Genomic DNA, 57,671 nt, shown 5'->3' on the forward strand with positions numbered 1-57,671 from the left:
CCGCGAAGCCCCATTTGGCTTCATCCACCGGGGTCGGGCGTTCGTGGCGAATCTCGTCGGTGTGCCAGGCCTGACCGATCAACTCCTCGAGCCGCCCCCGGGCACGGCCGGCGATTTCCTCGCGCTCGGTAGCGCCTTCCATGGTGCTCAGGCACTCGTCTATGGAATCGTATTTGCGGATCAGGGTGCGTCGGATGACCTCGGTGGGATGCGCGGTGAGCACCAGTTCCACACGCATGGCGGCCAGTGTCTCGACCAGCTTGCGCGGCGCATGGCCGGCGCTACGAATGCGTTCGAACAGTTCGCCGAGATCGGGCTGGGTGCCGGGCTTGTAGTCCTCGACGCGACGAAAGCGCGCGCGATAGTGCTGCTCGGCGATATTGGAGAAGTTGAGAAACTGGTTGAAGGCACGCGTGACCGGCAGCAAGTCCTGCTCGGGCAGCGCGCGCAGGTATTCGATCAATTCACGGCGGCCTTCGCTGTCTTCCTGACGCCCTTGCTTGGCCAGGCGGCGAATGGTCTCGATCTTGTCGACGAAGCCATCGCCCAGGTCATCGGCGATGGTGCGGCCCAGGCTATCGCCGAGGATGCGGACGTTGTCGCGCAGCGATTCATGCAAGTCGTGACTCATGATGCCCTCCGTGGTGGATGTGCCGGTCATCGCGGTGGCCGACATGGCAAGTTGTTGTCTTGACTATTGTTGTCTTGACTACATTACCCGGGCACGCCGACACCCACAACGGATGCTCCCCCTCAGGATGCCGAGGTTTCACGGCGCTTGGCGGCCTGCCAGTGACGCTCCATCTCGTCGAGGGACGAGGCCTCGAGGGAATCGCCCCGCTCCGCCAGCGCACGCTCCACATGACGAAAGCGGCGCTCGAACTTGCCATTGGCTTCGCGCAGCGCGCGCTCGGGGTCGATATCGAAGCGCCTGGCCAGGTTAGTCACGGCGAACAGCAGGTCGCCGATCTCCTCGCGCACGTGGTCTGCATCCTGCTGCTCGGCGGCCTCCTCGACTTCCGCCAGCTCTTCGCGGATCTTGTCGTAGACGCCGCGCTCATCGGGCCAGTCGAAGCCGACCCGGGCGGCACGCTTGGAGAGCTTGGCACCACGCGACAGGGCCGGCAGCGTGCGTGGCACGTCATCCAGCACCGACACCGCCTCGCGGGTCTCGCGCTCCTGCGCCTTGAGAGCTTCCCAACGCGTCTTGACGCCCGCCGTTTCGACCTCGTCGGCGGAAACGCCCGCGGGACGCCGCGAGTCAAGCGTGCCCTCGGGAAATACATGCGGATGACGCGCCACCATCTTGGCAGTCAACACATCGACGACGTCGTGAAAATCGAAGCGCCCTTCCTCCCGCGCGAACTGGCTGTAATAGACGACCTGAAACAGCAAGTCACCCAACTCGCCGGGCAGTTCGTCGAAGGCGCGGCGCTCGATGGCATCGGCCACCTCGTAGGACTCTTCCAGGGTGTGCGGGACGATGCTGTCCCAGTCCTGTTTGACGTCCCAGGGGCAACCTTGATCGGTGTCCCGCAACACCGCCATCAACGTCAAAAGATCGTCGAGCCCGTAACGCGTGGATGCCTCGCTCATGCCGTCTTGCCTCCTCCACTGCGCAGCCGCTTGACGTCGATGACGTTGGGCAGTTGCTGAATCCGCGAAAAGATGCGCTCCAGGGCCTCGAGGCCATCGACTTCCAGGGTGATCTTCATGCGCGCCAGGTTGTCATGCTTGTCGGTGAGCGTATTGACCGACAGCACGTTGATGCGATCGCCGGTGAGTATGTGCGTGACATCACGCAGCAATCCCGAGCGGTCCCAGGCTTCGATCTCGATATCCACCGGGTACTGAGCGCTGGCGTTGCCCCACTCGACATCGACGATGCGGCGCGGCTCCTCGGCACGCAGTTGCAGGATATTGGGGCAATCCTGACGGTGGATGGTCACGCCGCGCCCCTGGGTGATATAACCGACGATCTGATCGCCGGGTACCGGGTGGCAGCAATTGGCCATCGAGGTCTTGAGGTTGCCGACACCCAGCACGGTGATGTCGTCCACCGCCTCCCGCGACGAGCGCCGCGGCTTGGCCAGCAGGCGATCGAGCTGTTCCTGATCGTCGGTGTCACCGAAGAGTTGCTGCGCCTGGTGCAGCACTTGCCCGATGCGTAGATCGCCGCCGCCGATGGCGGCATACATATCGTCGACCGTCTGGTAATTGACGGCCTGCGCCAGGGCGTCGAAGTCCACGCCCTCGATGTCCAGGCGCCGAAACGCCTTCTCGAACAACGTGCGCCCTTCTTCGATATTCTGGCTGCGCGCCTGGTACTTGAACCATGCCTGGATCTTGGCCCGCGCCCGCGAGGTCCTGACGAAGCCCAGGTTAGGGTTGAGCCAGTCACGGCTCGGCCCGCCCTTGGTCGCGGTGAGGATCTCGACCTGCTGCCCGGTTTCGAGCTGATAGGTCAACGGCACGATGCGGCCGTCGACCTTGGCGCCCCGGCAAAGATGGCCGATCTCGGTGTGCACGCGATAGGCGAAGTCGATGGGTGTGGCGATCTTGGGCATGTCGATGACATGGCCATCCGGTGTAAAGACGTAGATACGGTCCGGCGCCACATCGCTGGTGAGTCCCTCGCTCAAGTCGCCCAACTCACCGACTTCTTCCTGCCATTCGAGCACCTGGCGCAACCAGGCGATCTTCTCCTCGTAGCTGCGGCTTTTCGAGTCGACATCGTGGCCCTTGTAACGCCAGTGGGCACAGACGCCGAGTTCGGCCTCCTCGTGCATGGCGAAGGTGCGGATCTGGATTTCCAGCACCTTGTTTTCGGGGCCGATCACCGCCGTGTGCAGCGATTGGTAGCCATTGCGCTTGGGATTAGCGATGTAATCGTCGAATTCATGCGGCACGTGATGCCAGCTCGAATGTACGATCCCCAGTGCGGTGTAGCAGTCAGCGACTTCCGGCACCAGAATGCGCACCGCACGCACGTCGTAGACCTGCGAGAAATCGATGTGCTTGCGCTGCATCTTGCGCCAGATCGAATAGATATGCTTGGCGCGGCCGTCGATATCGTATTGCTTGATGCCTTGCTGATCGAGCAATCCCTTGAGGGTTTCCACCACGTCATGGATGTAGCGGTCACGGTCGAGGCGCTTCTCGGCCAATTGTTTGGCGATGGCCTTGTAGTCGCTCTCCTGCAGATAGCGGAACGATAAGTCCTCGAGTTCCCACTTGAGCTGCCCGATACCCAGGCGGTGGGCCAACGGCGCGTAGATGTCGAAGACCTCACGCGCGACGCGCAGACGCTTGTCGCGCGGCGCGTCGCGCACCATGCGCAGCGCACAGGTACGCTCGGCGATCTTGATCAGGGCGACGCGCACATCGTCGACCATCGCCACCAGCATCTTGCGCAGGTTTTCCTGCTGATTGTGCTGCGACAACCCCTGGCGCGGCGCTTGCAGTTGGCTGATCGCCGCCATGTGCAGCACGCCGTCGATCAGCGACGCGACTTCCGAGCCGAAGCGCTTCTCGATGGCTTCCTGCGTGATCAATCCCTCGCGCACCACGCGGTAGAGTACCGCTGCCTCGAGAATCGACTGATCGAGCTTGAGTTCACCGAGAATATCGGCCATTTCCAGGCCGGTGCGAAAGCTCGATCCCGGCTCGGCCCAGTTGTGGTGCGGTTTCTCGGCGTTATAGGCCAGATATCGAGCAAGTTCGCAGGCCTCACGCATCTCCTCGACATCGCGCAATACGACATCGTCCTGGAGGCGCTTCAACCACAATGCGATATCGACCTCACCGGTCGGCGTCAGCGGCTGGTCTTCACGGACCTTGACCATGATCTTCCCTTTCTGCGGACATGGACCGACCACGCGATATCTCGCGGGTCAGCAACAGCATGGACTCCAAGTGCGCGGTGTGCGGAAACATATCCACCACCGCGGCACGTTCAATGCGATAGCCACCTTGCACAAGATGTGCCGTATCCCGCGCCAGCGCGGCAGGATCGCACGAGACATACAGCACCTTTTCTACCGGATGCTCGGCAAGCGACCGGCACAGCGCTTCGGCACCGCCACGCGGTGGGTCGAGCATTACCCAATCGATACCATCGACATCGGGCATCCGCGTAGCCAGATCGGCCTGATGTGCCTCGACATGGTGCAAACCGGCGCGGCGCGCGTTGTCGGCCAGGCGCTCGACCATCGCCGAGCTGCCTTCGATGCCGCTGATCGCGGCCACATGCGGCGATAACGCCAGGGTGAAATTGCCCACGCCGGCGAACAGGTCGAGCACGCGTTCGTGCCCCTGTGGTGCAAGCCAACGTAGCGCCGTGCGCACCAGTCGAGCATTGACCTCGGCATTGATCTGCAGGAAATCGCCCGGCGCGCATCCCAGTTGCAAGGTGGTGTCATCCAGCGCCAGCGTGACGTGCAGCGTCTCGCCGAACGGCGCGTGCAACCAGCGCTGCGTAGGCGAGTCGCGCCCCACCTGCCAGACCAGGGTGATATCGCGTTCGGCGGCGAAACGTTGCCAGCGCGTTTCGTCACCGGGCACATCGCGCAATTGACGTATCACCACGCAGGCGCCTTCGGCGGTGGCGAGCAGTTCGATGTGGCCGACGCGTCGCGGCGCCTCTAGCGTGGCCAGGCATTCGCGTAGCGGGGCGATCAAGTCCGCCAGCATGGGCTCGAGCACCACACACGTGTCGATATCGATCAAATGCTCACTGCCCCGGGCACGAAAGCCGAGGTGCGGCGAGCCCTGGGCATCGCATTTGACCCCCAGACGCGCGCGACGCCGATAGCCCAAGCCCTCGCCGGCCAAGCGCTGCACCTCGGGGAGGCCGAGCCCCTGACGCGCGAACAGTTCCTCGAGCGTACGCTGCTTGTGGGTGCGCTGATCCTCGAGCGCCAGGTGCTGCAAATCACAACCGCCGCAACGCCCATAGTACGCACAAGGCGGTGTCACCCGCTGTGGAGAGGGTTCGAGACACTCGACGACATGTGCCTCGTCGAAGCGCTTGCGCTGACGATGCACGGCGATGCGCACGCGCTCGCCGGGGAGCGCCTGATCGACGAACACCGTCTTGCCCTGCGGGTCGCGAGCCACGCCACGACCATCATGCGCCAGCCGCTCGATGGTCAACGTATCTGCCGCCTCGTCACCGCGCGGCGCGTTCGCCCCGCTTTCCCGACGCACACGATTTGTGGCGGCACGCGGTGGGCGCCGCTTGCCCAGCATCGCCATCTCAGCGCTCCGGGGCGAACAGGCCGGTGGACAGGTAACGGTCACCTCGGTCGCAAACGATGAACACGATCACCGCGTTTTCCACTTGCTCGGCGATACGCAGCGCACCGGCGAGCGCGCCACCGGAAGAGACGCCTGCCAGGATGCCTTCCTCGCGGGCAAGAAGACGCATATGTTCCTCGGCTTCCTGCTGACCGATATCCAGGGTGACATCGACTCGAGAGGCATCGAAAATGCTCGGCAGATACTCCTGCGGCCAGCGGCGAATACCGGCGATGCTGGCACCGTCGGCGGGCTGCAGGCCGACGATCTGAATGTCGTCGCGGCGTTCCTTGAGATACTGCGAAACGCCCATGATGGTGCCGGTGGTGCCCATCGAGCTGACGAAATGGGTGATTTGCCCGTCGGTCTGCTCCCAGAGCTCCGGCCCGGTGGTGCGATAGTGCGACAAGGGGTTGTCGGTATTGGCGAACTGGTTGAGCGGCTTACCCTCGCCCCGCGCGATCATCTCATCGGCCAGGTCGCGGGCGCCTTCCATGCCCGCCTCCTTGCTGACCTCGATCAACTGCGCGCCATAGGCGGCCATCGCCTGCTTGCGCTCGCTGGAAGCGCTCTCGGGCATGATCAAGGTCATGCAATATCCCTTGATCGCCGCCGCCATGGCCAACGCGATGCCGGTATTGCCCGAGGTCGCCTCGATCAGGGTATCGCCGGGGACGATCTCGCCACGCGCCTCGGCTTCTCCGAGCATCGATAGTGCCGGACGGTCCTTGACCGAGCCCGCCGGGTTGTTGCCCTCCAGCTTGGCCAGTAGCGTGTTGTTACGACCTGCGTTCAGCCGGGTCAAACGGACCAACGGCGTGTGGCCGACCACATCCGCAAGAGTGGGAAATTGCATGGATTCATCCTTTGCTGACTGCGACCCCCATCGATACGCCTGGCGTGAGCGATGCGCGTCGCTTTGGAACGCATTCGTCGGTTATTCGCTGCGTCCAATTATATCCGGGACGGCCCGTCGGCGACAGGCGAACCCCCTGAGTGTGGCATACTGGCGATGGGGAACACGAAGGGAGCGGTCGGAATGTCATTAAGGCTGCGCTTGCTGCTTTTATTGCTGGGTTTGCCACTGGGTGTGGGACTCGCCTATGGGGCGTATGACGTCTATGCCGGGCGCCAGGAGGCGCGTCAGGCACTCGTCACCCGCATCGCCGATGTCACCGCCACCTTGGCACCGGCCTTCACGCTGGCGCTCGATGAAGGACGTGACGAGCATCTTCGCCAGTTGGCCCAACGCCTGCTGGATATCGATGAAATCGACGCCGTCAGCGTTCGCGATGGCGACGGCGAGGCCGTGCTCAGCCTCGGCGAAACGCAGCAGCCTCCCGCCCAACCGATGCCGACCCAGGGCACATTGCAGGAGCACGCACAACGCTGGCGCTGGCTGCACCCCTTGGGTACGGTCAATACGGACCAGGAGGCGGCGGACGATACCACGGCCTACTGGCTCGATGTCGATCTGGGCACCACGGCGCTGACGCTGGCCTTTTATCGCCAATTGGCCGGCCACGGCATGGCCGGATTGGTGCTGGGCCTGCTGCTGTTCTTGCTCGCTTACCCTCTGAGCCGCCGTCTGACCAGGCCGTTGCAACATCAGATCGACCTGCTCGAACGCCTCAACGACGGCGATTACAGCGCCCGCCTGGCGCCTCGCGGCGCGCGCGAACTGGCCACGCTAGGGCACCAGCTCAACGCTCTGGGCGATCACATGATGCGCCTGCGTGAGGACACCCAGGCGCAGATCGATCAGACGACCTTCGATCTGCGCGAGTCGATGGAAACCATCGAGGTCAAGAACATCGAACTCGACATGGCGCACCGCCGCGCGCTGGAAGCCAATCGCATCAAGTCCCAGTTTCTGGCCAATATCAGCCATGAAATCCGCACGCCCCTCAACGGCATCATCGGTTTCTGCCAACTGCTCGGGCGCAGCGCCCTGGACAGTCGCCAGCGCGAATGGCTCGAACAGGTACAAACCGCCTCGGACAACTTGCTTTCGCTGATCAGCGATGTGCTGGACTTTTCCAAGATCGAGGCCGGCAAGCTCGAACTGGAAACCGTGCCGGTGGACATGGTGGCGCTGGTCGACGAGGTGCTCGGCTTGCAGGCGCCCAACGCCCAGCGCAAGAGCCTGCATCTTTTGGGGCTGGTCTACGACGATGTGCCCGACCAACTGCTCGGCGATCCACTGCGCATCAAGCAGGTGCTCACCAATCTGGTCAATAACGCCGTCAAATTCACCGAGCGCGGCGAGGTCGTGGTTCGCGTCATGCTCGATGATCTCAGCACCACCAGCACCAAGCTGCGCATCAGCGTCCGCGATACCGGCATCGGCCTCGATCTGGCGAGTCGTGAGCGACTTTTCCAGGCTTTCAGCCAGGGCGATGCCAGCCGCTCACGCCAATACGGCGGCACCGGGCTGGGACTGATGATCAGTAAGCGTCTGGTGGAGCAGATGGGCGGTGAGATCGACGTCGAAAGCGAAAGCGGTGAAGGCACGACCTTCACGTTCTCGCTGACGCTCATCGCCACGCAACAACGCGAGCGGCTTCCCGAATTGAACCTGGGCGGTTATCGCGTCGGTTTGTTCGAAGCCCACTCCACCAGCCGTCGAACCTTCACGCACCTCCTCGAGCGCTGGGATGCCCGCGTCGTGTCGCTGCCCTCACGGGATGCCTGCACGACCCCGCCGCCGGAGATCGATCTATTGCTGCTGGGGCTGACTCAGGACGACCTGCGTCCCCGCGAGATTGCGGCCTGGCGCGAGGTGCTGGATCAGTGCGCTTGCCCTGGGCTGCTGTTGGTCAATGCCGACCCTTTCGAGCTCCCCGATCTGGCGCTTCCCCATGGCGGCGAAATCACCACCAAACCCATTTCGCGACGCGGGCTGGGTAACGCCATCAATGCCTTGTTGACGGGGGAACGCGAGTCGTCGCACACGATGCCGGAAGCATCATCGCTCGCGCCTTCCGGCAAGGTGCTGGTCGTCGATGACACGCCCTCCAACCGCTTGCTGGTCAAAGAACTACTACAAGACCGCGGTTTGACGCCGCTACTCGCGGGAAGCGGCGAGGAAGCGCTGGCAATGGCGCATGGCGAGTCCATTTCCCTGGTATTGATGGATATCCAGATGCCCGGCATGAATGGCGTGGAGGCCATGAAAGCGCTCCGCGCGCTTGGCGACGACTGGCAGTGGCGGCCCATCGTGGCGCTGACCGCCCACGCTCTCGAAGAGGAACGCCAGCAGTTGCTGCGCGACGGCATGAGCGACTGCTTGATAAAACCGATCCGCGAAGCGGCGCTGGATACCCTGCTCAAGCACCACCTGGGCGATACCGTCGATTCCACGTCCGACCCTCGCCCCACGGCGCTTCCCGCGCCACCGCCCGACGAGGCACCGACGCAAGAAGCTCAGAACGATACCGCTGGGGATGAATTACCCGTGGTCGATATGCAGCTTGGCATGCGCATGGCCGGAGGGCGCGAAGCACTGGCACACGATATGCTCAGCCTGCTGTTCGAGCACCTGGATGAATCCGAGCAGGCGATTCACGCCGCTTGGGTCGCCCAGGATGCCGAGGCTTTCCATGAGCAGGTCCATCGTCTCAATGGCGCCTGTCGCTACTGCGGCGTGCCGCAACTGGCCTTGTTGGCGGAAACGCTGGAAACTCGCTTCAAGGCCCAGGGACTCGAGGCCTGCCAGGGACTCTATGCGGCACTTCAGACCGCGATCGCGCGGCTACGTGAGTGGCAGGCCCAGCACTGGCAGACCGTGGACTGACGCGTGCAGGCTCAATCGCCGCAGCACTCGCCGTTATCGTCATGCCCGTGGTCGTGCTCGTGGGCATCGAGCTGCGCCATGACCCCGGCTTCCTGACCGGCGATGGCGAGGCGCTTCATGTCCGCCACGGCCTCTTTGAGGCCGACGAACAGCGCCCGCGCGATAATGGCATGTCCGATATTCAGTTCATGAATGCCGGGAATCGCGGCAATCGCCTCGACGTTGTGGTAATGCAGACCATGACCGGCATTGACCGTCAGCCCCAGCTCGAACGCCATTTCGGCCGCCGCCACCAGGCGCTGGTACTCGATACGCTGTGCTTCGCCACTGGCCTCGGCGTACGCCCCAGTATGCAGTTCGACGGTCGGCGCGCCCAGCTCGAACGCGGTCTGGATCTGGGCGGGCTCGGGGTCGATGAACAACGACACCTCACAGCCCGCCGCCGCCAGGCGCCGGCAAGCCTCGTCGACGCGCTCGCGTGCGCCGGCGACATCGAGTCCGCCTTCGGTGGTCAACTCCTCGCGCTGCTCGGGCACCAGGCAGACGTTGGCGGGATGCAACGCCTCGGCGAAGGCGATCATTTCCTCGGTCACGGCCATTTCCAGGTTCATGCGCGTAGCCAGCGTCTCGGCGAGGACACGCACGTCACGCTCCTGAATATGGCGGCGATCTTCGCGCAGATGCAGGGTAATGCCGTCGGCGCCGGCCTCTTCGGCCAGCATCGCCGCCTGCACGGGATCGGGATAGCGTGTCCCGCGCGCCTGACGCAGCGTGGCGATATGATCGATGTTGACGCCCAACAGGATACGTGGCGGATGCATGGCGGTGTCCTTTCAATAAGAGGATGAAGTCAGTAAGAGTATGGAATAATCGTCAGGAGGTGCGTCGACGCTCGGCCAGTCGCCGCATCAACTCTCGTGAGCGCAGCGGGCGCTCACCCAATAAAGGCGCCAATGCCGCACGCGTGACGTGCTTGGCAACGCCTGCCAGGCCCGGCGCCTCCCAGTCGCCCCGCGCCAGCCATTTGAGGCTGCGCCCGTCGATGCCGCCCTCGCCGGGGGCGACGGCGCGAAAACAGAGGCGTTCGGGGTGATATCGATAATGCGTGAAGGCGTCCAACGGGGCATCATGCTCATCGACGAAGCGCGGCGCCATGTCGAGGCTTTCCAGCAGGGTGATTTCCAGGCGCCTCAACACCCCTGCTCGCCTGGCCGGCTCTGGCAAGGCCTCGAGCGTCAGCGCGTACAGCGAGAACACCTCGTTCGCCGGATATTCCAGCGGCAATGCCCGCGCCAAGAGCTCGTTGGCATAGACGCCACACAGCAACCCTTCTCCGGCCAGCAAAGCCGTACTGCCCTGGCTTTCGAGCAGTCGCAGACGCTTGAGCTCGCCGTTGCCGCTCCAGGTGACGTGCAGGGGGGAAAACGGTTGCAGAATGCTGCGCGCCTTGCTTCCACCGCGTTGCACGCCTTGGGCAACGGCACGCACGCGCCCCTGAGTGAGCGTCAGCAACTCGACGATGGCACTGGTCTCACGATAAGGGCGCTTGTGCAGTAAAAAGGCCGGTTCAGGCGTCATCGCAGCATCCATGCGCCATGGCAGGCGCCATCAGTCGAGGTCGTAACCCAGGCTCTTCAGGGCGCGATCGTCGTCGGACCAGCCCCGCTTGACCTTCACCCAAAGATTGAGCATGACCTTGGCATCGAAGGCACGCTCCATCTCCAGACGGGCTTCACGGCCGATGTTCTTGATACGTTCGCCCTGGTCGCCGATCAGAATCTTCTTCTGTCCCGCACGCTCGACCAGAATCAAGGCACTGATGTGCAGCGTCTTGCCATCGTCCTTGAATTCCTCGATCTCGACAGTCATCTGATACGGCAGTTCGTCACCCAACTGACGCATGACCTTCTCGCGCACCAGCTCGGCGGCCAGGAAACGCTGACTCTTGTCGGTGATCTGCTCTTCCGAGAAGTAATGCACGCTTTCCGGCAAGCGCTGGGCGACTTCGGCTTCAAGCTCAGGCACATTGGTGCCGTTCTTGGCCGAGAGCGGCACGATGGCCGCGAACTCGCGCTTCTTGCTCACGCCATCCAGCCACGGCAGCAGGCTGCTCTTGTCCTCGAGCCAGTCGACCTTGTTGACGGCCAGAATCACCGGCGCCGGCACGTTGCTGAGCTTCTCGAGTACTACATCGTCTTCCTCGGTCCACTTGGTACGGTCGACGATGAAGATCACGCAGTCGATATCGCGCAAAGCGTGCGTGGCCGCCTGATTCATGAAGCGGTTGATCGCCTTGTTGCGATCGCGCGTCTGAATGTGCATGCCCGGTGTATCGACATAGATGAACTGGGTGTCTGCCTCGGTCTTGATGCCCATCACCTGATGGCGCGTCGTTTGCGGACGCCGTGAGGTGATGGATATCTTCTGCCCGAGAATCCGATTCATCAGCGTCGACTTGCCGACATTGGGGCGGCCAACGATGGCCACGAAACCACAGTGTTGCGTCATGCGTACCTGCTCTGGGAAGGTTCGAGTATTTCCAGCGCCTTTTCGGCGGCTTGCTGTTCGGCGTGGCGGCGGCTGGAGCCGACGCCCAGCGTATGATCCTCGAGCATCGCGACATGACACTCGATGGTAAAGACCTGCGCGTGTGCTTCGCCTTCGACCGAGACGACGTCATAGCGCGGCAACGCCGACTGCCGCGACTGCAGAAACTCCTGCAAGCGTGTCTTGGGGTCTTTCTGATTGTCCTGTAAGTCGATCCCTTCCAGACGCGTCGCGTACCACGACAGCACCCGCGCCTTGGCGACTTCCATGCCCGCATCGAGATAGATGGCGCCGATCAGCGCTTCCACGCCATCGGCGAGGATCGAATCGCGCCGATAACCGCCGCTTTTCATCTCGCCGGAGCCGAGTCGCAGACATTCGCCCAACTCGAACTCGCGCGCCAGTTCGGCCAGGGTCTGCCCTTTCACCAAGCGCGCGCGCAAACGCGACAACTGGCCTTCTCGGGCCTGAGGAAAGCGCTGGAACAGCGCTTCGCCGATCACGAAGTTGACGATGGAGTCACCCAAAAATTCCAGGCGCTCATTATTCTGGCCCCCATAGCTACGATGGGTCACCGCCAATTCAAGCCGCGCGGCATCACGAAACTGGTAACCGATTCGTTTACTGAGGGCGTGCAAAGGGCTACTCACGACACTGCCTTTTTCATCTGTTCTGGGTGAAGCGGCGGAGAGCATCGCTTTCCGCCAGCATGAGTCATTCGAGAGTATGGTTCATTCAATGACCCTGACACTAGAGAAACTCGGCAAGCCGCCATCCCAGTGCATCCACACCGCGAACGCCTTGCCCACGATATTCTCTTCCGGTACGAAGCCCCAGTAGCGGCTATCGTTGGAATGATCGCGGTTGTCGCCCATCATGAAATACTCACCATCCGGCACCACGACCTCGCGCATTTGCGGACCGGGGTCGTCGGGATTGTTGTAAATGGCGTGCGCCACGCCATCTAGCTGCTCCTCGAGTTGTTCCTCGCCAGGCGCTGCCTCGATGTCATCGCCGGTTACCGATTTACTGACCGGCTTACCATTGACATAAAGCTGCTTGTCTTCATAGCGAATGCGATCCCCCGGCAAGCCGATGACACGCTTGATGAAGTCGACCGAGGGGTCGTCCGGGAAGCGGAATACCATGACATCGCCGCGCTCGGGTTCACCGAAATCGACGACCTTGGTGTTGATGACGGGTAGCCGCAGCCCGTAAGTGAATTTGTTGACCAGAATGAAGTCCCCGACCTTGAGCGTCGGGCGCATCGAGCCGGAGGGAATCTGAAACGGCTCGACCACGAAACTCCGTAGTACCAGCACGATCAGCAACACGGGAAAGAAGGAACGCGCATAATCCACCGCCCAGGGTTCCTTGACCAACTTGCCCCGTGTGTCGGCATCCAGCCCACCATCGACTTGCGATTCGGCTTTTTCCAGACGAGCGCGACGGGCTCGCCGCCACCAGACGATATCGACCAGCCAGACAATGCCGGTGACGGCGACTGCCAACACCAGCAACAACGAAAAATCCATGGCTATGATTCCTAATCATTCATCTTGAGGACGGCGAGGAAGGCATCCTGGGGAATTTCCACTTTACCTACCTGCTTCATGCGCTTTTTGCCTGCCTTTTGCTTTTCGAGCAACTTCCGTTTGCGGGTCACGTCGCCGCCGTAACACTTGGCAGTGACGTTCTTGCGCAACGCCTTGACGGTAGAGCGCGACACGACCTGACCGCCCAGCGTCGCTTGGATCGCGACATCGAACATTTGGCGCGGGATCAGCTCTTTCATCTTTTCCACCAACGCACGGCCACGCGGATGCGCATGGTCGCGGTGCACGATGGTGGCGAGCGCATCGACGCGGTCACCGTTGATGAGTACGTCGAGACGCACGAGATTGGCGGCTTCGAAACGCTCGAAGTTGTATTCGAGCGACGCATACCCCTTGGAGATGGACTTCAAGCGATCGAAGAAGTCCATCACCACTTCGCTCATCGGCAATTCGTAGGTGAGCTGGAGCTGACTGCCCAGGAACAGCATGTCGAGCTGTGTCCCGCGACGCTGCTCACACTCAGTGATGACGTTGCCAACGTATTCCTGCGGCACCAGAATGCTGGCGCGCACGATGGGCTCACGCATCTCGTCGATGTCGGCCATGTCCGGCAATTTGGACGGATTGGAGATATAACGTACCTCGCCATCCTTCATGACCAGCTCGTAGATGACCGTCGGCGCCGTGGTCAGCAGCTCCAGGTCGTACTCACGTTCGAGACGTTCCTGGATGATCTCCATGTGCAAGGTGCCGAGGAAACCGACACGAAAACCGAAGCCTAGTGCATCGGAATTCTCTGGCTCGTAATCCAGCGAGGCATCGTTGAGCGCGAGTTTCTCCAACGCATCGCGAAACTCTTCGTAATCGTCGGAGCTGACCGGGAACATACCCGCATAGACCTGGGGCTTGACCTTCTGGAACCCGGGCAGGCGCGCGACATCATCACCGCCCTTGGCGTGCACGATGGTGTCACCCACCGGGGCGCCATGAATATCCTTGATACCCGCCACGACGAAGCCGACTTCACCGGCACGCAGCACACCGGTCTGCTTGCGCTTGGGCGTAAAGACGCCCACTTCGCTGACCTCCCAGGCCCGCTCGGTGGACTTCATGCGAATCTTGTCGCCCTTCTTGAGCGTGCCGTCGAAGAGACGCACCAGAGAAATAACACCCACGTAGTTGTCGAACCACGAGTCGACGATCAGCGCTTGCAACGGCGCCTCGGGATCACCCTTGGGCGGCGGCACGTCACGCACCAAGCGCTCGAGCAAGGCGTCCATCCCCAGGCCACTCTTCGCGGAAACCTGACAGGCATCGGTGGCATCGATACCGATGATTTCTTCTACCTCATGGGCCACGCGATCGGGGTCGGCCTGGGGCAGGTCGATCTTGTTGAGGACCGGCAGGACCTCGAGCCCCTGCTCCACCGCCGTGTAGCAATTGGCTACCGACTGCGCCTCGACCCCTTGCGCCGCATCGACCACCAACAGCGCGCCCTCGCAGGCATAAAGCGAGCGCGACACTTCGTAGGAAAAGTCGACGTGGCCCGGCGTATCGATGAAGTTGAGCTGATAGACCTGACCATCGTCGGCCTTGTAGTCCAGCGTCACGGACTGAGCCTTGATGGTGATGCCTCGCTCACGCTCGAGATCCATCGAGTCGAGCACCTGCTCCTTCGTCTCACGCTCGGTCAAGCCACCGCAAATCTGGATGATGCGGTCGGAAAGCGTCGACTTGCCGTGGTCGATATGGGCAATGATGGAGAAATTGCGAATGAGTGGAAGCGTTGCGTTATTTTCGTCGCGGCTCATCGAGTCCTACCTGAGTCAGAAACACGATCCGGCCAAGCAATACCGTTAGCAGTGGTCAAGCCCGAAAGGCTGCTAGGCGAGCGTACGCGGACCGATGGACAATTCAATTGAAAGGCATTGTACCGGCAAGCACCTTCCATGGACAGCGAGGACGTGCGATCGACGCGACGAGGCCCCGACAGAGCGGGGCCTCGATTCCTGGCATCGGCAGCCAATCCGGCTTCAGTCGCCGTCGGACTGCAGCCGCAGCGCCACGAACAGCGAACGCCCTTCGCGAACGATACGCACCGGGATGGCGCGATCGGTAGGCGCATTCTTCACCGCCTCGATCAGGGCATCGGTGTCCTCGATGGAGGTGCTATCGAAGCTGACGATGACGTCGCCACGCGCGATTCCGGCAGCGGCTGCGGCGCCGCGCGGATCGAGCTGGCGCACCACGACGCCGTTGTCGACGTCGAGTTGACTGCGCATCCGATCGTCGAGATCACTGACCGCAACGCCCAGGCGCGCTTGGCTGTCGTTTTTGGAGTGCTGCTGGTCGGAAGCCATTTTGCCCTCTTCCGGCCAGTTACCCACGGTGACCTCGATTTCCTGGGGATCGCCGTCACGCAGAATGTTCAGCGTCACTTCATCGCCAGGCGACACACGGCCCACCAATCGCGGCAAAGTACTGGAGTCCTCAACTTCGTCGTCGTCGACCGCCAGCACCACATCGCCGGCCTTGAGTCCGGCCTCGCTGGCAGGGCTGCCATCGGTGACGTCGGCAATCAACGCACCGCGCGTATCGTCGAGCCCGAAGGATTCCGCCAGATCGTTCGACACGGGCTGAATCACCACCCCGAGCCAGCCACGGCTGACGTGTCCGGCGTCTTTCAACTGATCGGCGATATCCATCGCCACATTGATCGGGATGGCGAAGGAGATTCCCATGAAACCACCGCTGCGGGTATAGATCTGCGAGTTGATGCCCACGACCTCACCGTCGAGATTGAACAAGGGCCCGCCGGAGTTGCCGGGGTTGATCGCCACATCGGTCTGAATGAAGGGCACATAGGCATCGCTCGGCAAGGTACGGTCGATCGCACTGACAATGCCGGAGGTTACCGAGTGATCGAAGCCGAAGGGCGAGCCGATGGCGGCGACCCATTGGCCGACCTGCAGCTTGTCGGAGTCACCCATGTCGAGCGTCGGCAAATCGTCGGCGTCGACCTTGAGCACGGCGACATCGGTCTTCTTGTCGGCACCCACCAGTGTCGCCTCGAGCTCGCGGCGATCGTTGAGCCGCACCACGATCTCATCGGCGCCATCCACCACATGGGCGTTGGTCATGATGTAGCCGTCATGGCTGATCACGAACCCCGAGCCCAACGAATGGCGTTTCTCGCTTCCGCGATCGGGGCCTCTCGGCACCATGGGCGGCATCTGATCGCCGAAGAAGCGCCGAAAAATCTCGGGAACGTCCTGTTCTCCGAATGGCGAGCCCTGCATGGCCCGTGTATCGACCTTACTGGTAGTGGAAATGTTGACGACGCCCGGCGCGGCGTCTTCGACCAATTGGGTGAAATTCGGCAATTCGCGTGCCTGAGCGAACTGCGCGGCGCATAGCGCAATAAACGCAAATAACAGCGGGGTGACATAACGAGAGAAACGTTGCATGAAAAACTCCTGATACAAAGCGTGAACTCGTTAACCAAAACGAGGAGTCACATTGACAATATGCCGGTGCGCATTACCGGCTTAGCATAGATCGACAACCAAGAAACCTGGCGTCGACAGTTACATTGATACACTAACGGGACAAGAGTTCACTGGACAGCATAATTAGTTCAGCACCACTCGTTCAATATGTAGCCCTGACTGCTGCACAGCATCGACGAATCGCCAAACGAAAAAAGGCGCGCCCCTGATGACAGGTGACGCGCCTTGGCACGGCGTCGAGGGAATCGTCACAAGTGGACGACAGACTTCATGGAATTAACGCTGACCCGACGCCTCGGCGCCCGCACCATCGAGTGAGCGAGAAGACGACATCCAAGCCTCGCTCGCACCGTCAGACTGCTGCTGGTTCAGGTATGTCTGCAGAAGGCGCGCCTGTTCATGGTCGCTGCGTGAGGCCTGACGTGGAGAGTCGGAAAAGAGCGACGCGTCCATGCTGGCTTCCATGGCACCGCCGGGGCCCGAAGGCGCGAGGCTGGGAAATACTGTATTCGCCCCTGATGAGGTCAAGAACCCGGTACCCTCACCGCCGAAGCTCGCGAGTCTGGCACCAACACCGCCCCCCGAGGGCGCGCTCTGCAGCGATGCTGGCTGCACGTTGGCGCCGCCCTCGGCGGAAGGCGTCTCACCGGAAGCGGCATTACCGCTGGCGAACTCGGTCCCCTCACCGCTGACACCGCTCGGCGAGTTGGCGTTATACACCTGGACACCGGTGATGACCATCAGCGACACCGCAGCGGCGATCGCAGCGCTACCGGCAAAGGAGAACGGCACCGCACGGCGCGTGCCAGATGTCGCCGACTCCTGCACCTCAGGCTCGTCGGCAAGGCGTGCCATGATGCCGGCGGACAGATCCGCACTGACATCCACACCGCGATCACGCTGCATCATGCTGCGCGCCAAGTGATAACGTCGCCATGTGTCGGCGTCTTCAGGGGCGTCTTGCAACGACCTCATGACACGGCGTATCTCGAGCTCGTCGCCCTCATTATCCATCAGCGCGGACAAGGACTCTCGTACGTTCTGATTCATACTTACCCCCTCACATTCGAGAAGACGAATGCCTATCGTCTACTGGGCGCTACGCAGCGGTTCACGTGTGGCAATACCTTTTCTTGATATCTTGCACGATTATCCTGCCCACCTGACACGGTAGCGCCCACTCATTCCACTGGTACTCGTTGAGACGTCAAAGTCGCCGGACAGTTCACTTTTGAATGCGTCGCGCGACACTTTTTTTATCATCCCACTCGGTCATTCGACCGTGGCATCGGCCTGGCGCGGCGCGTTCAGCATCGGCTCGATGGCTTTGTCCACCGCCTCGCGCGCCCTGAAGATGCGTGAACGTACCGTCCCCACCGGGCACTGCATGATATTGGCGATATCTTCATAGGCGAGCCCGTCCATTTCGCGCAAGGTAATCGCGGTGCGCAGATCTTCCGGCAGGTTTTCGATGGTCTCGAACACTACCGCCTCAAGCTGATCGCGCTGCAAGGCGGCTTCCGGGGTTTCTATATCGGAAAGACGACCGCTATGGTCGAGCACCTCGGCGTCCGCGATGTCCATGTCGTTGCCCGGTGGCCGGCGGCCACGAGACACCAGGTGATTCTTGGCGGTATTGATAGCGATGCGGTACATCCACGTATAAAAAGCACTATCGGAACGAAACTTGCCCAAGGCACGATAGGCCTTGATGAAGGCTTCCTGCGCGACATCCTGCACTTCGGCGGGATCATGCACATAACGCCCGATCAGGCCGAGAATCTTGTGCTGGTACTTCTTGACCAGGAGATCGAAAGCCCGAGTGTCCCCCTTCTGGGCACGCTCGACGAGCTGGTGATCGGTTTCCCTAGTGCCCATTCATTCTTCCCCCATGCCGGAGGCACTATAAAGCGAAGCGCCGACAACGGCGCCAGCGCAGGAAAATTGTATCTGCTGTGTGGTCATCATGTTCCAGTCGAGCCCACGGGGCGCTGAATGATCGAGGTAATGGATGAAGTTGGGCGAAGACCTGCGGTCATGTGGCCGATCCACTTGCTTGATTTAAGTAGGACCTAGTGTTCCTTTTTCTGCCCGCCCCATCAAGGTGATAAAGCGGCGGATGCGCTTATGGCATCCAGACATTGACCGTCATCATCGCGAGAAGTTCGGCCATGAGATTGATTTTCCCGGCGCCAACAAGCGATAGTAGCGCTTTATCGCAAGCGAAACCGATGCCCTTCGCGACACATATCTACAGGTAGCGGAATGTCAGAACAGCACGTCAATAACATTAACGTCCTTTCCCAGGACGTCCTGGTCACACCCGAAGCGCTCAAGCGTGAAATTCCCCTTTCCGAGGAGGCCGAACGTACGGTACTCGAGGGGCGCCGAACCGTTCAACGGATTATCGACGGCGACGACCCGCGCCTCGTCGTCGTCATCGGTCCTTGCTCGATCCACGATGTGGAGGCGGCACGCGATTATGCTCGTCGCCTGAGCCAGTTGGCCGATGAGGTGAGCGATAGCCTGTACGTGGTCATGCGCGTGTATTTCGAGAAGCCACGCACCACCGTCGGCTGGAAGGGTCTGATCAACGACCCGCACCTCGACGACACCTTCGATATCCAGGAAGGGCTGCGCACTGCTCGGCGCCTATTGGTGGAGCTCGCCGAAATGGGCCTGCCATTGGCCACCGAGGCGCTCGACCCCATCTCACCGCAGTATCTGCAGGATTGCATCAGCTGGTCGGCCATCGGGGCACGCACCACCGAGTCCCAGACACACCGTGAGATGGCGTCCGGCTTGTCGTCGCCGGTGGGCTTCAAGAACGGCACCGATGGCAGTCTCGATGTCGCGGTCAACGCGCTCAAGTCGGTTGCCCACCCGCACAACTTTCTGGGTATCGACCAGGGTGGACAAGTTGCCGTGATTCGCACGCGCGGCAATGCCTATGGCCATATCGTGTTGCGCGGCGGTAACGGCAAGCCCAATTACGACAGCGTCAGCGTTGCCCTCGCCGACAAGGAGCTGCGCAAGGCAGGCGTGATACCCAACATCATGGTCGACTGCTCGCACGCCAACTCCAACAAGGATCCGTCTCTGCAGTCCTTGGTGATGGATAACATCGCCAACCAGATCCTCGAGGGCAACACCTCGATCATGGGGCTGATGGTCGAGTCGCACATCGGCTGGGGCAACCAGAAGATCCCCGAGGATCGCTCGCAACTAGAGTACGGTGTTTCCATCACCGATGCCTGCATCGACTGGCCGACCACCGAAACGGCCATGCGCGAGATGAACGAGAAGTTGAAACCGGCACTGAGCCAGCGCCAGCGCGGCGAATAAGTGCACTTCCCCGGCCCCGCCTGTCGCGGGGTCGGCGCCTACCTTCTAGCCTACCGCGCTTCCGAGCGGTGCGTCTGTGAGCAGTACGCTTGTAAGCAGTGCGCTACTGCGCCATGCCGTCGATTTCACGCCGGAAAGGTGGTAACGAGTCGAGCAGCGCGCGTCCATAACGACGCGTCAGAACACGGCGGTCGAGCAATGTGATGCGCCCCTGATCGGCTTCCTTGCGGATCAAACGACCGCAAGCCTGCACCAAGCGAATTGAGGCATCCGGTACCGAGATGCGCATGAACGGATTCCCGCCTCGGCTTTCGATCCACTCCGCCAGGGTCGCCCCCACCGGATCGTCGGGCACGGAAAACGGCAAGCGGGTGATTACCACGTGAGTGAGATACTCGCCCGGCAGGTCGATCCCTTCGGCGAAACTGGCCAGCCCGAAGATGATACTGCCCTCCCCGGCATCGACGCGCGCACGATGACGCTGCAGCAATTCACGCTTGGGCAGGTGATTCTGCGCCGACACGCGCTGACGCACCGCCTCCGGCAGCGCCTCGAGCACCGCGCGCATCTGCTTGCGTGACGAGAACAGCATGAGTACGGCTTCGCGCTCCCCCAGCGCTTGGGTGAAATCGATCAGCGCGCGCTCGTGGGCCTCGCGATTGCTGGGGTCGACGGCCTCCGGCGGCACACTGAGCACCGCCCGCGAATAATCGAACGGGCTGGGCAGGCGTTGATAACGATAGCGGTTGGCAAGCCCGGCGCGTTCTTGCAAGCGCTCGAAGCGATTGAGCGCGGTCAGCGTCGCCGAGGTCACCACCGCGCCATAGCACGTACCCCACAAATGCCGGGCCAAGGTCTCGGCAGCCGACACGGGGCTTGCCGAAAACGTCAACTCCGCCTCGCCGGCGACACGTTCGAAGGTTAGCCAACGTGCCTGCGGCACGCCGTCTTCGGGGTCCGCCGTGGCCAACGCCTGCCACAAGGCATGTGCTTCCTGCGCACGGCCATGCAACAGGGCGATCAGCGGCAGCCAGGCCTCGGCCTGTTCGCGCGGCAAGCCGGTAGCCTTTTCCGGATCGAGGCTCTCGCGCAGGATATCGGCCATGCTCTCGAGCGTGCGCGACAACTCGGCAAAGGCCGTCACCATCGCTCCAGCCTGCTCGGAAAGCGCCTCGGGCACGCGCCCCATGGGGAAACGATGGTGCACAGCATCGGTCGCGTCGTCGGGAAGGCCTTCCTCGCGTTCGGCGATGCGATGGCCCATGGCGAAGGCCTCGCCGAGGCGCGGCTCCAGCGCGGCGATGGCTTCCGGCAGGCTACCCAGCAAACGCGCCAGGGTCGGCTGCACGGCCAGCGCGGTATTGAGCTCGGTGAGCGACTTCTTCAGCGTGCGCAGCCAGCGCAGCGTGCCGTTGACGGGCAGGCGATGATAAAAGTGATCGAGCGCCTTGTCGGGCAGATGGTGGCCTTCATCGAAGACGTAGATGCATTCCTTGGGCGAGGGCAATACCAGCCCACCGCCCAGGGAAAGATCCGCCAGCACGAGGTCGTGATTAGCGACGATGATATCGGCCTGGTCGAGCCCGCGGCGGGCACGAAAGAAGGCGCAGGCGCCGAAGTGGCCACAGCGGCGATTGGTGCACTGGCGATGATCGATGGTCAGGCGGCGCCAATCCGCATCGTCGATCCCCGTCGGCCAGCTATCGCGATCACCCTCCCAGCGCCCTGCCGAGTAGGCCTCGGCCATTTCGTGCGCCAGGGCCTGGAAGTCGTCACCGTCGCGCGACGTCATCGCTTCTTCGAAAAGCGACAGCGTGGGGTTGTCTTCCCCACCTTCCAGGACTTGATCGAGCCGCGCCACGCACAGATAGCGCCCCCGCCCCTTGGCCAGGGCGTATTCAAAATCGAGACCGCTATGTGCCTTGAGCGCCGGCAGGTCGTGATGCAGCACCTGCTCTTGCAGCGCCACCGTAGCAGTGGAAATCACCAGGCGCTTGCCCCGTGCCTGGGCGATGGGCAGTGCGGCAAGCAAATAGGCCAGCGTCTTGCCGGTGCCGGTACCCGCCTCGAGCACACAGACATGCTCGTTGGAGAGGCGTCGCCCGGCGTCATCCGCCTCGATGCCACCCAGGGTCCGAGCGATCTCGGCGATCATCAAGCGCTGTCCATAACGCGGCGTCAGCTCGAGTCCATCGAGCACGCAGCGATAGGCGGTCTGTATCTCGTCCTTCAGGGCCTCATCAAGCATGATGCATCCATAAAGAAGCGCGGCGACGGGGACAGGCCGACGCGGAGGTGCTGTAAACCCTTTCCTGGGCACTACCGATTCCTTCCCTGGAATCGGACCTCCACTCTGGCCTGTCCTCGTCGCCGCTCACCAAGGGGCCAACGCAGCCCGGGCAGTCTTTCTTCAAGCGGCGTAGCCGCTGTCTTCCAGCTTCCAGGCACGCAGTGCCGATCTTCACGCTTCAGAGCAACCCTTCGGGAGGATGCTGACAAGGCAGCTTGGCGTCGATGTAGGATTCGATTCCCGGCAGCGCAAAGGCATCTTCTTCGCCGACGAAACTGATCGACACGCCCTCGGCACCGGCCCGCCCCGTACGGCCGATACGGTGAACGTAATCTTCGGGGTCTTCCGGCAGGGTGTAATTCACCACATGGCTGACATCATCGATATGAATGCCACGCCCTGCCACGTCAGTGGCGACCAGCACATCCACTTCGCCGTTACGGAAGCGATCGAGGGTTTCGATACGTGCTTTTTGCGGCACATCACCGGAGAGCATCGCCACATTGATGCCGGCCTCACGCAAGGACGAGTCGAGATTGCGCACCAGGTCACGGCGGTTACCGAACACGATCACGCGTTCCATGCTCTCCTGATTGAGCAAGTTGATCAGCAGGCGCTGCTTGTCGCTGTCACCCACCAGATAGACACGCTGGTCGATGTTGGCGGCATTCTCGAGGCTGGCCTCGATCTCGACGTGCGTGGCGCCATGCGTCCACTGGCTGGCCAGGTTGAGAATGTCCGGGCTGAACGTCGCCGAGAACAGGAAGGTCTGGCGCTCTTCGGCCTTGGGCGTATGCTGGATGATGCGCTTGACGTCAGGGATGAAGCCCATCGACAGCATGCGATCCGCTTCGTCGAGAACCAGCACTTCGGTTTGCGTCAAATCGACATCGCGCTTCTCGTGGAAGTCGAGCAGCCGCCCGGGGGTCGCCACCAGCACATCGAGATTGCGCGACAATTGCTCGCGCTGCTTCTGATAGTCCATACCACCGACGACACTCGCCACATTGAGCGACGTGAAGCGCGCCAGTGCCTTGGCATCCTTCTCGATCTGCAGTGCCAGCTCTCGTGTCGGCGCGACAATCAACGCGCGCGGCGCACCGGGCTTCTGACCATCGGGGGCTTTCTCTTCCAGGAAATACGCCAGAATCGAGATCAGGAAAGCGGCGGTCTTGCCGGTACCCGTCTGCGCCTTGCCGACCACATCGCCGCCGAGCAGCGTATGCGTCAAGGCTTCCGCCTGGATCGGCGTGCAGTATTCGAATCCCAGGGCGTGAATCGCACGCATCAGCGGCACGGGAAGATCGAAATCGTGAAAACGCCACTTGCCCGCCACCGGCGTTACCTGGAACTGCTTGACGTCCCACTGGGACTGCGAACGCCGCGGCTTGCGACGCCGACGCTTGGGCTTGCGGTTCTGGGCCGGTGCTGGGGTTTTATCCGACTCACTCATAGGCTTCTATGTCTGTCCATATTCGTACGCAAATGCATGAATCCAGCGCGCTTTTCCGCCTTTCCGGAGCGCGCCACGGCCATCGCGACAGCCAAGCTGGATCACGACGCAAGCGGACATTGTATCAGTCATTGCCAAGCATCGCGCGGGCATCACACTCAAGCACGGATGTCGCCCGGCAGCGCGACTGGTAGAATAGTCCTCAAGTCAATACGACACAGGATCACGACATGACACGCAGTAAAAAAACGCGCTCGATCGCCAGCAAGGTGACGATTCGCACCGGGCGCCGCAAGGACTTCCGTAAATGGCGCCACGACAACCCCGATCAGGTCAAATCGTCGCCGCGCTACGTGCAAAAGAAACGTCAGCAACGCAAGCTCCAGGCCGCACGTCGCTTGGCACGTCAACAGCAGGCGCCGACCCTCGATGTGCATGGCGCGCCCACACGCGACGACGATTCTCAGGGTGATCGCTGATGCGCCTGGTCTCCTTCAACATCAACGGTATCCGCGCGCGCCTGCACCAACTGGAGGCGCTCATCGAGGCGCATCGTCCCGATATCATCGGCCTCCAGGAAACCAAGGTGCAAGACAGCGAGTTCCCGCGCGAAGCCGTCGAGGCGCTCGGCTATCACGTCGCCTTTCACGGGCAGAAAGGCCATTACGGTGTCGCGCTGCTCAGCCGAGGGGCCCCCGAGGCCGTGCATTACGGCATGCCCGATGACGGTGAAGACGCCCAACGACGCTTGATCGGCGTCCGCGTCCGCTGCGACGACGGCGAGACCATGACCGTGTACAACGGTTACTTCCCGCAGGGTGAAAATATCGAGCACCCCACCAAGTTCCCCAATAAACGCGATTTCTACGCCCGGCTCACGGCATTGCTGCAAGAGCGGCATACGCCCAGCGAACGGCTCGCGGTCATGGGGGACTTCAATATCTCACCCGCCGACATCGACATCGGTATCGGCGAGTCCAATCGCAAGCGCTGGCTGCGCGAGGGCAAGACCAGTTTCCAGCCCGTGGAGCGCGAATGGCTCACGCGGCTCGCCGACTGGGGCTTGAGCGATTGCTACCGCCTGCGCTACCCCGAAGTCGACGACCGCTTCAGCTGGTTCGACTATCGTTCGCGGGGCTTCGAGCGCGAGCCCAAGCGCGGCTTGCGAATCGACTACATCATGGTCACCCCCACGCTGCGCGAGCGGGTGGAAGACGCCGGTATCGATTACCAACTACGCGGCATCCAGCGTCCTTCGGACCATGCGCCGGTATGGGCGCAGTTGGCTATCTAGCGACGCATCACTGCTAATTATCCGAGGGCGCCTGGGGCGTTACCTCATTGGGTGATGAGTCAATGTCCGGCGCTTTGTCGACATTCCCTTCGCCAAGCGATGCCAGCCAGGCCTCGGCCTGCGACGCACCGGCATCGCGTGCCGCTTCGAACGCTTCGCGCGCCGCCTCTTCATCTGACGACTCGAGTTGCGACACCCCCTCCAGCAGCCAGGTACGCGCGGCATCGGCGCCTTGTTCACGCGCTTGGCGCAGCGCTTCTATCGCCGTCGACCACTCGCCCCAGCCGTAAGCCAACTCGCCGAGTTGGCGCCAATCCTCGCCGCCCTGGGTATCTTCGGCCAGCGCGCGCCACGCCGACAACGCCTTGTCGTGCGCGCGCGCCGACGTCCAGGCCTCGGCGAGAAGGCGCCGATGCTCGCTATCGCGTGGTAGCGTACCCGCCTCGAATGCCGTTTCCAGATGCTCGGCGGCACGCGCCGGGGTACCGCCCGCCAGATGCAGGCGAATCAGTCGCTCGAGATCATCCTCACCCGCGAGCGCACCCCGCCGCCAGCCGGCTTCCCATAACGCCGCTGCCAATCCGGGCTGCTGCATGCGCTGCGCCAACGCCGCGGCACGCCGCCATGCCTGGGGATCGTCACTCTCGCTTTGCAGTTGATCGTCGAGCAACGACAACGCTGCGTCGTAACGCTCGGCGTGCTGATAAACGCTCGCCGCCAAGCGACGCCTGTCGGCATCCATACCCCCCGCGCGACGCGCGCGGTCGACCCACTGCGCCGCTTGCGACCACTGTTCCTGCGTCGCCTGGGCTTGCACCATCAGCCACAAACTGTCGGCGTCATCGCCATGACGCTCGATCCAATCGCCCAGCAACTCGGCACCTTGCGCGGTCTGCCCCGCGCGCAACCGCAAGCGAGCCTCTTGATTAAGCCAACGCTGGCGCGAATCGGTATCGACAGCGTCGCTACGACGGGCTTGGCGAAAAAGATCCGCCGCCTCGGCATCCCGGCCCTGGCGCGCCTCGCCGGTGGCCGCCAGTTGCAAAAACAAGGCACGCGCCCAGCGATCCGCCCGGTTACCGCCTTGCAGACGCCCGGCGGCTGCCTTGGCGTCATCGATGGCACCCTCGCTGGCATTATCCTGCATGCGCTGCTGCAGCGATTCCAATGCCTGCACCATGTCCGGCGCCAGTGCCGGCCCGGCAGCACTAACGCTCGTGCTGGCCGCTCCCAGGCCCAGACATAGCATCGCTACACATCCCCAATGACGCCACTGCATGCGCTACCTCTCGAGATGAAATTCCAGCCGCTGACGCGCTTCACGCGGTCGATCGCTTTGCGGAAACTTCCAATCGGCGACGGCCTTTAGCGCCGCACGCTCGAACATGCTGCGCGGCTCGGCCTCGGTGACGCGCAATGAATCGCGATCGACTCGTCCGTTGGGTTTGATCGTGAAGCTAACCTCCACGTATCCCTCGATGCCACGCCGTTGCGCCCGTGACGGATATTCCGGCGGCACGCGCTCGGTGGGCTGCGGCGAGCCGACTTTTTCGGCATCCTGCTGGCGCGTTTCGCCATTCGCCGAGGCGTCGGCATCCGAAGCATCCGCACTCTCGCCTTGCGACGCCGCCTCCGAGGTAGCGGTTTCTTCTACCGGCTCCGGGTCTGGCTGTGGTTCGGGGTCGGGCGCCGGCTCGGGTTCAGGTTCGGGCTCAGGAGTGGGTTCGACTTCCTCGAGCTCGGGCAACGACTCCTCCGGCACTTCCGGCGAGGGAGGAACCGACGCTTCCGGTTCGGGCAACGTCAATGAACTGTCACTCTGGGCCGCGGGTACTGGCGAGGGCGGCGGAGGCGGCGGCGTTTGTGTCGGCGGCGTCGGGGCGTCCGGCGCGGCCGCTTCCGGTGCCGACGCCTGTCTTGCCTCGGGCGTTTCGACACGTGACACCGACATCGGCTGCTCGACTGGCTCACGGTTATCTTCCGGCGGCGCCACCAGCAGGGCCAACAGGTAGAAAAGCCCCAACGCCATCACGATGCCGCCTAAGGCGCCTGCAATCGCTCTCATCCGTCGGCGCCTCGATCCGCTGCCACGGCGACGTTTTCGACACCGGCGTCGCGAATGGCATCCATGACCTCGATGAGAAGCCCGGTGGTCGATTGGCGGTCGGCCTGAATCACCACGCCGCCTTCGTCGCTCACCAGACTCGCCACTTCATTGCCCACGCGATGTGCATCCACCGGCTGCCCATCGACCCACACGGCGTCCTCGGCGGTGATCGCCACCATGACTTGCGCTTCGGGGCGCGCGGTCGCGGAGGACGACTCGGGACGGTCGATTTCCACGCCGCTTTCCTTGATGAAGCTGGTCGTCACGATGAAGAAGATCAACATGATGAAGACCACGTCGAGCATCGGCGTGAGGTTAATTTCCTGGGCGTCGTCATTGACGTCCTGCAGTCGACGCCTACGCATTGGCATCCTCCACGGCACGCGCCATGCGGTCATGTAGCCGCTGATCCTCGCGCCGAATCACGTGTTCAAGACGGGTGGTGAACAATAGCCCCACCACGGCGACCGCCATGCCGGTCAATGTCGGTAGCGTCGCGCGGGCCACGCCATCGGCCATGGCCCGCGCCTGGTTGGTATCGGTCAGAGAAAGGCTGTCGAAGACCTGGATCATGCCGGTGACCGTGCCCAGCAGGCCCAGCAACGGACACAGCCCCACCAATAGCTTGAGCCACGGCAGAGGGCGCCGCAGTTGGCCGATGAGCTCTGACGTCCAGACCTCGCGCAACGTCAACGCGCTCCAGCTAGCGTGATCGCGGCGCGCCACCCAGCGCGCCACCAGGGCCCGGCGGCGGCGGTTATGCACGAACTGCCAGTACAGGCCGCGCTCCAGCCCCATGGCGAAAAGCGCCATGGCAACCAGGGCAATCACCACCAGTACCGGACCACCGGCCTGGACCAGCCAGATGATCGGCTCAGCGAGCGTGGACATCGGCCTGCGTCCTCGTATGCCCGTGTGAGGCCTCGAGATGCTCGGCCAGCATGGCACTCGCTCGACCCTCGAGCGTGCCGAGCAATTCGCGGCTGCGACTGCTCAAGGCGGTATGTCCGAATAAAAGCGGTACGGCGACGATCAGGCCCATCACGGTGGTCACCAACGCCTGGCTGATCCCGCCGGCCATGAGTTGCGGGTCGCCGGTACCGAACACGGTGATCGCCTGGAAGGTGCCGATCATCCCGGTCACGGTCCCCAGTAGTCCCAGCAACGGCGCAACGGCCGCCATGAGCTTGACCACAGGCTGACCACGCTCGAGACGCGGCTTTTCGGCCAGCAGTGCTTCATCGAGGCGTGCCTCCAGCGCTTCCGGTGCGTGATCCTGGCCCAGCGCCGCAAAGCGACCCAGCACCCGCCCCAACGGGTTATCGTCCCGCAAATCTTCGGGGTTGCGCAGTTGACGACGCAGCCGCAGGCTGACCATCAGCAGGTAGATGTATTGCGCGAGCGCAACCAACAGACCGGCGATACCTAGCACGACAATGACATAGGCAACCGCGCCGCCTTGCTGAAAACGCTCCCACAGCGTGGGTTGCTGCGCCAGGGCATCGAGCACATTGCCTTGCGTGGGATCGAAGACCACGCGCTCTCCGTCGCCATTCTGGAAGGCCTGTAGTGCATCGCTAGCATCTTCGGGCGTATGCGATACCACCCGCAGGCCAACATCGTCCGAGGCTTCACCTACATCACGCGTCAGAAGCTTGCCATCGCTGAAGGCAAGAAAGTCGCCCAGACGCACCGCCTCACGCTGCTCGACGTCACCTTGGGCATCGGCGATGGGCGCCTCGAAGCGCACGCCGCGCCCGGTTTCCGCCGTCAACTCGGCGAACGTCCGCCCCAAGTTGTCGAGAGTCCGGGTATCGATGATGGCATCGTCGTCGAGCCGTTCCGGCAACGTCGTCCGCGTCCCTACGGTCAACCAACCGTCGCCTAGCGCATCGCGCAATTCGCCGATTTGCCCTTGCGCCACATCGAAGACGCCATCGAGATCGCCCGCTTCGTCGCGGCGCTGCTGGTTGACGTCATCGAGCGCCTCTTGCTGGCTTTCCTGCGTTGCTTCCAGCTCATCGCGCCGTTGACGCGCCTCATCGCGCTCGGTTTCCGCTTCTTCCACCGCGTCACGCAAAGCGTCGCGGTCGTCCACCAGTGCGCTTAAACGCTCCCGGTCCCGCGACTCGGCAGCCTCGCTATCGGTACGCAGACTCTCCAACATTTGCCCCAGCGAAGGGGCGGAATCACCATCCTGCGCCAACGCCGATGGCGCCATTGCCGGCAACGCCATCGTCAATACCAGCACCGGGACCAAAACCCGGGACCGCAGAGACTTCCATGTACTCATGACGACTCCTCGTCCGCGGCTGGAGAATTCGCGTCGTCGGCCGCTTGCGTCTCGACCGCTACCGAGACCGGGAGATCGAGCAATGCCGGCGCCCGCTGATCGCGTGCAATACGCAGCCCCTTGCGCAGTTCATCGAGCGCATCGCCTTCGAGGGGTTGCCACTCCTGGGCATCGGCACGCCAGACACCGCCCGCGCGGCCATCCGGTGTGGCGTAATACAGCCCCATACGGCCCACGCGGAGGTAATCGACCTGACGCTCGTCGTCACCCACCAACGGACCTTGCCAGGCATCCATCTCGCGGCCGTAGTCGAGCTCCGTGCGCCATGCGGAAAGCACGCGATCGAGCTTGTCGCCCGCGCTCATTTCACTGTCATCGAGCATCACATCGAGGCTATCGACGCGCGCCAGGCGCTCCTCGCGCAGGAAAGGCAAGTCGGCTTTAATCAAGGTGCGCAATTGCGACACCATGTCGCGCAACTGCCCCGGCAAGGCTTCTCGCGTCACCGAGAGTTGATCGATGGCCTCGCGGCGCTTCTCGATCAAGGCCTGCTGCGCCTCGTTGCGGCGCGCCAGCTCATCGTTGTAGCGCTCGAGGCGCGAGGCTTCGCGGCTGGCATCGCGCAAGCGCGTCAGCAATTCCCGCGTTTCGTCATCAGCCGCGTCTATCTTTTCCTGCAACGCCGCCTGCTCTTGTTGCGCCTGCGCACTGATATCACGCAATGACGTCTGCTGCGCCCCGGCCGTTGCGGAAACGCCCATCAATAACGCCATACCGGCGCAAGCCGCACGCCGATATGCCCGTGTTCGGCTTCGCGTGTCGTTTGGCACCACGCTTTCTCCCGTTGCTTGATCTTGCCGGTCGCTCATCAGCGCCGACGAAAGGACGGCTAGCACGCTAATACAAACAAGAACAATTATCAATCATGAGTTATAAGAAAGAAAAACCGGCCACCCAGGGCCGGTTTTGCAATGCAGTGCGCGCCAATAGTCTTGGCAGGCCGCACTCGTAGCTTCACTTACAACTTGGACTCGAGTTCGGGAAGCACGTCGAACAAGTCGCCCACCAGGCCGTAATCGGCGACCTGGAAGATCGGCGCTTCTTCGTCCTTGTTGATCGCCACGATGACCTTGGCGTCCTTCATGCCCGCCAGGTGCTGGATGGCGCCACTGATGCCCACGGCGATGTACAGTTCCGGCGCGACGATCTTGCCGGTCTGGCCGACCTGCATATCGTTGGGCACGAAGCCGGCATCCACGGCCGCGCGCGAGGCACCGATCGCCGCACCGAGCTTGTCGGCGATGCCGTCGAGCAACTTGAAGTTCTCGCCGTTGCCCATACCGCGACCGCCGGAGACGACCACACGCGCACTGCCCAGTTCGGGGCGATCGCTGCTTGCCAGTTCCTCGCCGACGAACCGCGACAGGGTATTGTCGACCGCCATGCTGACCGCCTCGACCCCGGCATTGCCCGTCGCGTCGACGGCATCGAAGGCCGTGGTGCGTACGGTGATGACCTTGAGGGCATCGCTCGATTGCACGGTGGCAATCGCATTGCCGGCATAGATCGGACGCTGGAAGGTATCGGGGCTTTCCACACCGATCACCTCCGACAGTGCGGCCACATCCTTGAGTGCGGCCACGCGTGGCAACACGTTCTTGCCGTGGGTGGACGCGGCAGCCAGCACATGGCTGTAGTCACCGGCAAGCTCGGCGATGAGTTCGGCCATCGGCTCGGCGAGCTGATGCGCGTAGACGCCGTCGTCGGCGGTTCTCACCTTGGCGACACCAGCCAGCTTGGCGGCCGCCTCGGCGACGCCTGCGACGTTCTCGCCCGCCACCAGGATGTCGATGTCTCCACCGATAGCCTGGGCCGCGGCGACCACGTGGGCGGTGCTGTCCGCCAGTTGGCCGTTATGATGTTCGGCGATAACCAGAATACTCATGCGATCACCTTGGCTTCGTTCTTGAGTTTGTCGACGAGTTCGCCCACGGAGGCCACCTTGGTGCCCCCCTTGCGTTCCGCCGGCGATTCCACCTTGAGAACGCTCAGGCTGGAGGCCACGGCGACGCCCATATCGTCAGGACTCTTGATATCGATGGGCTTCTTCTTGGCCTTCATGATATCGGGCAGCTTGGCATAACGCGGCTCGTTGAGGCGCAGATCGGTGGTGATCACCGCCGGCAGCTTGAGTGCGACGGTCTGCAGGCCACCGTCGATCTCGCGGGTCACCTGGACGTCGTCGCCCTCGACCTGGACCTCGGAGGCAAAGGTGCCCTGCCCCATGCCTGCCAGCGCGGCCAGCATCTGACCGGTCTGGTTGTTGTCGGTGTCGATGGCCTGCTTGCCGAGAATCGTCAGGCCCGGCTGTTCGTCGTCGACGACCCGCTTGAGGAGCTTCGCAGCGGTCAGCGACTCGACCTTGTCGTCGGTCTCGACGTGGATCGCGCGATCGGCGCCCAGCGCCAACGCGGTACGCAGTTGCTCCTGCGCAGCCTTGGGGCCGATGGTGACGGCGACCACCTCGCTGGCCACCCCCTTTTCCTTGAGGCGCACCGCTTCTTCCACGGCGATCTCGCAGAACGGATTCATGGCCATCTTGACGTTGGTGAGATCGACGTCGGAGTGATCCGGCTTGACCCGGATCTTGACGTTATAATCGATGACGCGTTTGACCGCGACGAGTACTTTCATGGTGTCCTCGCTTGGTTAGAACCGGCAGGCATGCCCTTAGAATAAATTCATTCAAGCGTTTGATAGGGGGCGTGTCCCGTAAAAATGTCGCCCGTTAAACACTCGGCGACCCTATATAATATTGCGTGATCTCGTCCAACCTGGTCAAACCCTGAAGCGCCGTCATGGCAGCGCCCCAGGACAAACCACGCGGAAAATGACATCATGCGGGCGGTCGTTCTGTGTAGAATCAAACGGCCGTTTAAAATACAATCTTTAGAATACAACCAAAAAAACGCGACTTGTCCATGCACCATTGCTCGAAAGACACTGTGCATGCTCGGGCGCGTCGACCGCCCAACGCGAAGATGGAGGAGATCAAGCCGTGGAACGCGAATACATGGATTTCGACGTCGTCATCGTCGGCGCCGGCCCATCCGGACTCTCGGCGGCGTGTCGCCTGATGCAGCAGGCCCAAGAGGCCCAGCGCGAGCTCAGCGTCTGCGTGGTCGAAAAAGGCTCTGAAGTGGGCGCGCATATTCTTTCCGGTGCCGTGCTCGAGACACGCGCCCTGCGCGAACTCTTTCCCGACTGGGAGTCGCGTGGCGCACCGCTGACTACTCCCGTCATCAGCGACGATCTCTACCTGCTCAAGGACGCCGAAAGCGCCCAGAAGCTGCCCAATGCGCTGGTGCCCAAAAGCATGCACAACACCGGCGGCGCGCATGATAATTATGTCATCAGCGCCGGCAACCTGTGTCGTTGGCTAGCCGAGCAGGCCGAAGAGCTGGGCGTGGAAATTTTCCCCGGCTTCGCCGCCCAGGAAAGCCTCCACGATGACGACGGCACGGTACGCGGCATCCTCGTCGGCGACATGGGCGTGGCCGCCGACGGCAGCGAGAAACCCGGCCACATGCCGGGCATGGAACTGCGCGCCAAATACACGCTATTTGCCGAGGGCGCACGCGGGCATCTCGGCAAGCGCCTGATCGAGCGCTTCGACCTCGACGCAGACCGCGATCCACAACACTATGCCTTGGGTTTCAAGGAACTCTGGGACGTACCCGCCGATCAGCACACGCCAGGGCGCGTCTTGCATGGCTCAGGCTGGCCATTGCCCAGCGACACGCATGGCGGCTGGTTTCTTTACCATGCCGAGAACCAGCAGGTCGTGGTGGGATTGATCGTCGATCTTTCCTACGACAACCCTTACCTCTCGCCCTTCGATGAGTTTCAGCGCATGAAGCACCATCCGGTGCTCAAGCAACATCTCGAGGGCGGCTCCCGGGTTTCCTACGGGGCCCGCGCGATCACCAAGGGCGGCGCCAATAGTCTGCCCAAGATGACCTTCCCCGGGGGCTTGTTGATCGGTTGCGATGCCGGCACGCTCAACTTCGCCAAGATCAAGGGCATTCACATGGCGATGAAATCCGGCCTGGTCGCCGCCGAGGCCGTGTTCGAGGCGTTCGTGGCGGGCGATGAAGGCGGTGCGGAGCTGACCGCATTTACCTCGAAGTGGCAAAATAGCTGGGCCTGGGCGGAGTTGACCGAAAGCCGCAGCTTCGGACCGGCGATTCACAAGTACGGCACCGTCAAGGGCGGCGCCTACAACTTTCTGGACCAACTGCTGGGCGGCAAGTTGCCCACGGTGCACGACACTACCTCCGACCATGCGCGCATGCGCCATGCCAGCGAGGCGACACGCATCGACTATCCCAAGCCGGATGGCAAGCTCTCGTTCGACAAGTCTTCGTCGGTATTCCTCTCCAATACCAACCATGAAGAGGATCAACCCTGTCACTTGCGGCTCGCCGATCCCGAGATTCCGGTACGCGTCAACTTGCCGGAATACGCCGAGCCCGCGCAGCGTTACTGCCCCGCCGGGGTCTACGAAATAGTCGAGGAAGACGGTGAACCCAAGTTCCAGATCAACTTCCAGAACTGCGTGCACTGCAAGACCTGCGACATCAAGGACCCTGCCCAGAACATCACCTGGGTGGCGCCGGAAGGTGGCGGCGGCCCCAACTATCCCAACATGTAGTCATGCAGACACGGCACCCTCGCTTGCGAGCGGGGGCACCTGACGTTCACTTCAGCTGGGTACCGCCTGATCTGTCATACGCTCCAATGGAGCACGCGCGGCGATCAACCGCCGACGTCCCGCCTGCGTGAAACGCACCTCGATGACCGGATTGGCGGGGTCGCCCTCGAGAAGGACGATCTCGCCATCACCGAAGACGCCATGTCGCACCCACTGCCCCACCGTCCATGTCGCAGGCGAGGATTCAGAGGCCGTCTCTGATGCGCGGGTGACGGTCAGCTTCAAGCCGCAACGTTCGAGATACCGCCCGACCACCTCCGGCGCACGCACCGCCAGTGACTCGGGCGGTGTCTCGCCAAGCGCCGCGGCGGCGCGATGGCAGTCGTCCCAGGCGGTCTCCTCGAGAAACCGGCTGGGGCGATGATCGCCGCCATCGTGAAGGACCAGCAAACGCTCCCGCGCCCGGGTGATCGCCACATAGTAAAGGCGACGCTCCTCCTCCAGGCGCTCGGCGTCCAAAGGCGTCTCACGCGTGTAGTGCGGAAAGTCTTCCTCGTTGACGCCCCACAGCGCGACCATCGGCCACTCGAGCCCCTTGGCGCCATGCACCGTGGTCACCAATACGCCATCCTCGCGCGCTTCCACCGGCTGGCTGAGCAGCTCAATGAAGCCTTCGGGATCGTGGGCCAGTTCACCGGCCTGCTCGATCAACACATCGAGCAGACGCACGTCATCCTCGGCCTTGGCACGCCTCGAGGCCGAACGCTTGAGGGCCTTGTCCGCCTCGGTGGCCTCGACGACATGTTCGAGCAGCTTGGCCGGCGACCAGTGCGCCATGCGTGGCAGTTCGCATAACAATTGCCAGCGACGCTTGAGGTTACGCCGCTGAAGGGGCTTCAACGCGTTCAACAAGGGGTCGTGCCGCTCGGGCCATTGCTGGGTCTGGGCCAGTTGGTGCGCCAATGCGGTCAGCGTCTCGCGAGGCACGAAGACCGTGGGCTGCGACAACAGCAGATTGAGCTGCTCGGGGTCCTGCAAGCGTCGCCCGTCACGCGCCAGGGCCAGATACCCCGCCAGCGCCTGCACCAGCGGCAGACGAAACACGAAGCGATCCTCACGCGCGAGCCGGAACGGGATGCCGGCTCGCAACAACTGTAACTGCACCGAGACGGACAACGCCCAACTGCGCACCAGCACACAGGCCTCGCCCAAGGCTCGCCCGTCGCCGCGCCACTGCTGAAGAGCATCGAGCAGCGCACTACTGCCCACCGCTACGTCGGCGCGGGTCGCCGGCGTGCCGGGCGCGGCCAGGCATAACTGATCGGGACGCCGCCGATTGGCGCGGATGGCATGATTGGCTGCCAAGGCCAGCACATGGCCATGGCGAAAGGTATATGACAGCGGATAATCGTGGGCGGTGCCGAACAAGGTGGTAAAGCGTTCGAACATGGCATCGGGGCGCGCCCCGCGCCATTCGTAGATGCACTGATTGGCATCGCCCACCGCCATCACCTGGGCGGAAGCCCCCGCGAGAATCGCCAATAAGCGCTGCTGCACCTCATTGATGTCCTGATACTCGTCGACGATCACATGATCGAGAAAACCCTGCACCCGCGAACGCGCCTCGGGGGTCGCTTCCAGGCAGCGCAGCGGCCGATAGAGCAGATCGGCGTAGGTCATCAAGGCGTGATCCTCGAGCAATCCCTCGAAGACCGCATACGCTTCACAGAAATGCTGGGTGCCGTCACCGAAATCCAGGCGTTCGTGGAGTATCTCGGGGGCGCACATCTCGGCCTTGACCAGTTCGCAGAACTGCGCAAGCGCCTCGAGACGATCCGACTCCAGCGCGGCGTGGCGCTGACTGTCATCGGCGTGTTCCAGACTCATTTGCACTGCCTGGCGTAACAGCCGCTCGCGCTGCCAATCGGCGACAATCAACTGGCGCGATGACAGATACCCCCAGCGCGTCAGGGTCTGAGTCAGGCGATGCCCGATGGAGTGAAAGGTTCGCACGTCGGGAAGGCGCTGCCCTGCCGCCTCGTGCGCCAGCTTGTGGGTGAAGTCCTCGCGGGCGGCGCGATTGAACATCAGCACCAACATGCGTTGCGGTGGCACGCGGTTGGCCAGCAGGTGCAAGACGCGCTGCACCAGCGTGGTGGTCTTGCCGGCACCGGCGACCGCCGATACACGCGCATGCCCTTCGACATGCGCGACCACGGCGCGTTGTTCGGGCGTCGCCTCGCTCACGGCGTCTCCTCGGGCAACCAGCCCAGAGGCTGCCAGACGCCGTCGCTATATATCCCCAGCGCGCTGCCGTCGGCTGTCGCATGCAACTCGGCAGTGTCGATCAGGCGATAGTAGACGTTGCGGTTGAGGCGTGCCGCCAGCCCGAAGCGAATGGCGACCTCGGGAACCGGCTCCCCGGCCGGCATGGCGCTGACCGCGAGGCGGCGCTGCGCACCCAAGGTGACGCTATCGCCGAGGTTGGTGGTCAGCGTCCACACCCCGTCGCGACAATCGGCATCGGCGATCAGGAACGGGCGATCCTCGACCTGGATACGCAGCTTTTCGACCGGTGTCACCAGGTAGTAATCGCCATCTTCTTCCCGACGTAGCAGGCGCGACAGCAAACGTACCAAGCGTGCGCGCCCGATCGGGGTGCCCTCATGCCACCAGCGGCCATCGGCGGCAATGGTCAACGCCATGTCACCGCAGAAAGGCGGATTCCAGGTATCGACCGGTGGCAACGCTGCCGCCGGTGATGCGTCGAGATGTGCCGTCAACGACTCTAGTGGCATGCTCGCTCCTCGCTGCTGGACGTTACTGACCGCTCATCTGTGCCAATGCCTCACGCACATCCTCGGGCGCCTCGGGCAGCGCGGCGCGAAACAGCCGGTAGAAATTGGCACTCGTCTGCATCGCGACTTCGTCGACACTGATGCCGCGCTCGGCGGCGATACATTCCGACACTTCCACGACCCACTGAGGCTCATTGGGTTTGCCACGATGCGGCACCGGGGCCAGATAAGGGCTATCGGTCTCGATCAACAACCGGTCGAGGGGCACAAGGCGCGCCAGCTCGCGAACCGAGGTGGCGTTACGGAAGGTCACGATGCCGGAAAGCGAAATGTAGAAGCCCAGCCTCACCGCCTCGCGCGCCATGTCGAGATCCTCGGTGAAGCAATGCAAGACGCCCCCCACCGCGGGATCGGTATGCTCGCGAATCAACGCCAGGGTGTCTTCCTTGGCATCACGGGTATGCACGATCACCGGCAATTCGAGCTCGCGCGCGGCGCGCAGGTGATCGGCGAAACGCCGATGCTGCACATCATGGGGCACTTCATCGTAATGATAGTCCAACCCGGTCTCGCCAATCGCCACCGCGTCATGACGCTGGGCGCAGTCGACGATGGCCTGGACGTCGGGCTCGCGCTCGACGCGGTGCAACGGATGTACCCCGGCGGACAGCGAGACGTCATCGTGAGCACGGGCGATATCCACCAGGTTGGAGACATCGTCCAGCGTGACGGCGATCGCCAGGAAGTGACGCACGCCACGTTGGCGAGCGGCGTCCAGAGCACCCTCGAGCTTGCCATCATGGGCGGTGAGGTCGAGTCGATCGAGATGGCAGTGGGAATCAACGAACATGCGGTACCTAAAGAATCGAAAAGGGTGTCATGGCATTAAAGGGTATAACTGGGACGCGAGGCGGTGACGCCTGCGAGCTGGGCGTCGATCAGTTCCCTCACGCGTTGGTCGGCGGCGCTGAAATGCACGCCGATCCCCGGGACGCGCCGCCCGCCGACACCCGGCGGCGACAGCCAGGCAACCGTGCCCGAGACCGGTAGACGTTCGGCGTCCTCCGGCAAGGTGATCAGCAGATACACCGCATCGCCGAGGGCATAACGCTCCTGCGTGGGAACGAAGACGCCACCCCGCGCCAGCCAAGGCATATAAGCTGCTTGCAGAGTCTGCGTATCGTGGAACGTCAGGGATAAGGCTTTTTGCGCCACGCCGGGTCCTCCTCGATCAGGGTGCACGACTCGCTTCATGCAGCATATTTATGACTCGCCAGCATGGCGCTGTCACGAGCGCAACAGCGACGCCCAGCGCACCAGCCAGGCTTCCAGCACCAGTTGTGCATTGGGATTGCCCCCGGCGGCGATCAAGCGGCGCTGTTCGCGCGCGTAGTCGAGCAGGCGAAACCAGTCACGCACCCGCGCATTCTTGGCTGCCTGGCGATACAACGGCAGCAGGTCCGGGTTGCGCACGTATTGCGTCTCGCCGGAGACGCCCAGGCGAATCAGGTCTTCGAGCCAGACGATACCGTACCACAGCACGCGGTCCAACGACTGGGGATCGAGACGCGCCGCCTCGGCGACCGGCTCCCCCCCCCGTACCAGGGCATCGAACAACTCATGCAGTTCCTGACGCAAGCCGCGCCCTTCGGCCAGCTCGAGTGCGAACTGCGGCAAACCGCCGGCCACACGCAACCAGAAACGCGCTTGTTCGGGATCCTCGAAACGTTCGTTGAGCCACGCCAGTGCGCTGTGTGGCTCGGGCACGCCCAGACGCCAATGCTGGCAGCGCGAACGAATGGTCGGCAGCATGCGCGAGGGAATGTCCGCCAGGAGTACGAACAGCGTCTTCGCGCCCGGCTCTTCGAGGCTCTTGAGGAGCGCGTTGGAGGCCGCCACGTTCATGGCTTCCGCGGGATGCAGACGAATCACGCGGTAGCCGCCCTGCTGCGCGGTCTGCGACACGAAAGCATTGACCTGGCGAATCGGGTCGATGCGTATCTGGCGGCGCTTTTCCGCCGGGGTAATATCCAGCAGGTCGGGATGATATCCCGACGCCAGCATGTGACAAGCATGGCACTCGCCACAGGCGGTGTCGCCCGGCGCATGGCACAACGTGCGGGCCACCAGTGCATCGGCGAGATCGTGCTTGCCAACTCCGTGCGGGCCCGAAATCAATAGCGCATGCGCCAGGCGGCCGGCGTCCTGCTGACGGATCAGGCGCTGCCACAGGTCACGCTGCCAAGGCAGTGGCGTCACGACCATAACGCGCTTCTCGCTGTCAGGTGATCGGCGATCGACGCCTGCACCGCGTCCAGCTCGCGGTCGGCATCGATCACGGCGAACCGCTCCGGTGCCTGGGCGGCGCGTGCAAGATAGCTCTCCCGCACGGCGCTGAAGAAGTCTTGGCGTTCGCGCTCGAAGCGATCGCGTGCGGCACCCCGCCGTTCGACACGCTGCTGGGCGGCCTCGACGGGCATATCCAGCAACAACGTCAGATCGGGTTGCAGATCGTCTTGAACCAACGCTTCAAGCGTCGCGATACGCGTCTCGTCCAGCCCACGTCCGCCGCCCTGATAGGCGAAGGTCGCATCGGTAAAACGGTCACAGACGACCCACACGCCTCGCGCCAGCGCGGGGCGGATCTTGGCCGCCAGATGCTGGGCACGGGCGGCGAACATCAGCAGCAATTCGGCTGTTTCGTCGAGGGGTTCCTGCGGGGCGGGGTCGAGCAGCAACGCACGAATCGCCTCGGCACGTGGAGTGCCGCCCGGCTCACGCGTGCGCAGCACGTCGATGCCGCGCGCGCTCAGCCAGTCGCACACGAAATCCACGTTGGTGGACTTTCCCACCCCTTCGCCCCCCTCGAGGGTGATGAAACGTCCTGGCGTCATGGCGATAGTCTACCCCGCTCAGCGGTTGAGAATGTAACGACGTACTGCGGCATTGTGCTCGGCCAGCGTACTGGAAAAGTGATGCGAGCCGTCGCCTTGGGCGACGAAATACAAGGCATCCCCCGGGGCCGGATCCACGGCGGCCTGCAACGACCCCACGCCCGGCATGGCAATCGGCGTCGGCGGTAGCCCATCGATCACATAGGTGTTATAGGGCGTCTCACGGCGCAGATCGGCCCGCGTGATGTTGCCATCGTAGTCCTCGCCCATGCCGTAAATCACCGTGGGATCGGTTTGCAGCCGCATACCGCGCTCGAGACGCCGCGTGAACACACCGGCGATCTGACGCCGCTCTTCGGGCACGCCCGTCTCGCGCTCGATCAACGAGGCCAGGATGAGCGCATCGTAGGCGCTATCGATGGGCAGGTCGTCACGCCGCTGCGCCCAGACATCCTCCAGAGTGGTGGCCATGCGTTCATAGGCACGACGCAATACCTCAAGGTCCGTCATCCCCTTGTGATAGCGGTACGTATCGGGAAAGAAACGTCCTTCGGGATATTCGTCTTCATGCCCCAAGGCCGTCATGATCTCTTCATCGCTCATGTCTCGCGTGCGATGCTCGAGCTTGGCAGCGGCATCCAGTTGGCGACGCATCTGCGCGAACGTCCAGCCCTCGGGAATGGTAAACCGATAGGACACAACGTTGTCGCTGGAAAGTCGCGCGACCATTTGGTTGCCGCTCATTCCGGGGTCGAGCTCGAATTCACCGGAACGCAGTCCGTTGACCTTGTCCGGAGAGAGCTGCGCCAGGACGCGATACGGCCAGGTGGCGTCGATGATGCCACGCTCCTCGAGTTCACCGATGACACGCGTGAATCCCGCACCACGCGGCACTTCATATATCGTCGTTTCATCGAGGGCCAGCGGAGCCGCCAGGCGGGATTGCCAATACTGATAGGCTCCCAGAAGCACCACACAGGCCAATACCGCAATCCCTATGAAAACCTTCACCACTCGCATGTCGATACCTTGTCTCACGCCTCATCGAAGGCGTCATGGGGATAGCCCAGCAATGGGTGGGCATGGTGTTGCAGGTGTCGATGCACGGTGTCTACCGCCCATCGCTTCAGGCAGTTACCGTCGGTATCGTCCAGTTGTCTCAAGGGCCATACCCCCTGAACCGAATTGATGACCCAAGCCGCATCAGCTTCCATCAATGCCTCGATTCCCGTTTGCCGCGTTGCGATCGGCAATCGCTCGCGCAATGCTGCCAGCAGCGTGCCTTCCACGCCACATGCCGTCAGATCGGGCGTTTCGAGAGTGCCGTGACGCTGCCACACCAAGTTCATGCTGGTCGCCTCGACGAGACGATCGTGCTGATCGCACAACACGCCCTCGGCAATATCGGCATCGCACCACTCACGACGCGCCATGACATTCTCGAGACGATTGAGATGCTTGATGCCCGCCAGTCGAGGCTGATGGCCCAAGCGCAGCCGGCACAGGCGAACGCGTACGCCATCCCGCCAATGAGCGGGTTGCGGCGCGAACGGCATACACCGCCAACGCAGCCGCGGTGCGGGCGATTCGGGGGAAGCATAGCCACGCCCACCGCTGCCACGGGTCATGAGCAGCTTGAGCACGGACAATCCGGCCCCCGCCTGCCCCGGCAAGCTGGTCAAGGTCTGCGTATCCGGCAACGGGATTTCCAGCCGCTCGGCACCGCGCGCCAGTCGCCGTAGATGCGCGTCCCACAATAAAGGCTGTCCATCACGTACGAGGACGGTCTCGAAGAGACCGTCCCCATAAGCGAAGCCGCGATCGTCGAACGGTACTGCCTCGTCGGCCATGACGTTTAAACGCGACCGAAGATCAGCGATCCATTGGTGCCGCCGAAGCCGAAGGAATTCGACAGACTGTACGTTACTGGCATCTCGCGCGCCTCATTGGGCACGTAATCCAGTGTGCACCCTTCGTCGGGATCTTCGAGATTGATGGTCGGCGGCGCGATGTTATCGCGAATGGCGAGCACGCTGAAGATCGCCTCGACGGCGCCGGCGGCGCCCAGCAGGTGGCCGATCATCGACTTCGTGGAGCTGACCGCAACGGACTTGGCGGCCTCGCCCATGACACGCTCCACGGCCTGGCTCTCGGCGACGTCGCCCGCCTGGGTCGAGGTTCCGTGCGCGTTGATGTAATCCAGTTGACCGGCATCGATGGCAGCGTCCTTGACGGCATTGCGCATGGCCCTTTCCGCCCCCTGCCCGTTCGGCGCGGTCATGTGATAGGCATCATCGCTCATGCCAAAGCCCAGAACCTCGGCATAGATGGGCGCGCCACGCTGCTTGGCATGCTCGTACTCCTCGAGTACCAGCACCCCGGCACCATCGGAGAGCACGAAGCCGTCCCGTTCGCGGTCCCAGGGGCGGCTCGCCGCAGCGGGATCGTCGTTACGCGTGGACAGCGCACGTGCCGACGAAAAGCCACCCAGGCCCAGCGGCGTGGTCGCCATTTCGGCACCCCCGCAGACCATGGCATCCGCATCGCCATAGGCGATGGTGCGTGCCGCGTAGCCGATGTTGTGCGTCCCCGTGGTACAGGCCGTGGTAATGGCGATGTTGGGCCCGCGGAAACCATGCTGGATCGCCAGATTGCCGGCGATCATGTTGATGATCGAGCCGGGCACGAAAAACGGCGATATCTTGCGCGGACCGCCGCGATTCAAGGCATTGTGGTTATGCTCGATCATCGGCAGACCGCCGATGCCCGAGCCGATCGCCACACCGATACGATCGGCATTCTCGCCATTGCCTTCCAGCCCGGCATCGGCGATGGCCTGTCCCGCCGCCGCGATGCCGTACTGGATGAAAGTATCCATCTTGCGCGCTTCCTTGGGATTCAGATAGGGACTGATATCGAAGTCCTTCACCGAGCCGCCAAAGCGCGTGTTGAATCCCGTGGTGTCGAAGTGGTCGATCGGTGCGATGCCGCTCTTGCCTGCCAGGATATTGTCCCAGCTTTCCTTGACACTGTTACCGACCGGGGTCACCAGGCCCAATCCGGTTACCACGACCCTTTTACGAGGCATCAGCTCTCCTCCAGACTTGCGAGTTGGCACGGCAGTGCCGTGTTTGGCGCGCATTATACCCGAAACACCGACGGGATGGAGACCGCACGCATGCACAAACGACGAAGACCGCCCTGATGACAGAGCGGCCTTCGCGAGTCGATGTCGAACCGGGCAACCCGGTACCGCTCTACTTACTGGTGAGCGACGACGTAATCGATCGCTTCCTGGACGGTCGTGATCTTCTCGGCTTCTTCGTCGGGAATCTCGGTGTCGAATTCCTCTTCGAGCGCCATCACCAGCTCGACAGTGTCCAGCGAGTCGGCGCCGAGATCCTCGGTGAAGGAAGACGTGTTCTGGATGTCTTCTTCTTTGACGTTCAGGCGCTCAGCCACAACCTTCTTCACGCGCTCTTCGATGGTGCTCATTCTCTTGTTACTCCTAGTGGTACGAATCCGCTAGCTCTGGAAAGCTGCGGGTAGTTTATAGACCGCTCCCAGACGACGCAACAGCGCCTAGGGGAGCGTCAACGCATATTCATGCCGCCGTTGACCTGCAGCGTTTCACCGGTAATGTAGCCGGCATTGTCGCTGGTGAGAAAACCCACGGCAGCGGCAATTTCCTCAGGGGCGCCCAGCCGCGATAGCGGAATCTGCCCCAGCAACGCTTCATGCTGGGCTTCCGGCAACCCCTGTGTCATGTCGGTGGCGATGAACCCCGGCGCGACACTATTGACAGTAATGCCACGCGATGCAACTTCACGCGCCAGAGAGCGAGAGAACCCTTCCATGCCGGCCTTGGCCGCCGCATAGTTGGTCTGCCCCAGATTGCCCATGGTCGCAACCACCGAACTGATACTCACGATACGCCCGAAACGTGCCTTGGTCATGCCACGCACGCACGCCTTGGTCACGCGATAAAGCGACTTGAGATTGGTGTCGAGCACCGCATCCCACTCGTCTTCCTTCATCCGCATCAACAGATTGTCACGCGTGATGCCGGCATTGTTGACCAGAATGGTCGGTGCGCCGAACTCGTCGCCGATCGCCTTGATCAGACTCTCGACGCTGGCCTGGTCGGTGACGTCGAGCACACGCCCTGCGCCTTCGATAGCGTGCGCCTTGAGGTCGGCATCGATCTGGTCGGCACCGGCCTGGCTGGTTGCCGTGCCGATCACCACACGTCCTTGGCGGCCCAGCTCACGGGCAATCGCTTGGCCAATGCCACGACTGGCACCGGTGACCAGGGCTATCCTGCGTTCGCTTGTCATCTGGTTTCCCGCATTCATCACTAAGACTGCTCCCCTTCGCTACGCGCCAATTCCAGTGCGCTCTCCAGCGATTCGGGGTCGTTGACGGCAAGCCCCTTGGCTTGGCGTTGAATTCGCTTGTTGAGTCCGGTCAGGACCTTACCCGGCCCACATTCGACAAAGACCCGGGCGCCGCGTTCGTACATGGCATTGACACAATCCGTCCAGCGCACCGGGCGATATAGTTGCTCGACGAGACGCTGACTGAGCGTTTGAACGTCCTCATGCGCGAGCGCATCGACATTCTGGACCACGGTATAACGTGGCGTGCGGAGATCGAGCCGTTCGATCTCCGCTGCGAGGCGCTCGGCCGCCGGCTGCATCAAGTTGCAGTGCGAGGGCACCGATACCGGCAGCGGCAACGCTCGCTTGGCGCCGGCTTCCTGGCACAAGCCGATGGCGCGATCCACGGCCGCCTTGTTGCCGGCGATCACGACCTGCCCCGGCGCATTATAGTTAACCGCCGCAACCACTTCATCTTGCGCCGCCTCGCGGCACGCTGTCTCGACCGTCGCGTCATCGAGACCGAGTACTGCGGCCATTGCGCCGCGGCCTTCGGGTACCGCCGCCTGCATTGCCTCACCGCGCAGGCGTACCAGACGCACGCCTTCCGCGAAGCGGATGACGCCGGCACATACCATGGCGCTATATTCACCCAGGCTATGGCCCGACATCACCACAGGGCGTGGGCCTTCGAGCTCTTGCCAGACGCGCCAGATCGCGACGCTAGAGGTCAACAGCGCAGGTTGCGTGCAGGCGGTAGCATTCAACGCGCTTTCGGGGCCTTCTTGCACGACTTTCCAGAGGTCGTAACCTAACGCACCGGACGCTTCGTCGAACGTGGTCCGCACGACGCTATAACGCTCGGCCAGCTCCCTCAGCATGCCGACCTGCTGGGAGCCCTGCCCCGGAAAGACGAGGGCGAGGGATTGTGTCATGACAGTCACCTTTGAGGATGGGAGTCGTCGGGTTGAGCGTCGCTCGCTAACCCGCTATCCGCTCGGCCTCCACGAGGGTCGACCGAGTGGATAGAAGGTTGGGGACGCGACGTATCACTCAACTCGCGTGCCAAATGCGAAGGCAGGTCCATGTCGACCTCGCGTACCGCGCGTGAAATGGCATAGGCAAACCCCTTGGCATCCGCACCACCATGACTCTTGACGACAATACCCGACAGCCCCAGAAGACTAGCGCCATTGTAGCGTACCGGGTCGAGTCGCCGCTTGAGACGCAGTAACGCAGGCCGTGCCATGGCACGCACCACACGCGTGGTCAGGTGCGCTTCGAACGTCTCCTGCAAGCGCGCCAGCAACATCGTCGCCAGACCCTCGCTGGCCTTGAGAACCGCATTACCCACGAAGCCGTCGCAGACCACGACATCCGCCGCGCCGGAGAAGACGCCATCGCCTTCGAGGTAACCGATATACTCGAAGCCATAACCATCTCGATGGCCCGCCACGCCTTGGCGCAGATGCTCATCTGCCTCACGTACGCTGGGCACACCTTTATTGGCTTCGACACCGATATTCAAGAGCGCCACACGCGGCGTCGCCACATCGTCGATCACCCGCGCCATGATCGCGCCCATGCGCGCGAAATCCACCAGGTGACGCGCCTGGACACCGACGTTGGCACCCAGGTCGAGCAGATAACACCGCCCACCGCCCTGGGTGGGCACCGCCGTGCTGATGGCAGGCCGGGCAATACCCTCGACCGTGCCCAATTCACGCCGCGCCAACGCCATCAGTGCCCCGGTATTCCCCGCGCTGACACAAGCATGCGTCTGGCCGTCGCGAACGCTCGCGATGGCACCCAGCATGCTCGACCCCTCGGCCTCACGCATAGCATTCGCCACCCGCATCGCCTGCGAAATCATACGCGGCGCGTGTTGCAGGACAAGGCGAGAGCGGTAGCCGGAAAGGCGCTTGGGGAGGGACTCTAGCTCGGCTTCCAAGGCGTCGCGAGGGCCGTGCATCTGAATCTCGAGATTCGAGTGCATGGCAAGCGCCTGAAGAGAGCCAATGACGGTGGCACGGGGACCCAGGTCCCCGCCCATCGCATCGATAGCGATTCGCACGGTCACGTGCGCGTCGACGACGTCTTAAACGTCGAAGACCTTGCGGCCACGGTAGAAGCCATCGGACGCCACGTGGTGACGACGATGCGTGGTGCCGGTTTCCTTGTCCTGAGACAGGGTCGGTGCGCTCAACGCATCGTGGCTACGACGCATGCCACGCTTGGAACGGCTCTTGCGGACTTTTTGAACTGCCATGGGTTACACTCCAGAGTGTCAACGATGATTCAAAGTTTGCCTTTCAAGTTACGCAGTACCTCGAAAGGGCTTGCAGGACGCTGTTTCGACACCTCGGCATCAGCGCCGCTTTCCAGCTGATCGCGCGAAACGGCGCAATCCGCTTCGTCATGATAAATCACCTGTGGCAGACTGAGGATGAGTTCATCCTCGACGACCGACAGAAGATTCAGCTGTTCGTTTTCCACCAAGACCGGCTCATAATCGCTCGGCAACTCGCCCGCCAGGCTATCATCACTGACAAGACCCAACAGAAAGCGACTATCCAACGTCACCGGCATGAACTCCAGACAGCGTCTGCAAGGCATCTGCACATGCGCCAGGAGATGACCGTCCATGAGGCGCCGCCCTTGCGTATCGATGTCGAAACTCAAGCGTACCTCGCAGTCGCCCTGTTGGGCGCCGATCTCTTCGCCAAGACGCTGCATCGCATCAAGCGCCGCTAGCCCTTCGAGACGTTCGCGATTGGCAGCGAGCTTATATGGCTCGATCTGCTTGGGGAGTCGTGTGGTTAACATAGGCGCGCAATAATAGGGACTCACCCCGACGCTGTCAAAACAAGCGCACTGTACACAACCAGCCGGGCGCGGCAGACTGCGATTTGACGCGCCATACCGCCATCGTTTTTCCAGGAGACGCCATGACCCGCCTCGTACTCGCTTCCGGCTCCCGTTGGCGCCGCCAGCTTCTCGACCGTCTCGAGCTGCCTTATGCATGGGCCTCGCCGGATATCGACGAAACCCCGCTCCCCCGCGAATCCGCCCAGGCTCTGGTGCACCGCCTCGCCTTGGGCAAGGCCACGGCCCTGGCCGGCGAATATCCCGAGCACTTGATCATCGGCTCGGATCAGGTCTGCCTGTTCGACGGCGAGATACTAGGCAAGCCCGGCGACATGGCCACCGCCCGCGCCAATCTGCGCCGCTTCTCGGGTCGCCATGTGCGCTTTGTGACCGGTCTTGCCTTGATCGATACCGCCCACGCGCGCCATTGGGTCGATCACGAACGTTACGACGTGGTGTTTCGCGAGCTCAACGATACCCAGATCGAGCGTTACGTCGAGAAGGAACGCCCGCTGGATAGCGCCGGAAGCTTTCGCATGGAGGGGCTGGGCATTACGCTTTTCGAACGCCTCGAAGGACGCGACCCCAACACCTTGATCGGCCTGCCGCTGATACGTCTATGTGAAATGTTGCGCGAAGCCGGTCTCGACCCATTGGGGTGACACCGGCCGGGCATCTCATTGCACCTGATAGCGCACGGGCGACGCATTGCTGGAAATGCCGGCCCAATCGGCCGCGACACGCCCCAACTGGCGTGACAAGCGGCTCAAGGGATCGAGCGCCGGCGTATAATCGTGCAACGGCACATCATCGAAGCGTTCTCGAGACACTCCATCGAGACTCTCCAGACCGTCGATCAGCCCCAGATCGAGCGCCTGCTCCCCGGTCCAGACCAGGCCGGAAAAGAGCCTTGGGTCGTCGGCCAGGCGTTCGCCGCGCCCGTCCTTGACGTCGTCGATGAACTGACGGTGCGTCGTATCCAGCACGTCCTGCCAGAACTGTTGTTGCTCATCATGCATCGGGGAAAACGGGTCGAGAAACGCCTTGTTGTCACCGGAGGTAAAGACCCGGCGTTCGATGCCCAGCTTATCGATGGCCTCCTGCATCCCAAAGCCGGAATAGATGACACCGATGGAACCCACCAGGCTCGCCGGGGCGGCATAAATATCGTCCGCCGCCGACGCCATGTAGTAGGCACCGCTCGCGCCGATATCCTCGATCACCGCGATGACCGGCTTGTCGCCTTTTTCCGTCAAACGGCGCACTTCATCATAGACACGCTGTGACTGCACCGGGCTGCCACCGGGACTATTGATATGCAGCACCACTGCCCGCGACGACGGCGCCTGCCACGCGGCACGCAAGCCCTCGATGATGCGCTCGGCACTGGCCTCGCCATCGGCATCGATGACACCCTCGACCTCGACGACGCCCAGATGGGAAGCACCGACACCACCCGCCATGTCGCGACCAGAGAAGAATAACGCATACGCCGTCATCGCCAGCGACGACGCAATCAGCAGCACGACCACCAGACGAAAGAATAGCTTCCAGCGCCGCGAACGCCGCTGCTCGACGAGTACGCCGTCGATCCAGCGATCGAGCATGCGCTGCTCGCGCAGGCGCCGCAGCTCACGCAAGCGTTCGGGGTCGCTTGTCGCCTCTTCGTCAGACTCGTCGGCCGGGTGGCGTTCGCGCGACGCACGTCCGACCTCGGGGCCCTGCGTCCAGGCATCGTCACGTTTATCGTCACTCATGAGATTTCACTCTGCCTCGCGTTGCCCGGTCTTGTATCCAGCACGTCATCGTGGTCCACATACAGCCAATCCATCAACGCCGGGAACGTATCGGCCATCAGCACCGGCTCGCTACGCGCCAGGCGCTCGCGCGCATGCACGCCATAGGTCACCGCCACGCGATCCATGCCCAGTGCCCGCGCCATTTCCATGTCGTACTCGGTATCGCCAACCATCAACGCCTCTTCCGGCGCCAAACGCATCTCGGCCAGCAACTCTTGCAGCATGCGCGGATGCGGCTTGGACAGCGTTTCGTCGGCCGTACGGCTAGCATGGAACCATTCGCCACTGCCCGTGCTCGTGAAAATGCGTTCCAGCCCACGCCGGCTCTTACCGGTCGCCACTGCCAGTCGCATGTTCGACTCGCCGCGCAGACGCGCAATGCCGGATACCACGCCATCGAAGAAGTGCATCGGCTCGCGCTCGGCAGCAACGAAGTGTGCCGCGTAACGCTCACGTAAACGCTCACGCTGCGCCGCCGTCATGCCCGGGCATAATTTGGCGATGGCTTCCGGTAGCCCCAAGCCAATGATGTCGTAAACCGCCGCGTCCGACAGCGGCGTCCAGCCGACATCCTGCGCGGCTGCCTGCATGCAGGCAACGATCCGCGCTGCGGAATCCATCAGGGTGCCGTCCCAGTCGAAAATCACTAAACGATAGCGCAAACCACTTCCCTCCCACCGGCGTTATTAGATGCCGCGCCATCGCGGCCAATGAGCCAATCAACTTGTACGGCGCGCCCTCGCCAACACCGCCTCGAGCGTATCACCCAGCGGCGCTTTGACGTGTACCGGGCGCCCGCTCGAGGGTTCGGGAAAGGTCAGAGCATGCGAATGCAGGAACAAGCGATCGAGCTTCAACTCACGCGCCAAGCGTACACCCTCGCGGGTACCGTATTTGTCGTCACCCAACAATGCATGCCCAGCATGCGCGGCATGCACGCGAATCTGGTGGGTGCGCCCAGTCACCGGCTCGGCCTCGATCAGCGTGACACGCGAGAACGCCTCGCGCACGCCGAAACGCGTACGCGACACCTTGCCTTGGTTATCGACACGCACGCGACGCTCGCCGTTACCTGCATTGAAGCGATCGAGCCGGGCGCTGACGAACTCGCGTCGTATCGGCCAGCGCCCCTGAACCAGGGCCAGATACTGCTTATCCATCTGATGGGCCTTGAGCGCCTGATTCAAGGTCACCAGCGCCTCGCGAGACTTGGCCAGCAACAAGCAACCGGAGGTATCCCGATCCAGGCGATGCACCAACTCCAGGAAATCGAGATCGTCACGGACCTGGCGCAGCGCCTCGATCAACCCGATCTTCACACCACTACCACCATGCACGGCGAGGCCTGCCGGCTTATTGAGCACCAGCCAGTCAGGGCCCTCGACCAGCACGCTGCCTGCTAGCAGATTGCGCAGCCCGTCACTGACTTCGCGCACGGCTTCTTCGGGGGCCAGACGTAACGGCGGTATGCGCACCATGTCGCCCAGCACCAGACGGTAGTCCGCCTTGACCCGCTTTTTGTTGACGCGAATCTCACCCTTGCGCACGATGCGATAAATCAAGGATTTGGGTGCCCCCTTGAGCCGCGTACGCAAGAAATTGTCGATACGTTGCCCGACCTGCCCTTCGCTTATTTCCACCCACTGTACGTCGCGGCCTTCGGCCATGCGCACCCTCTCCTTTACGATTCGCCACCGAATTGTCGCCACTTGACGCCGATCGACATTCTACCGCAGCGAGACCGACTTGACGCTAATTGCTGCGTTATCGCTTTACTGTTATATTCGAAGCTCGCTCTAATGGGCATCAAGCGCCCGCCAGTTGCGCCTGCTTTGCAGACATGCAGGCCCGAGCGAAGAACATGATATCCCCGCTGGCGAAGACATCATCGCCGCATTTGGGGAACGAACGTTTGGAACGCCATGCCCGCCGGGGGCGCACGATATATGTTCGGCGCCCCCACACGGGGTGACATAAACACCGTGCCGGGGCCGGCGTCGCCGAATCGACTTATTGCTAGATGTCTGGCGGATGACCGCAGGGCCGGACGGGCACACTCCCGCCGGGACACGTCCTGCCTCCGCCGCGTACTCAACATGCTCTTACAGTGTTCAGGGATGTATACGACAGGATCGATACGAACGGGATAACGAAGTTGAACACCCCTCGAAGCGCTGGCGGGCCCCCTCGTCCACCGCATTCGGCGGCCATCATCACGCGCATCGTTCCCACCGGGCGGTGACGACCGTTGGTATGCCTGTCTTGTTGCCCACGGCCTCCGGGTCGCCACGACATCGTCACGACATGCACTGAGCACAAGCATGCAAGCAAACGATTCGACGCGCCGTTTCCACGCCTTGTCGTTAGACCGGCACGCTTAGTCAGTGAGACTTGCATGAAACGAATGCTCATCAATGCGACACAGCCCGAAGAGCTGCGTGTCGCGCTCGTCGATGGACAACGCCTTTACGACCTCGACATCGAATCCGGCGCCAGGGAACAAAAAAAGGCCAACATCTACCGTGGCCGCATCACGCGCATCGAGCCCAGTCTCGAAGCAGCCTTCGTCGATTTCGGTGCCGAACGCCACGGTTTTCTCCCGCTCAAGGAAATCTCACGGGAGTACTTCAGCAAAGAACCGTCCGGGCGTCCCAACATCAAGGAAGTCCTCAAGGAAGGCCAGGAAGTCATCGTCCAGGTCGACAAGGAGGAACGTGGCAACAAAGGCGCCGCGTTGACCACCTTTATCAGCCTGGCCGGGCGTTTCCTCGTGCTGATGCCCAACAATCCCCGCGCCGGCGGCATCTCGCGGCGTATCGAGGGCGACGACCGCACGCAGCTCAAGGATGCCATGGGCCAGCTCACCGTTCCCGACAAGATGGGCGTCATCGTGCGTACCGCCGGGATCGGGCGCTCCCCCGAGGAACTCCAGTGGGACATGGACTACCTCGTACAGGTATGGGAAGCGATTACCGAGGAAGCCGGCAAGCGTAGCGCGCCCTTCCTCATCTACCGCGAGTCCAATGTCATCATCCGCGCCATGCGCGATTACCTGCGCCATGATATCGGCGAGGTCTTGATCGACAGCCCCGAGGTGCACGAGGAAGCCCTGCACTTCATTCGTCAGGTCATGCCCTCTTACCAGAACAAGATCAAGCTTTACGCCGACGATGTGCCGTTGTTCTCGCGCTTCCAGATCGAGTCGCAGATCGAGACCGCCTATCAGCGTGAAGTCAAACTGCCCTCCGGCGGCGCCGTGGTCATCGATCATACCGAGGCCCTGGTGTCCATCGACATCAACTCGGCACGCGCCACGCGCGGCAGCGACATCGAGGAAACCGCGCTACAGACCAACCTCGAAGCCTCCGACGAAATCGCACGTCAGTTGCGCCTTCGCGATATCGGCGGCCTGGTGGTCATCGACTTCATCGACATGACGCCGGCCAAGAATCAGCGCGAAGTGGAAAATCGTGTCCGCGATGCACTCAAGCTCGATCGCGCCCGCGTGCAGATCGGACGCATCTCGCGCTTCGGCCTGATGGAAATGTCGCGCCAACGCCTGCGGCCCTCGCTCGGCGAAACCAGCGGCGTGGTCTGCCCACGTTGCAACGGTCAAGGCACCATCCGCGATGTACGCTCCATCTCGCTGTCCATCATGCGTCTCATCGAAGAAGAGGCCATGAAGGAACGCAGCTCGCAGATTCGCGCGGTTCTCCCGGTACCGGTGGCAACCTACCTGCTCAACGAAAAGCGCAGCGTGCTCAACGACATCGAGCAGCGGCAAGGCGTTCAGGTCGTACTCTTGCCGAATCCCGAGATGGATACGCCGCATTACGACATGCAACGCCTGCGCGACGACCAGGTCAACGAAGAAGACGGCCAACGTTCGAGCTTCGAATTGGCGACCGAGACCGAACATACCCAGGAACCCGATCCGGCGTTCGACAAGCCGGTACAGCGCGCCGAAGCCGCCGTCAAGAGCGTCGCACATAACGCCCCTGCGCCGACCTCGCTGCAGACCGATGCCGAGTCCCAGGACAAGCCGAGCGCTGCGAGCGCCACGCCGAGCGCCACCACGACACCTTCGCAAGCCGCTGAAAGCGGGCTTTTCTCGCGCATGGTGAAGGGTCTCGGCAAGCTGCTCAACAGCAATGATAGCGCCACCTCGACACAAGGCTCACAGGGCTCCGCCTCTGGCGCCGAGTCGCCCAAGCGCGCCGCCAGCACGTCGTCCAAGACTGATTCCTCGCAACAGCGCAACCGTAGCGGCAACAGCCAAGCGGAACGCTCAGACGACAAGAAGTCCGCCGACAAGCAGCAGCGTCAGACGTCTCGCGACAACAATGATACGCGCCGCGATACGGCATCCAGCAGTGGCAACAGTAGCCGCAATGGCAACAATAATCGCCGGCGTCGCAATGGCGAGGAATCACAAGATCGTCAGGCATCGCGCAACGAAGGCCGCCGCGAGGAAAGCAACGGCTCGCAGTCCAACCGCAATTCGCGGCCCTCGCGTGGCGCCGGCAAGTCCAACAATGCCGAGCGTAGCGAAAAATCCAGTAACGACGACAACGCGAAGCAGGACACTCGTAACGACGGTCGCAACGAAGCCCGTAATGCCGGTAAATCCAGCAAGCCCCGCGCGGAAAACAAGGATACCAAGGCCAATAAGCCCAAGTCGGAGACTACGCCACAAGCGACGTCCAGCGACAAGGCCTCTGAAAAGTCCTCTCCGGCGAAAGACGACACGCCGAAGGCAGACAGCAAGCCGAAGCGCACGCGCAACAACCCACGTCAGCGCAGCCGCAAGCATGCCGTGAATCCGCAAGCCGTCGCCGAGCAGGAAAAACTGCAAGCGCAACAGCAGGAAGCGGCAAGCGAACCGGCACAAGGTGCTCATAGCGAAGTCTCCAGCGCCGCACCCTCGCCCGCCGAGCCGGCAGAAGACAAAGCGAGCGCCACGCCGAGCGAGGCCGCATCGTCTGCAGTGACCGAAGCGCCTTCCGATACAGCGTCGCAGTCTAACGAGACGCAACCCGGCGAGAAGCAGTCTCGCATGGCGACGGATGACGATGCCCAGGCGGAGAAATCCCGCCAGAATGCGGCAACGCCATCGCACCCGGCCGAAGCATCGGTGGAGAGCGACACTGTCGAGGCGACGCAAGACATGGCGACGCAGACGCCTGAAACGGACAGCGCCGAACGTTCCGCCGCCCAAGCGGTACCAGAAGACGTTTCCGCTGATGGCTCTTCACAAGCGCCCGCTGGTGGCTCTTCACAAGCGTCCGCTGATGGCTCTCCGGCACAGGCACCGACGCAAGCCGCTCCTGAGGATACCGGCGAAGCCGCCGAAGCAACCCCGAAGGAGGAAAGCGCTGCAGCTTCTGGCACCGAGCACAGCGCTCCGCAGGCCAGCGATGCGCCGGTCGCGGCGGACGAGCAAGACGCGCCGTCTACGCCCACCGAGCCCCTCGCGGCTCAGGCGAGCGATGACAAGCCGGTCAACGATGACGTGACGCCGTCCTCCCAGGCTGAGGACGATAACGTCGCCGTCACCGGTGCACCCGCCGCGACGACGCCCTCGAGCAGCGCCGAAGAACAAGCCAGCTCGGCTTCGGCCCCGACGCCCACAGCGGCACCCAAGGTCGAAACGCCGACCTCGCCCGATGCGTCGGCCGGCGCCGAGGAAACGTCCGTGACGCCGGCCGAGTCCCCGGCACCGACGGCCACATCTCGCGCCAAGGAGGCATCCGCTCCGGCAGCCACGACCACGGTCGCGTCGCAACAACCGCAGGAAACGACCACGCCGCGTCAGCGCCGTCGCGCCCACAACGACCCACGCGAACAGCGTCATCGTCTCCAGGAAAATCTCTTCCGCGGCGACGACAACGCCTAAGCCCCCAGGCGGCCGATCGGCCGCCTTGCAGTCACAAAAACGCCTGAAGGATTCCTCCTTCAGGCGTTTTTTATGGTCGCGTCACCTAGACGCTCAATAATGCATCGTTTGACGGATGTAACCTATCCCATCAGGCGCGGCTCTCGCTCCAGCAACACCCCAAACGCCTGCCGTACGGTATCGCAAATATGTTCGGCCAGTACCAACAGCTCCTGCCTGTCGCCACCACCGAAGTGCACCAGTACCAAGGCCTGATGCTCATGCACGCCAAAGGCGCCGAAGCGTGCCCCTTTGAAACCGCAGTGCTCGATCAACCATCCTGCGGCCAGCTTGACGCTTCCATCCGGTTGCGGAAAATGCGGCATCGCAGGATATTCCCGCAAAAGACGCTCAGCTTGAGTCGCCTCGATCACGGGATTGGTAAAGAAACTGCCGGCGTTACCCAGCACGGCAGGATCGGGCAGCTTCTCTCGCCTCACGGCACATACGGCATCAAAGATCTCCCGTACCTCCGGGTGTGCCGAGACACGCTTGGCGAGATCGCCGTAGCCCAAGCGAGGCGAAGGGCGGCGCGACACTCTCAACACCACCTGCGTCACCACGACACGCCCTGCCAAGGCACGCTTGAAAATGCTATCGCGATAGGCGAATTCACAATCATCGCGCGAGAAAACGGCGTCGCGACCATCATCGCAGTGGATGACATGGACCGCGTCCAGGACATCGGCGAGTTCGACACCGTAGGCGCCGATATTCTGGATCGGTGCGGCCCCGACATGGCCGGGAATCAACGCCAGATTTTCGATTCCCCACCAGCCGCGCTCAACGCATGCTGTGACAAGATCGTGCCAGGGCAACCCCGCCTGGGCGTAGACGCGAATCGTCTGCTCGTCGCTTTCTTCCCACCACCAGTCGTCACACGCTACTTGCAAGGTCACGCCTGAGAGACGGGGCGCGAGAATCAGGTTGCTGGCGCCGCCCACGATATGGAGCGGCGACGTATCCCGTGCAGCCATGGCCAGCGCGGTGCGTACCTCATCGTGCGTAGTGGCCGCGATGAAACGTTTCGCATGACAGGGCAGCCCCAGCGTATTATCGAGTGCCGCAGCCTCAGCGAGCGCCATCGCCAGGCTCCGGCTGCGTTTCAAGGCGTTGACGACAGCTCTCGATCAAGCCGTCGGCCGCCTCCTCGATCAAGGCGAACACATTGGCAAAACCATCCCCTGCGCCGTAATACGGGTCCGGCACCGAGCGTCCGGGCGTCCCCGCGAAATCCAGCAGCAGGCCGAGATGCGCCTGACAGTCGTCGGGCGCCATACGCCGCATATGAGCAAGGTTGTCCGCGTCCATGGCCAACACGTAATCGAACGCCTGGAAATCGTCGACACCGAGCTGGCGCGCGCGTAGCGAGGCAATGTCGATACCTCGCGCTCGCGCTTCCGCCTGGGCACGCGGATCGGGCGATTCGCCCACATGCCAGCGCCCGGTACCACATGAATCGAGCGCCACGACATCCTCGAGTCCCGCTGCCTGCAAGCGCGCCCTGACGATGCCTTCAGCAGTGGGTGAGCGGCATATATTGCCTAAACACACAAAGAGAATGCGGATCATGTCGCGCCCTCCTCCTCGTCGGCGATCAGCCGTCGCACCCGTTCGAGATCTTCCTGGGTATCGACCCCTGCCGGGTGCGCCTCGCTGGCCAATGCCACCTGGATGCGATGCCCATGGTGCATGGCACGCAATTGCTCGAGCTGCTCCAACTGTTCGAGCGGCGACGGCAGCCAGTCGACATACTCGGTCAGGAAACTGGCGCGATACGCATAGAGCCCGATATGGCGCAGCCAGGCATCGGTCTCGAGATGATCGGGACGCTGGGCGAAGCTCTCTCGATCCCAGGGCACCGGCGCGCGGGAGAAATACAGCGCGCGCCCGTATAGATCGCGCACCACCTTGACCACATTGGGATTGAACAAGGTCTCGACGTCGCCGATGGGCTCCGCCAGGGTGGCAATCGAGGCACTCGCATCGTCGGCGAGACGCCGTGCCACCTGATCGATCAGCGACGCTGGAATGAGCGGCTCATCGCCCTGCACGTTGACCACGATGGTATCGGCATCCAAACCAAGACGCGCCGCCACTTCGGCAAGGCGATCGGTGCCGGAGGGATGATCGCGCTCGGTGAGCATGACCTCGGCCTCATAGGGCCGCATAGCCGACTCGATGCGTACATCATCGGTGGCCACCACCACACGCGTGGCACCGCTTTGGCAGGAACGTCGCCATACGCGCGCGATCATCGGCTCGCCGTGGAGCTCCAACAAGGGCTTGCCCGGTAGCCGCGAGGAGCCATAGCGCGCCGGTATCACCACGACCACATCATTCATGTAGCGCTATCCCGTGCCTCTCCAGCACTACTGCGAGACTTGGCCAGCTTCTCATCGGCGTCCATGCGGCGCGCTTGTTCCGCCAACATCACCGGAATTTCGTCTTCCACGGGATATGCCAGGCCATCGAAGTGACACTTGAGTTCACCGCGCTCGCGGTCGTACTTGAGCTTGCCCTGACAGTGAGGGCACACCAGCATTGCCAGCATTTGCTTATCCATGGTTCACCTCGTCGGTCAATGCCGCCAAGCGGCCTTCTAGCCAAGTCATGAGCGCCGGGTCGGGATGCGCTTCGACATCCAGTACCCAGCACCGTTCGTGTGCGAAGGTACGACACTTGACCGCATCCTTGGCCGTCATGACCACCGGCCGATTGTCGGAAAATTGCAGATCGGCGGCATCGAAGCGGTGGTGATCGGCCAAGGGACAAGGGTCGAATTCGACGTTTAGC

Annotated in this window: 54 protein-coding genes (2 of these 54 only partly in view); 7 read left to right on the forward strand and 47 right to left on the reverse strand. The window is 62.5% G+C overall.

Annotated elements, in window-relative coordinates:
• The 5 genes from ppc to cysM all read right to left on the reverse strand — a co-directional run.
• Positions 1-631: the 5' end (the start) of a phosphoenolpyruvate carboxylase gene (ppc, locus tag L1073_RS01110; protein ID WP_246896385.1), read on the reverse strand. The gene continues 2,021 nt to the left of window position 1, outside the view; 631 of the gene's 2,652 nt are visible here — the first part of the coding sequence; its start codon is at positions 629-631; its stop codon lies off the left edge, out of view.
• A 122-nt stretch (positions 632-753) separates the two neighbouring features.
• Positions 754-1,596, reverse strand: a complete 843-nt coding sequence (gene mazG, locus L1073_RS01115; protein WP_246896386.1) for a nucleoside triphosphate pyrophosphohydrolase — start codon at positions 1,594-1,596, stop codon at positions 754-756.
• Positions 1,593-3,845, reverse strand: a complete 2,253-nt coding sequence (gene relA, locus L1073_RS01120) for a GTP diphosphokinase (RefSeq protein WP_246896388.1) — start codon at positions 3,843-3,845, stop codon at positions 1,593-1,595. The genes mazG and relA overlap by 4 nt, the downstream gene beginning before the upstream one ends.
• Entirely contained in the window at positions 3,829-5,256 is a 1,428-nt protein-coding gene (gene rlmD, locus L1073_RS01125; RefSeq protein ID WP_246896389.1) for a 23S rRNA (uracil(1939)-C(5))-methyltransferase RlmD, read from the reverse strand. Before rlmD ends, relA begins: the two co-directional genes overlap by 17 nt.
• A 1-nt stretch (position 5,257) precedes the next feature.
• Positions 5,258-6,154 (reverse strand): cysteine synthase CysM, encoded by an 897-nt coding sequence (cysM, locus tag L1073_RS01130; RefSeq protein ID WP_246896390.1) that lies wholly within the window; start codon positions 6,152-6,154, stop codon positions 5,258-5,260.
• 183 nt (positions 6,155-6,337) lie between these two features.
• Here cysM and L1073_RS01135 point away from each other — a divergent pair, with 183 nt between their 5' ends.
• Complete coding sequence (locus tag L1073_RS01135; protein ID WP_246896391.1) at positions 6,338-9,094, forward strand: ATP-binding protein; 2,757 nt, start codon at positions 6,338-6,340, stop codon at positions 9,092-9,094.
• 11 nt (positions 9,095-9,105) lie between these two features.
• Here the strand turns inward: L1073_RS01135 and pdxJ are convergent, their stop codons facing one another.
• The 9 genes from pdxJ to rpoE form a co-directional block, all read right to left on the reverse strand.
• A complete protein-coding gene (gene pdxJ / locus L1073_RS01140) occupies positions 9,106-9,915 on the reverse strand; it encodes a pyridoxine 5'-phosphate synthase (protein ID WP_246896392.1) in 810 nt (269 codons plus the stop codon).
• 52 nt (positions 9,916-9,967) lie between these two features.
• Positions 9,968-10,672, reverse strand: coding sequence for a DNA repair protein RecO (gene recO / locus L1073_RS01145; protein WP_246896393.1), 705 nt, complete (start codon positions 10,670-10,672; stop codon positions 9,968-9,970).
• Between the two features lie 30 nt (positions 10,673-10,702).
• The gene (era, locus tag L1073_RS01150; RefSeq protein ID WP_246896394.1) at positions 10,703-11,602 is read right to left on the reverse strand and encodes a GTPase Era; all 900 of its coding nucleotides are present in this window, start codon (positions 11,600-11,602) and stop codon (positions 10,703-10,705) included.
• A complete protein-coding gene (rnc, locus tag L1073_RS01155; protein WP_246896395.1) occupies positions 11,599-12,291 on the reverse strand; it encodes a ribonuclease III in 693 nt (230 codons plus the stop codon). Before rnc ends, era begins: the two co-directional genes overlap by 4 nt.
• 81 nt (positions 12,292-12,372) lie before the next feature.
• On the reverse strand, positions 12,373-13,176 hold the full coding sequence (lepB, locus tag L1073_RS01160) for a signal peptidase I (protein ID WP_246896396.1): 804 nt from the start codon (positions 13,174-13,176) through the stop codon (positions 12,373-12,375).
• Positions 13,177-13,187: 11 nt separating this feature from the next.
• Positions 13,188-15,008: a translation elongation factor 4 gene (lepA, locus tag L1073_RS01165; protein WP_246896397.1), complete on the reverse strand. Its 1,821-nt coding sequence runs from the start codon at positions 15,006-15,008 to the stop codon at positions 13,188-13,190.
• Between the two features lie 222 nt (positions 15,009-15,230).
• On the reverse strand, positions 15,231-16,664 hold the full coding sequence (locus L1073_RS01170) for a DegQ family serine endoprotease (protein ID WP_246896398.1): 1,434 nt from the start codon (positions 16,662-16,664) through the stop codon (positions 15,231-15,233).
• A 318-nt stretch (positions 16,665-16,982) separates the two neighbouring features.
• The gene (locus L1073_RS01175; protein WP_246896399.1) at positions 16,983-17,756 is read right to left on the reverse strand and encodes a sigma-E factor negative regulatory protein; all 774 of its coding nucleotides are present in this window, start codon (positions 17,754-17,756) and stop codon (positions 16,983-16,985) included.
• Positions 17,757-17,978: 222 nt separating this feature from the next.
• Complete coding sequence (rpoE, locus tag L1073_RS01180; RefSeq protein ID WP_246896401.1) at positions 17,979-18,584, reverse strand: RNA polymerase sigma factor RpoE; 606 nt, start codon at positions 18,582-18,584, stop codon at positions 17,979-17,981.
• A 387-nt stretch (positions 18,585-18,971) separates the two neighbouring features.
• On the opposite strand from rpoE, the gene L1073_RS01185 reads away from it, so the two are divergent.
• On the forward strand, positions 18,972-20,051 hold the full coding sequence (locus L1073_RS01185; protein ID WP_246896403.1) for a 3-deoxy-7-phosphoheptulonate synthase: 1,080 nt from the start codon (positions 18,972-18,974) through the stop codon (positions 20,049-20,051).
• Positions 20,052-20,154: 103 nt separating this feature from the next.
• Here the strand turns inward: L1073_RS01185 and dinG are convergent, their stop codons facing one another.
• Complete coding sequence (gene dinG, locus L1073_RS01190) at positions 20,155-22,299, reverse strand: ATP-dependent DNA helicase DinG (protein ID WP_246896405.1); 2,145 nt, start codon at positions 22,297-22,299, stop codon at positions 20,155-20,157.
• A gap of 220 nt (positions 22,300-22,519) precedes the next feature.
• Complete coding sequence (locus L1073_RS01195) at positions 22,520-23,794, reverse strand: DEAD/DEAH box helicase (RefSeq protein WP_246896407.1); 1,275 nt, start codon at positions 23,792-23,794, stop codon at positions 22,520-22,522.
• 230 nt (positions 23,795-24,024) lie between these two features.
• Between L1073_RS01195 and L1073_RS01200 the strand changes: the two genes are divergently transcribed.
• Both L1073_RS01200 and xthA read left to right on the forward strand, forming a co-directional pair.
• Entirely contained in the window at positions 24,025-24,273 is a 249-nt protein-coding gene (locus L1073_RS01200) for a hypothetical protein (protein ID WP_246896409.1), read from the forward strand.
• Positions 24,273-25,088: an exodeoxyribonuclease III gene (xthA, locus tag L1073_RS01205; RefSeq protein WP_246896411.1), complete on the forward strand. Its 816-nt coding sequence runs from the start codon at positions 24,273-24,275 to the stop codon at positions 25,086-25,088. The genes L1073_RS01200 and xthA overlap by 1 nt, the downstream gene beginning before the upstream one ends.
• A 13-nt stretch (positions 25,089-25,101) precedes the next feature.
• On the opposite strand, the gene L1073_RS01210 is transcribed toward xthA, so the two are convergent.
• From L1073_RS01210 to L1073_RS01245, 8 genes are all read right to left on the reverse strand, one after another.
• On the reverse strand, positions 25,102-26,367 hold the full coding sequence (locus tag L1073_RS01210) for a tetratricopeptide repeat protein (RefSeq protein WP_246896412.1): 1,266 nt from the start codon (positions 26,365-26,367) through the stop codon (positions 25,102-25,104).
• A 3-nt stretch (positions 26,368-26,370) separates the two neighbouring features.
• Positions 26,371-27,153 (reverse strand): energy transducer TonB, encoded by a 783-nt coding sequence (locus L1073_RS01215; protein ID WP_246896413.1) that lies wholly within the window; start codon positions 27,151-27,153, stop codon positions 26,371-26,373.
• Positions 27,150-27,560 carry an ExbD/TolR family protein gene (locus L1073_RS01220; RefSeq protein WP_040243640.1) on the reverse strand — a complete coding sequence of 137 codons (411 nt, stop codon included), beginning with the start codon at positions 27,558-27,560 and terminating at the stop codon, positions 27,150-27,152. The genes L1073_RS01215 and L1073_RS01220 overlap by 4 nt, the downstream gene beginning before the upstream one ends.
• The gene (locus L1073_RS01225) at positions 27,553-28,086 is read right to left on the reverse strand and encodes a MotA/TolQ/ExbB proton channel family protein (protein WP_246896415.1); all 534 of its coding nucleotides are present in this window, start codon (positions 28,084-28,086) and stop codon (positions 27,553-27,555) included. The genes L1073_RS01220 and L1073_RS01225 overlap by 8 nt, the downstream gene beginning before the upstream one ends.
• Entirely contained in the window at positions 28,070-29,488 is a 1,419-nt protein-coding gene (locus L1073_RS01230; protein WP_246896417.1) for a MotA/TolQ/ExbB proton channel family protein, read from the reverse strand. Before L1073_RS01230 ends, L1073_RS01225 begins: the two co-directional genes overlap by 17 nt.
• Positions 29,485-30,357: a DUF3450 domain-containing protein gene (locus tag L1073_RS01235; protein WP_343322436.1), complete on the reverse strand. Its 873-nt coding sequence runs from the start codon at positions 30,355-30,357 to the stop codon at positions 29,485-29,487. Before L1073_RS01235 ends, L1073_RS01230 begins: the two co-directional genes overlap by 4 nt.
• A gap of 149 nt (positions 30,358-30,506) precedes the next feature.
• Positions 30,507-31,433, reverse strand: coding sequence for an electron transfer flavoprotein subunit alpha/FixB family protein (locus L1073_RS01240; RefSeq protein ID WP_246896419.1), 927 nt, complete (start codon positions 31,431-31,433; stop codon positions 30,507-30,509).
• The gene (locus L1073_RS01245; RefSeq protein ID WP_246896420.1) at positions 31,430-32,182 is read right to left on the reverse strand and encodes an electron transfer flavoprotein subunit beta/FixA family protein; all 753 of its coding nucleotides are present in this window, start codon (positions 32,180-32,182) and stop codon (positions 31,430-31,432) included. The genes L1073_RS01240 and L1073_RS01245 overlap by 4 nt, the downstream gene beginning before the upstream one ends.
• A 379-nt stretch (positions 32,183-32,561) precedes the next feature.
• Between L1073_RS01245 and L1073_RS01250 the strand changes: the two genes are divergently transcribed.
• Entirely contained in the window at positions 32,562-34,202 is a 1,641-nt protein-coding gene (locus L1073_RS01250; protein ID WP_246896939.1) for an electron transfer flavoprotein-ubiquinone oxidoreductase, read from the forward strand.
• A gap of 51 nt (positions 34,203-34,253) precedes the next feature.
• On the opposite strand, the gene L1073_RS01255 is transcribed toward L1073_RS01250, so the two are convergent.
• The 15 genes from L1073_RS01255 to L1073_RS01325 all read right to left on the reverse strand — a co-directional run bounded on the left by L1073_RS01255 (position 34,254) and on the right by L1073_RS01325 (position 47,099).
• Complete coding sequence (locus L1073_RS01255; RefSeq protein WP_246896421.1) at positions 34,254-36,449, reverse strand: ATP-dependent helicase; 2,196 nt, start codon at positions 36,447-36,449, stop codon at positions 34,254-34,256.
• Positions 36,446-37,000 (reverse strand): DUF1285 domain-containing protein, encoded by a 555-nt coding sequence (locus L1073_RS01260; protein WP_246896422.1) that lies wholly within the window; start codon positions 36,998-37,000, stop codon positions 36,446-36,448. Before L1073_RS01260 ends, L1073_RS01255 begins: the two co-directional genes overlap by 4 nt.
• A 22-nt stretch (positions 37,001-37,022) precedes the next feature.
• A complete protein-coding gene (locus L1073_RS01265; RefSeq protein ID WP_246896423.1) occupies positions 37,023-37,850 on the reverse strand; it encodes a TatD family hydrolase in 828 nt (275 codons plus the stop codon).
• A gap of 35 nt (positions 37,851-37,885) precedes the next feature.
• Positions 37,886-38,215, reverse strand: coding sequence for a PilZ domain-containing protein (locus L1073_RS01270; RefSeq protein WP_246896425.1), 330 nt, complete (start codon positions 38,213-38,215; stop codon positions 37,886-37,888).
• Between the two features lie 72 nt (positions 38,216-38,287).
• Positions 38,288-39,265, reverse strand: a complete 978-nt coding sequence (locus L1073_RS01275; protein ID WP_246896427.1) for a DNA polymerase III subunit delta' — start codon at positions 39,263-39,265, stop codon at positions 38,288-38,290.
• Complete coding sequence (gene tmk, locus L1073_RS01280) at positions 39,256-39,894, reverse strand: dTMP kinase (protein WP_246896429.1); 639 nt, start codon at positions 39,892-39,894, stop codon at positions 39,256-39,258. Before tmk ends, L1073_RS01275 begins: the two co-directional genes overlap by 10 nt.
• Positions 39,895-39,912: 18 nt before the next feature.
• Positions 39,913-40,914 (reverse strand): endolytic transglycosylase MltG, encoded by a 1,002-nt coding sequence (gene mltG / locus L1073_RS01285; RefSeq protein WP_246896432.1) that lies wholly within the window; start codon positions 40,912-40,914, stop codon positions 39,913-39,915.
• A gap of 14 nt (positions 40,915-40,928) precedes the next feature.
• Positions 40,929-41,744: an aminodeoxychorismate lyase gene (pabC, locus tag L1073_RS01290; protein ID WP_246896434.1), complete on the reverse strand. Its 816-nt coding sequence runs from the start codon at positions 41,742-41,744 to the stop codon at positions 40,929-40,931.
• A 5-nt stretch (positions 41,745-41,749) separates the two neighbouring features.
• On the reverse strand, positions 41,750-42,982 hold the full coding sequence (gene fabF, locus L1073_RS01295) for a beta-ketoacyl-ACP synthase II (RefSeq protein WP_246896435.1): 1,233 nt from the start codon (positions 42,980-42,982) through the stop codon (positions 41,750-41,752).
• Between the two features lie 173 nt (positions 42,983-43,155).
• Positions 43,156-43,389 (reverse strand): acyl carrier protein, encoded by a 234-nt coding sequence (gene acpP / locus L1073_RS01300; protein ID WP_011506901.1) that lies wholly within the window; start codon positions 43,387-43,389, stop codon positions 43,156-43,158.
• A gap of 98 nt (positions 43,390-43,487) precedes the next feature.
• Complete coding sequence (gene fabG / locus L1073_RS01305; protein ID WP_246896437.1) at positions 43,488-44,231, reverse strand: 3-oxoacyl-ACP reductase FabG; 744 nt, start codon at positions 44,229-44,231, stop codon at positions 43,488-43,490.
• 20 nt (positions 44,232-44,251) lie between these two features.
• Complete coding sequence (gene fabD / locus L1073_RS01310) at positions 44,252-45,208, reverse strand: ACP S-malonyltransferase (protein ID WP_246896438.1); 957 nt, start codon at positions 45,206-45,208, stop codon at positions 44,252-44,254.
• Positions 45,209-45,213: 5 nt separating this feature from the next.
• A complete protein-coding gene (gene plsX, locus L1073_RS01315) occupies positions 45,214-46,347 on the reverse strand; it encodes a phosphate acyltransferase PlsX (protein ID WP_246896940.1) in 1,134 nt (377 codons plus the stop codon).
• A 24-nt stretch (positions 46,348-46,371) separates the two neighbouring features.
• A complete protein-coding gene (gene rpmF / locus L1073_RS01320; RefSeq protein ID WP_040243667.1) occupies positions 46,372-46,542 on the reverse strand; it encodes a 50S ribosomal protein L32 in 171 nt (56 codons plus the stop codon).
• 29 nt (positions 46,543-46,571) lie between these two features.
• The gene (locus L1073_RS01325) at positions 46,572-47,099 is read right to left on the reverse strand and encodes a YceD family protein (RefSeq protein ID WP_246896439.1); all 528 of its coding nucleotides are present in this window, start codon (positions 47,097-47,099) and stop codon (positions 46,572-46,574) included.
• Positions 47,100-47,221: 122 nt separating this feature from the next.
• Between L1073_RS01325 and L1073_RS01330 the strand changes: the two genes are divergently transcribed.
• Complete coding sequence (locus L1073_RS01330) at positions 47,222-47,803, forward strand: Maf family protein (protein WP_246896440.1); 582 nt, start codon at positions 47,222-47,224, stop codon at positions 47,801-47,803.
• 15 nt (positions 47,804-47,818) lie between these two features.
• Here the strand turns inward: L1073_RS01330 and sppA are convergent, their stop codons facing one another.
• From sppA to L1073_RS01345, 3 genes are read right to left on the reverse strand one after another with little or no spacing between them, the layout of a single operon-like run.
• Positions 47,819-48,898, reverse strand: a complete 1,080-nt coding sequence (sppA, locus tag L1073_RS01335) for a signal peptide peptidase SppA (RefSeq protein WP_246896441.1) — start codon at positions 48,896-48,898, stop codon at positions 47,819-47,821.
• Positions 48,895-49,602 (reverse strand): HAD family hydrolase, encoded by a 708-nt coding sequence (locus L1073_RS01340; RefSeq protein WP_246896443.1) that lies wholly within the window; start codon positions 49,600-49,602, stop codon positions 48,895-48,897. Before L1073_RS01340 ends, sppA begins: the two co-directional genes overlap by 4 nt.
• A gap of 57 nt (positions 49,603-49,659) precedes the next feature.
• Positions 49,660-50,607 carry an RluA family pseudouridine synthase gene (locus L1073_RS01345; protein WP_246896445.1) on the reverse strand — a complete coding sequence of 316 codons (948 nt, stop codon included), beginning with the start codon at positions 50,605-50,607 and terminating at the stop codon, positions 49,660-49,662.
• A 728-nt stretch (positions 50,608-51,335) separates the two neighbouring features.
• Here L1073_RS01345 and rne point away from each other — a divergent pair.
• A complete protein-coding gene (gene rne, locus L1073_RS01350; RefSeq protein ID WP_246896446.1) occupies positions 51,336-54,836 on the forward strand; it encodes a ribonuclease E in 3,501 nt (1,166 codons plus the stop codon).
• Between the two features lie 122 nt (positions 54,837-54,958).
• On the opposite strand, the gene murB is transcribed toward rne, so the two are convergent.
• The 5 genes in view from murB to lpxK are tightly spaced (each overlapping or abutting the next) and all read right to left on the reverse strand, a layout consistent with a single transcriptional unit that may run on beyond the window.
• Complete coding sequence (murB, locus tag L1073_RS01355; RefSeq protein ID WP_246896447.1) at positions 54,959-55,960, reverse strand: UDP-N-acetylmuramate dehydrogenase; 1,002 nt, start codon at positions 55,958-55,960, stop codon at positions 54,959-54,961.
• The gene (locus L1073_RS01360) at positions 55,947-56,447 is read right to left on the reverse strand and encodes a low molecular weight protein-tyrosine-phosphatase (protein WP_246896448.1); all 501 of its coding nucleotides are present in this window, start codon (positions 56,445-56,447) and stop codon (positions 55,947-55,949) included. Before L1073_RS01360 ends, murB begins: the two co-directional genes overlap by 14 nt.
• Entirely contained in the window at positions 56,444-57,220 is a 777-nt protein-coding gene (gene kdsB, locus L1073_RS01365) for a 3-deoxy-manno-octulosonate cytidylyltransferase (RefSeq protein ID WP_246896449.1), read from the reverse strand. The genes L1073_RS01360 and kdsB overlap by 4 nt, the downstream gene beginning before the upstream one ends.
• Positions 57,217-57,441 (reverse strand): Trm112 family protein, encoded by a 225-nt coding sequence (locus tag L1073_RS01370; protein ID WP_246896450.1) that lies wholly within the window; start codon positions 57,439-57,441, stop codon positions 57,217-57,219. Before L1073_RS01370 ends, kdsB begins: the two co-directional genes overlap by 4 nt.
• Positions 57,434-57,671 carry the final stretch of a tetraacyldisaccharide 4'-kinase gene (gene lpxK, locus L1073_RS01375; protein WP_246896451.1) on the reverse strand. 767 nt of this gene lie beyond the right edge of the window, so 238 of the gene's 1,005 nt are visible here — the last part of the coding sequence; its start codon lies off the right edge, out of view — the gene reads right to left on this strand; the stop codon is at positions 57,434-57,436. The genes L1073_RS01370 and lpxK overlap by 8 nt, the downstream gene beginning before the upstream one ends.

Origin of the sequence: Chromohalobacter nigrandesensis, from assembly GCF_023061285.1 — a bacterium.
GTDB lineage: Bacteria > Pseudomonadota > Gammaproteobacteria > Pseudomonadales > Halomonadaceae > Chromohalobacter > Chromohalobacter nigrandesensis.

Coding starts and splice junctions, on each gene's coding strand:
- pdxJ (WP_246896392.1), bottom strand. CDS start 9,915: ATGCATCCGCCACGTATCCTGTTGGGCGTCAACATCGATCATATCGCC.
- cysM (WP_246896390.1), bottom strand. CDS start 6,154: ATGCAATTTCCCACTCTTGCGGATGTGGTCGGCCACACGCCGTTGGTC.
- L1073_RS01275 (WP_246896427.1), bottom strand. CDS start 39,265: ATGGTCGTGACGCCACTGCCTTGGCAGCGTGACCTGTGGCAGCGCCTG.
- fabG (WP_246896437.1), bottom strand. CDS start 44,231: ATGACAAGCGAACGCAGGATAGCCCTGGTCACCGGTGCCAGTCGTGGC.
- L1073_RS01220 (WP_040243640.1), bottom strand. CDS start 27,560: ATGCGTAGGCGTCGACTGCAGGACGTCAATGACGACGCCCAGGAAATT.
- L1073_RS01325 (WP_246896439.1), bottom strand. CDS start 47,099: ATGTTAACCACACGACTCCCCAAGCAGATCGAGCCATATAAGCTCGCT.
- kdsB (WP_246896449.1), bottom strand. CDS start 57,220: ATGAATGATGTGGTCGTGGTGATACCGGCGCGCTATGGCTCCTCGCGG.
- lepB (WP_246896396.1), bottom strand. CDS start 13,176: ATGGATTTTTCGTTGTTGCTGGTGTTGGCAGTCGCCGTCACCGGCATT.
- L1073_RS01370 (WP_246896450.1), bottom strand. CDS start 57,441: ATGGATAAGCAAATGCTGGCAATGCTGGTGTGCCCTCACTGTCAGGGC.
- L1073_RS01235 (WP_343322436.1), bottom strand. CDS start 30,357: ATGAGCGACCGGCAAGATCAAGCAACGGGAGAAAGCGTGGTGCCAAAC.
- tmk (WP_246896429.1), bottom strand. CDS start 39,894: ATGACGCCAGGACGTTTCATCACCCTCGAGGGGGGCGAAGGGGTGGGA.
- fabD (WP_246896438.1), bottom strand. CDS start 45,208: ATGACACAATCCCTCGCCCTCGTCTTTCCGGGGCAGGGCTCCCAGCAG.
- L1073_RS01175 (WP_246896399.1), bottom strand. CDS start 17,756: ATGAATCAGAACGTACGAGAGTCCTTGTCCGCGCTGATGGATAATGAG.
- L1073_RS01245 (WP_246896420.1), bottom strand. CDS start 32,182: ATGAAAGTACTCGTCGCGGTCAAACGCGTCATCGATTATAACGTCAAG.
- L1073_RS01345 (WP_246896445.1), bottom strand. CDS start 50,607: ATGGCCGAAGGCCGCGACGTACAGTGGGTGGAAATAAGCGAAGGGCAG.
- dinG (WP_246896405.1), bottom strand. CDS start 22,299: ATGCTTGATGAGGCCCTGAAGGACGAGATACAGACCGCCTATCGCTGC.
- acpP (WP_011506901.1), bottom strand. CDS start 43,389: ATGAGCACCATCGAAGAGCGCGTGAAGAAGGTTGTGGCTGAGCGCCTG.
- L1073_RS01250 (WP_246896939.1), top strand. CDS start 32,562: ATGGATTTCGACGTCGTCATCGTCGGCGCCGGCCCATCCGGACTCTCG.
- xthA (WP_246896411.1), top strand. CDS start 24,273: ATGCGCCTGGTCTCCTTCAACATCAACGGTATCCGCGCGCGCCTGCAC.
- rpoE (WP_246896401.1), bottom strand. CDS start 18,584: ATGGGCACTAGGGAAACCGATCACCAGCTCGTCGAGCGTGCCCAGAAG.
- L1073_RS01210 (WP_246896412.1), bottom strand. CDS start 26,367: ATGCAGTGGCGTCATTGGGGATGTGTAGCGATGCTATGTCTGGGCCTG.
- L1073_RS01170 (WP_246896398.1), bottom strand. CDS start 16,664: ATGCAACGTTTCTCTCGTTATGTCACCCCGCTGTTATTTGCGTTTATT.
- mltG (WP_246896432.1), bottom strand. CDS start 40,914: ATGCGAGTGGTGAAGGTTTTCATAGGGATTGCGGTATTGGCCTGTGTG.
- L1073_RS01185 (WP_246896403.1), top strand. CDS start 18,972: ATGTCAGAACAGCACGTCAATAACATTAACGTCCTTTCCCAGGACGTC.
- mazG (WP_246896386.1), bottom strand. CDS start 1,596: ATGAGCGAGGCATCCACGCGTTACGGGCTCGACGATCTTTTGACGTTG.
- relA (WP_246896388.1), bottom strand. CDS start 3,845: ATGGTCAAGGTCCGTGAAGACCAGCCGCTGACGCCGACCGGTGAGGTC.
- rlmD (WP_246896389.1), bottom strand. CDS start 5,256: ATGGCGATGCTGGGCAAGCGGCGCCCACCGCGTGCCGCCACAAATCGT.
- L1073_RS01225 (WP_246896415.1), bottom strand. CDS start 28,086: ATGTCCACGCTCGCTGAGCCGATCATCTGGCTGGTCCAGGCCGGTGGT.
- sppA (WP_246896441.1), bottom strand. CDS start 48,898: ATGAGTGACGATAAACGTGACGATGCCTGGACGCAGGGCCCCGAGGTC.
- rpmF (WP_040243667.1), bottom strand. CDS start 46,542: ATGGCAGTTCAAAAAGTCCGCAAGAGCCGTTCCAAGCGTGGCATGCGT.
- murB (WP_246896447.1), bottom strand. CDS start 55,960: ATGGCGCTCGCTGAGGCTGCGGCACTCGATAATACGCTGGGGCTGCCC.
- era (WP_246896394.1), bottom strand. CDS start 11,602: ATGACGCAACACTGTGGTTTCGTGGCCATCGTTGGCCGCCCCAATGTC.
- L1073_RS01195 (WP_246896407.1), bottom strand. CDS start 23,794: ATGAGTGAGTCGGATAAAACCCCAGCACCGGCCCAGAACCGCAAGCCC.
- L1073_RS01260 (WP_246896422.1), bottom strand. CDS start 37,000: ATGCCACTAGAGTCGTTGACGGCACATCTCGACGCATCACCGGCGGCA.
- L1073_RS01215 (WP_246896413.1), bottom strand. CDS start 27,153: ATGAGAGCGATTGCAGGCGCCTTAGGCGGCATCGTGATGGCGTTGGGG.
- L1073_RS01200 (WP_246896409.1), top strand. CDS start 24,025: ATGACACGCAGTAAAAAAACGCGCTCGATCGCCAGCAAGGTGACGATT.
- L1073_RS01240 (WP_246896419.1), bottom strand. CDS start 31,433: ATGAGTATTCTGGTTATCGCCGAACATCATAACGGCCAACTGGCGGAC.
- L1073_RS01230 (WP_246896417.1), bottom strand. CDS start 29,488: ATGAGTACATGGAAGTCTCTGCGGTCCCGGGTTTTGGTCCCGGTGCTG.
- pabC (WP_246896434.1), bottom strand. CDS start 41,744: ATGGCCGACGAGGCAGTACCGTTCGACGATCGCGGCTTCGCTTATGGG.
- rne (WP_246896446.1), top strand. CDS start 51,336: ATGAAACGAATGCTCATCAATGCGACACAGCCCGAAGAGCTGCGTGTC.
- L1073_RS01330 (WP_246896440.1), top strand. CDS start 47,222: ATGACCCGCCTCGTACTCGCTTCCGGCTCCCGTTGGCGCCGCCAGCTT.
- recO (WP_246896393.1), bottom strand. CDS start 10,672: ATGACGCCTGAACCGGCCTTTTTACTGCACAAGCGCCCTTATCGTGAG.
- L1073_RS01265 (WP_246896423.1), bottom strand. CDS start 37,850: ATGTTCGTTGATTCCCACTGCCATCTCGATCGACTCGACCTCACCGCC.
- fabF (WP_246896435.1), bottom strand. CDS start 42,982: ATGCCTCGTAAAAGGGTCGTGGTAACCGGATTGGGCCTGGTGACCCCG.
- L1073_RS01135 (WP_246896391.1), top strand. CDS start 6,338: ATGTCATTAAGGCTGCGCTTGCTGCTTTTATTGCTGGGTTTGCCACTG.
- L1073_RS01360 (WP_246896448.1), bottom strand. CDS start 56,447: ATGATCCGCATTCTCTTTGTGTGTTTAGGCAATATATGCCGCTCACCC.
- lepA (WP_246896397.1), bottom strand. CDS start 15,008: ATGAGCCGCGACGAAAATAACGCAACGCTTCCACTCATTCGCAATTTC.